The sequence below is a fragment of the Pseudomonas sp. NPDC078700 genome, from assembly GCF_044542375.1.
GTDB lineage: Bacteria > Pseudomonadota > Gammaproteobacteria > Pseudomonadales > Pseudomonadaceae > Aquipseudomonas.
Genome location: NZ_JBITUI010000004.1, coordinates 631709 through 689379, shown reverse-complemented (window position 1 = coordinate 689379; position 57671 = coordinate 631709). Strand labels below are relative to the sequence as shown.

The window sequence follows — 57671 nt, the reverse complement described above, 5'->3', positions numbered from 1 at the left end:
TCGCAACACGCCGACCGTTCTCTGTGGTGACATCGGGGCGAGGCATGGTCTCTAGCTTTAAAGTACGCTGCAAAAATGCAAAGGGATCAACAATCCAACGCTTTTGATCGGGAATGCTTTCAAGCACAAACGGTCCGAGGGCAATGCCGCCCCATTCGCCCAGCGCCACAGGCGTATATAACTCATCAGCATCACTGACGGTCAGCGCAGGCTTAGGCCCATTGGGCAATACACTAACCGGTACAAACTCACGCGTGCGCATCTTCACCGGCGCTTCAAAACTACCCAGCAGAGTCTTGTCATACTCAACCAGCTTGGCATTCTTACTGACCACAGCAGTACTAAGACGCAAACCAAGACGACTCAAGAGTTGCGGATCAGCAATGGGTAGACCCATGAAAAAAGCCAGCGGAACATGTTCATCAAGGCGCTGATTGATCCACCTGTTGAACTCACTTGACTGCACAGGCGGCCCTGTATTCATCCAAGTGATCACTCCAGCATAGAGGCCTGTTGCGGGGCGTGCGGGCAGTTCGTCTGCAACCAAATAATCGACGCGATACCCCAAGTACTCGAGCAAGCCTCCGAGGACATTGAAACCAGCCGACTGATTTAACGGGCCTTCACGCAGGTCATAAATCAGCGCAATTCGACGTGGCTTGACCTCAATCGAACTGATGCCCAAGTAATTCAAGTCAGGCATGGTCACAAAAGGGATAAAGCCTTCACCTTGCAGCTGCTTGGCGAGTTTACGCGCTTCATCACGACGCTCTGCGGGCAGATAATCGATAGCAACCAGCGGTATCCCCTGTTCACGCAATGGCTTGAGATGCCCTTCCAACCACTCACGATCACTCGCTGGGACCTCACGATAGCTGCGCGCTGTTGGATTCCAACCGGCATGAATCGATTCAACTGCGACGGCTGCGGCCACGCCCTTCAGCTCAGGCAGCACTTCAAAGCCGCGGTTAAAGAACAGCTTCAGGCCAGGCTCTTGCTTGGCCAATTGTTTGAGGAAATCGCGCAAGGCAACGCGCTCAGCTTCTTGCTGATCTTTTGGCAACAACTGGAAGCTATCAAGGGTATCGAGGAAAAGTCCGCTGTAGCCTTGGGCTTTGAGCGCTTTCGCGCGTTGCAGTAGATGATTGCGCCAGACGTCTGAGCTGAGTCGCATAACTTGGCTCTGCCAAGCATCGTTGCGCGTTGGGCTGGCCCCAGGTTGCAGGCTTTGGTTTTGCAGGTGGTTTAGATCACCATCGAATTCGCCCACAGATAAATAGGCAAAAGGCTGAGAGCCTTGATCACGCAGAAACTTAACGTCGTTTGAGGTGAGGTGAGCGGGCTCGACCACAGCCCAGTCAAACTGAGCAAGCTCAGCCAAGGGCGGGGAAACTGCATACCAAAAAACCACGCTTTTAGGCGCTTGCGGCAGAGCCACTGCATAACCAGATGACAGCAGGCAGCCGCACATTAGTAGATGCTGGAATTTGGCAATCAGCCTGAAAGTCGAGCTAAGCAGTGATGAAAAGAATGAGACGGTCAAAATTACTGCAGATCGAATACAACTAAAACTAATCATCTACAGCCCTGTAGGAAATTATCCGTCTAAAAGAAATTAGATTAGGCGTTATTTCCACAGGCGTGAAATTAAATTAAAAAAAAACTGTCTAAGTGTTCCGCAAAAAAACAGTCGCCATTATATTGGCATTACATCAAGCAGTGGAGATAGGAAGCTTTCGCTAAGCGTCTAGTAAATATCTTCTAAAGCACTGCATCTTCACGCAGCGCCTGTAACTCTTCAGCAGTCAGCCCTAACCATTGCTGCAACACGCGCTCGGTGTGCTCACCCAATAGTGGCGGTGCATTTCGGTACTGCACTGGCGTTTCGGATAGCCTTATTGGGCTTGCGACTTGCGGTACTGAACCAGCGAGCGGGTGTGGCAAGTCAATCTGCAAACCACGGGCGATCACCTGTGGATCAGCAAACACTTGCTGCACATCATTGACCGGGCCGCATGGGACGCTCGCCGCTTCTAAATCTGAAACCCACTGCGCAGTTGATCTAAACACCGTGACCTGACGTATCAGCGGGATTAACTCTGCCCGGTGTGCGACCCTGGCCTGATTAGTGGTAAACCGTGGGTCATCGGCCCACTCAGGCTTACCCGCGACTTCACAAAATTTCCTGAACTGACCATCGTTCCCCACCGTTAGGATGAGGTCGCCGTCAGCTGTCGGGAAATCCTGGTATGGCACGATATTAGGGTGTGCATTGCCCAAGCGCTGCGGCGCTGTTCCGGTTGTCAGGTAGTTCATCGCCTGATTCGCCAAGCAGGCGACCTGCACATCCAGCAGCGCCATATCAATGTGCTGCCCCTGCCCTGTCTCACCGCGACTGGAGAGCGCAGCCAAAATGGCCGAGGTGGAATATAAGCCGGTCATGATATCGGTCAGCGCCACACCGACCTTCACCGGCCCGGCACCCTCTTGACCATCCGGGCGACCCGTCAGGCTCATCAGCCCGCCCAACCCCTGAATCATGAAGTCGTAACCCGCACGCTTTGCATAGGGCCCGGTCTGGCCAAAACCAGTTATAGAGCAATAAATCAATCGTGGATTAAGCACTTTCAGGCTCGCGTAATCGAGACCATAAGCAGCCAGCCCTCCGACTTTGAAGTTCTCGATCAGCACATCCGACTTGGCCGCCAGTTCACGAATCAATTGCTGGCCGCGGGGCTGGGTGAAATCGATGGTAACCGACTGCTTATTACGATTAGCACTGAGGTAGTAGGCGGCCTCGGAGGTATTCTCGCCCGCCTCAGTCTGCAGGAACGGAGGCCCCCAATGACGCGTGTCATCACCCAAACCCGGACGCTCGACTTTGATCACCTCTGCCCCGAGATCGGCGAGGATCTGCCCCGCCCAAGGTCCAGCCAGTACACGAGACAGATCAAGAACACGCAGATGCGACAGTGCACCGGACATAACAGACTCCGTGGATGAGGCTAGACACAACCAAAAGCACGCATCAAAAGGCGCATGCAGCCAGCAGAAAAGACGTTGACCGCCTTTCCTGCATGCAGCAAATCAGAAGAATGCCTGAATACCGGTTTGCGCCCGACCCAGAATAAGCGCGTGAACATCGTGGGTGCCTTCATAGGTGTTAACCACTTCAAGGTTCACCAAATGCCGGGCCACACCGAACTCATCGCTGATGCCATTACCACCGAGCATGTCACGCGCCATCCGCGCGATTTCCAGGGATTTGCCACAACTATTGCGCTTCATAATTGAGGTGATCTCGACTGCCGCAGTGCCCTCATCCTTCATACGCCCCAGACGCAGGCAACCCTGCAGCGCCAAGGTGATTTCAGTCTGCATATCGGCCAATTTCTTCTGTACCAACTGCGTCGCAGCCAGCGGACGACCGAACTGTTGCCGGTCCAGGGTGTATTGGCGTGCAGTGTGCCAGCAGAACTCAGCCGCACCCAAAGCGCCCCAACTGATGCCATAACGTGCAGAGTTAAGGCAGGTGAACGGGCCTTTAAGGCCGCGCACGTCCGGGAAGGCATTAACTTCAGGAACGAATACATTGTCCATCACGATTTCGCCGGTGATTGATGCGCGCAGACCAACCTTGCCGTGAATCGCGGGGGTGCTGAGCCCCTCCCAACCTTTCTCCAGAACAAAACCGCGAATCTCGCCAGCATCATCTTTGGCCCAAACGACAAAGACATCGGCGATCGGACTGTTAGTGATCCACATTTTGCTGCCGCTAATGCGATAGCCGCCTTCAACTTTCTTCGCTCGGGTGATCATCGCACCAGGATCAGAACCGTGATTGGGCTCGGTCAGGCCAAAGCAACCGATGTATTCACCGCTGGCCAGCTTCGGCAGGTACTTTTGCCGGGTCTCCTCATTACCGAACTCGTAAATCGGCACCATCACCAAGGACGACTGCACGCTCATCATCGAACGGTAGCCCGAATCAATTCGCTCTACTTCACGAGCGATCAGACCATAGCTTACATAGTTGAGACCGCTACCACCGTAAGCTTCGGGAATAGTCGCGCCCAGCAAACCGGTTTCACCCATTTCACGAAAAATAGCCGGATCAGTTTGCTCATTGCGGAAAGCTTCGAGCACACGCGGCGCTAACTTGTCATCGGCAAACTGCTGGGCGCTATCGCGCACCATGCGTTCTTCTTCGGTGAGTTGCTGATCCAGCAGCAGGGGGTCGATCCAGTTAAAGCTTGCCTTGGCCATCAGGTAATCCTCAGTTCAGCGAAGGAGCGCAGCCATGGCAACGCTCCACCTATAATCGTCTGGACTGATCCTAGACCCGCAAGACCCATGAGACAAACGAGTATTTCGCACTAACCTGTGCATAATAGTCACTCCGTAACCGCTCCCTCGAAACCTCACATATTACTAACTGGGCGGGTTAGAAAGCTTAGGCTGCACCTGATAGCGCCTGTTTAGCCACAACTGGACAGGCATTCGACCCAGGTGTTACTCAAGCGAAATCATGGCACAGAGTAACTTTCCAGCATGTTGCCAAGAGAAACGCGCCAACACAGAGCTCAGCTACCGGACCGACACCCATGCGCCGAAAAATACCCAGCACTACAGCGCTGATTGCGTTCGAGTCAGCCGCACGACATCAGAGCTTTACCAAAGCGGCGCAGGAACTTGCACTGACGCAGAGCGCAATTTGCCGTCAGATCGCCGGGCTTGAGGCGTTTCTTAACGTTGAGTTGTTTCGCCGCTCAAGACGCGGGGTCGTATTAACTGAGGCGGGTGCGTCCTACTCACGCCGTGTTGCCAGTCAGCTGGATGCAGTGGAGCGCGATACGTTGGCAGTGATAGGTCAACAGGGCGCTATAACCATTGAGCTAGCCGTTGTGCCGACATTTGGCACCCAGTGGCTACTGCCTCGACTGAAGGAGTTTCAGCACCTACATCCACAAGTTACGGTTAACTTGACCAATCGCACGCGACCTTTTCTGTTTGCCGATACCGATTTTGATGCTGCAATTTATTTTGGGGATGGCGACTGGTCTGGTACAGCGTCCTATCGATTGATGCGCGAAAACTCAATGCCGGTGTGCAGCCCGGCTTTACTCGACGGACGCAAACAGCTTTCGGCCGATGAACTGGCGACCCTGCCCTTGCTCCAGCAAACGACCCGTCCTTATGGCTGGCGTCAGTGGTTCAATGCCCAGGGAATGGCTGTCGCGCGCGACATGAGTGGGCCCCGCTACGAGCTTTTTTCGATGCTTGCGCAAGCGGCTATTCACGAGATGGGCATAGCCCTCATACCGCCATTTCTAATTGAACGCGAATTAAGTGAAGACCGACTCATTATTGCGTCCCCCTACAGTTACCCGAGCGAAAAGGCTTATTTTCTTATCATTCCCGAGCGCAAAGCCGAGTCGGCCGCACTGCAAGCACTGCGCGACTGGCTTATTGAGCAAACGAAGGCGTACGCCCAACGCTGTGGACTGGAATAAATGACAGCGTTCGAACTATTTTCGCTATTTGTTATGCCTTACGAGCCTGCCTCAATCGGGCCAAAGCCTTTTAAATCAGTGGACAACATCAACAAGCTGACCTCGTAGTCAACAACTGTAGCAGCTACAGAGCAGCCCTCTCCAGAGCCCTCCAAGTGTTGCGTTTTTTGCACACTAAAGGTCGCAACTGCGCTAGTTCAGCGGTATTAGCTCAAATTACACTGCGAACCATTGATCTGCTGAATCGCAAATTATTTCAGCCGCGTCGAGCTATGTGAGAACCATTTAAAATCATCACAAACGCCCTATTTTCAGGGCTTTAACAGCAACTACTGGCCGTATAGTCATCTGGTGACCTGTAGTTACTACAATGTTTTATTACAGAACGTCTTGAAGGCCCCGCGCTTCACCTGCAAAATGCCGACCCCGCTAAATACTTGAAGCGATACTTAAGCGGGATTGTGCTGATCCTCCCCTCGCCCGCATGCCAACGTAGCGTCCGGGTTCACAAAAAAAGATCACGCAGGAGATTTGAAGTGCACATCGGTGTTCCTCTCGAAACCCATGCCGGCGAGACGCGCGTAGCTGCGACTCCCGAGACCATTAAGAAACTGATTGGCCAAGGCCATCAGGTAACAGTACAAAGTGGCGCGGGCATTAGTGCCAGCGTAACTGATGCAGCCTATGAAGCTGCAGGCGCAACCATTGGCAGCGATAACGAGGCCTTTGGCGCTGAACTTGTACTCAAAGTGGTCGCCCCAACTGAAGCTGAACTTGCGCTGATGAAATCCGGGGCCGTTCTGGTTGGCATGCTCAACCCGTTCAGCAACGAAACCATCGCCCTGATGAATGCTCGCGGCATTACCGCCTTTGCCCTTGAAGCTGCGCCGCGTACCTCACGCGCACAAAGCCTTGATGTGCTTTCATCGCAAGCCAACATTGCTGGCTATAAAGCCGTGCTGCTCGCTGCACATCATTACCCACGCTTTATGCCGATGTTGATGACCGCTGCCGGTACCGTTAAGGCCGCGCGGATTCTGATTCTTGGTGCTGGCGTTGCAGGCCTGCAGGCTATCGCAACAGCCAAGCGCCTGGGTGCGGTGATTGAGGCTTCAGATGTGCGTCCTGCGGTTAAGGAGCAAATCGAGTCGTTGGGCGCCAAGTTTGTCGATGTGCCTTTCGAGACCGATGAAGAACGCGATGCAGCACAGGGTGTTGGTGGTTACGCCCGCCCGATGCCAGCCTCGTGGATGGAGCGCCAGGCCAAAGCGGTGCACGAACGCGCCAAGCAGGCCGATATCGTTATCACCACAGCTCTGATTCCGGGCCGCAAGGCACCGATTCTGCTGCATGAAGCGACCGTACAAGAAATGAAGCCCGGCTCGGTGATCATCGACCTCGCTGCAGCTCAAGGCGGTAACTGCCCACTGACGGAAGCCGAGCAAGTGGTGGTCAAGCATGGCGTGACCATCGTCGGCCACAGCAATCTTGCGGCCTTAGTACCGGCGGATGCTTCGGCACTGTACGCACGCAACCTGCTCGACTTCCTCAAGTTGGTCCTCGACAAAGACGGCCAATTCAACGTCAACCTAGAAGACGACATCGTCGCCGCATGCCTGATGTGCCGCGACGGTGAAATCGTCCGCAGCAACGGCTAAAGGAGTAGAGACATGGAAATTTCCGACGGTATCTACAACCTGATCATTTTTGTGCTGGCGATTTATGTCGGCTACCACGTGGTCTGGAACGTCACCCCGGCACTGCACACACCGCTGATGGCGGTTACCAACGCTATTTCGGCCATTGTGATTGTCGGCGCCATGCTGGCCGCTGCACTGACTGTGACCCCGTTTGGCAAGTTCATGGGCACCATGGCCGTCGCTCTGGCTGCGGTGAATGTTTTCGGTGGTTTCTTGGTCACCCGACGCATGCTCGAAATGTTCAAGAAGAAGGCGCCTAAAGCAGCCGCGCCGACGGAGAAACACTGATCATGAGCATGAACCTAATCACTGTTCTCTACCTGATCGCCTCGATCTGCTTTATTCAGGCACTTAAAGGCCTGTCGCATCCAACCACCTCACGCCGCGGCAATTTGTTCGGCATGATCGGTATGGGCTTGGCTGTCATCACCACTATCGCCCTGATGTACAAACTCAGCGCCGAAGCGGAAACACCGGGTATCGGTTACGTACTCCTTGGACTATTGGCGGGCGGCACTGCCGGCTCGATCATGGCCAAGCGCGTTGAAATGACCAAGATGCCCGAGCTGGTTGCTTTCATGCACAGCATGATTGGTCTGGCAGCGGTGTTTATTGCAATTGCAGCCGTAGTTGAGCCGCAGTCACTGGGTATCGTTGCAGCCCTTGGCGATGCCATCCCTGCCGGTAACCGTCTAGAACTGTTCCTTGGTGCAGCCATCGGTGCAGTGACCTTCTCCGGTTCGGTCATCGCCTTCGGCAAGCTGTCTGGCAAATACAAGTTCCGCCTGTTCCAAGGCGCACCGGTATCGTTCAGCGGCCAGCACAAGCTCAACCTGATTGTGGGTATCGCGATTCTGGTATTGGGCTTGTACTTCACCTTTACCGGCAGCCTCACCGCCTTCACTTTGCTGCTGATTCTGGCGTTCATTATCGGCGTGCTGATCATCATTCCGATTGGCGGCGCAGACATGCCGGTTGTGGTGTCGATGCTCAACAGCTACTCAGGCTGGGCTGCTGCTGGTATCGGCTTCTCACTGAACAACTCGATGCTGATCATCGCAGGTTCGTTGGTGGGTTCGAGCGGCGCGATTCTGTCTTACATCATGTGCAAGGCAATGAACCGCTCGTTCTTCAATGTGATCCTCGGTGGCTTCGGTGCCGAAGCGGATGCAGGTCCTGCAACCGGCAGCAAAGAACAGCGTCCGGTTAAATCGGGCTCAAGTGACGATGCCGCCTTCTTGCTGACCAATGCCGACACTGTGGTTATCGTGCCGGGTTACGGCTTGGCAGTCGCCCGCGCCCAGCATGCATTGATGGAGCTGGCTGAAAAACTGACCCATCGCGGTGTCACCGTTAAGTACGCCATTCACCCGGTTGCCGGTCGTATGCCTGGCCATATGAACGTGTTGCTGGCTGAGGCCGAAGTGCCTTACGAGCAAGTGTTCGAGATGGAAGACATCAACTCCGAGTTCGGCCAGACTGACGTGGTGCTGGTGTTAGGCGCCAACGACGTGGTTAACCCCGCGGCGAAAAACGATCCGAAGTCGCCGATTGCCGGCATGCCGATTCTTGAGGCTTACAAAGCCAAGACCGTCATCGTCAACAAGCGCTCGATGGCCAGCGGCTACGCCGGGCTCGACAATGAACTGTTCTACCTCGACAAGACCATGATGGTGTTTGGCGATGCCAAGAAAGTTATTGAAGACATGGTTAAAGCCGTCGACTAAGCGTAAAGCACTTACTTAGCCTAATAAAAACGCCGGCTCAGTTGCCGGCGTTTTTATTTCAACTACAAACAGCCCCCGGTATTAGCCACGGATGTTGTAGATGTCCTTCTCGTTAGCTTCGGCGTACTCATAAAGACGCTCGAGATAGGCCTTCTGCTGCGCCCATACCTTGGTCGCGGCAGGGTCGGCGGCAGCACTGGCATCAACCACTTCCGCCGCAATGCCTTTAAGCTTGGCCAAGACATCGTCAGGCAGACGACGTACTTCAACGCCCTCTTTCTTCAGCTGCTCCATGGATTCCATGTTGCGTGCGTTGTAGTCGTCAAGCATGTCGCCGTTGATATCGCGAGCAGCTGCACGCACGATTGCTTGCAGGTCCGCTGGCAAGGTTTCCCAAGCCTTGATGTTGATGTCGAGCTCGAAGGTTACGTTCGGCTCCTGCCAACCTGGGGTGTAATAGTACTTAGCCGCTTTTTGCAGACCCAGTGCCTGGTCGTTGTATGGGCCAATCCACTCGGTGGCATCAATTGCACCGGTTTGCAGTGCGGTGAAAATTTCCCCCGCCGGCATATTGACCACTGTACCGCCCATTTTGGTCAGTACTTCGCCGCCCAGACCCGGCGTACGCATTTTCAGGCCTTTAAAGTCATCAACCGAGTTGATTTCTTTGTTGAACCAGCCAGCTGTCTGCACCCCAGTTGCGCCGCAGGCCATTGGCAGCACGCCGAACGGCTTGTAAACCTCCTCCCACAACGCAAGGCCACCGCCCCTGTGCAGCCAAGCATTCATTTCCTGCGCATTAGGCCCAAATGGCAGAGCACAGAAGAATTGCGCAGCTGGCACTTTGCCTTTCCAGTAGTAAGGGGCACCGTGGCCCATCTCTGCAGTACCGCGCGAAACCGCATCGAATACTTCCAGAGCAGGAACCAACTCACCCGCCGCATAGACTTTAACGGTCAAGCGGCCTTTACTCATTTCATTAACCAGCTTGGCGAAATTTTCTGCGCCTACGCCAACACCGGGGAAATTTTTTGGCCAAGAAGTGACCATTTTCCAGTGGAACGTTTCTCCACCAGCGCCTTCTTGGGGCTTGGCAGCGCTGCCAGCAGCGACTTCTTTGCTGCAATCAGCTTCTTTGTTACAACCCGCCAACGCAGTGGCGGCAAGGCCTACACCAGCTGCAGCGAGTATTTGACGACGTTTCATGCAATGCTCCTTCTTGTTGTATTGGTCTTACCACAGGATCACTGTCAGCAGACCGCGCCTAAGTAACATAGGGCGAAGTGACTCTCAAGCCTAGTGGATGCGACTAAAGTTGTAGTGCCATTGCTGCATTTGCTCGAGCTGCCTAGAATCACCGACCTGCCGCTTACTTACCCATAACGATAAGGACTCACCATGTCCGACAAGCCTCCACTTTTGCTCCACCTTGCGCGCATTATCGATGCGCTGAACAAACGCTTTGGCCAAGCCTGCGCCTGGCTCACCGCATTTCTTGTCTTCGGAACCGCCATTGTAGTCATCCTACGCTACGGTTTCGGAATCGGTGCCACAGCTTTGCAAGAAGCTGTTTTGTATGCTCACGCCCTAGTCTTCATGGGTGCATCCGCCTGGACGCTGCAACGCAACGCACACGTGCGTGTGGATATCTTTTATCAGAAGTTCAGCGTCAAGCGCCAAGCAGTGGTCGATATTCTCGGCACGCTGCTATTCCTCTTGCCGCTTTGCCTGTTTCTGGGCTGGAGCAGCTGGGACTACGTGGCCAATTCCTGGGCGACAAAAGAGGCATCCAGTGAAACCGGTGGCCTGCACTTCGTCTACTTACAAAAAAGCATCATTCTGATTTTGGTGGTCTGCCTGGTTCTGCAAGGAATCTCCGACATCATTAAAGCTGTTTACATGCTCGCCGGTCATTTGCCCGAGCCGGAGGTGAAGCATGGTTGAGTTAATGCCGATTCTGCTGTTTATCTGTATTTGTGCGGCGCTGATGGCCGGTTATCCGGTCGCATTTACCCTGGGTGGCGTATCCCTGCTGTTCGCCGGTATTGGTATCGTCACTGGCACTTTCGACCCCACCTACCTCAGCGCATTGCCCAACCGTCTATTCGGCATCATGAATAACCAGACGATGCTGGCGGTGCCGCTTTTCGTGTTTATGGGGGTGATGCTGGAGAAGTCCAGGGTTGCCGAAGACCTGCTCGAATCCATGTCGCGACTGTTCGGCACCCTGCGCGGTGGCTTGGCGATCTCGGTGTGTGTGGTAGGTGCATTACTCGCCGCCAGCACCGGTATTGTCGGCGCGACAGTGGTGACCATGGGCTTGCTTGCGCTGCCAACCATGTTGCGCCGTGGCTATGACCCCGCCATCGCGACCGGTACTTTGGCTGCAACGGGTACTTTGGGGCAGATCATCCCGCCTTCAATCGTCCTGGTATTGCTCGGTGACGTGATGTCCAGCGCCTACCAGCAAGCACAGTTGAAGATGGGCATCTTCTCGCCAAAAACCGTTTCGGTCGGTGACTTGTTCGTCGGTGCATTTCTGCCAGGCATGTTGCTGGTGGGCATGTATATCCTCTACATCATCGGTGTGGCGATTTTCCAACCGAAGAAGCTACCTGCGCTGCCACAGGAAGAGCTTGGCCCGATTGAGTGGGGCAAGCTTGCCAATGCCCTGATCCCTCCGCTGATCCTCATTGCTGCAGTGCTCGGCTCGATTCTAGCCGGTTATGCCACACCGACTGAAGCAGCGGCTCTTGGCGCCCTGGGTGCGATGATTCTGGCGACACTGAAAGGCAAGCTGAACTTCACCAAGGTCAAGGAAGTCGCGTACGGCACCACTGAGATCAGCGCCATGGTGTTCATGATCCTGATTGGCGCATCGCTGTTTTCTCTGGTTTTCCGTGGCTTCGGCGGCGAAATATTGATTGAGGAAGTCTTCGCGCAATTGCCAGGTGGCGTGCTCGGTGCATTCTTCCTCGTGATGGTGGTGATCTTCTTCCTCGGCTTCATTCTCGACTTCATCGAGATCACCTTCGTGGTGGTGCCGATTGTGGGGCCGGTATTGATGGCCATGGGCTTAGATCCAATCTGGCTGGGGGTCATGATTGCACTTAACCTGCAGACATCATTCCTCACGCCGCCGTTTGGCTTCGCGCTGTTCTACCTGCGCGGTGTCACGCCTGCATCAGTGGCAACCAGTACCATCTACAAGGGTGTGCTGCCGTTTATTCTGATTCAGATCATTCTTCTGGTCATCGCTTACATCTTCCCGGGGCTGATCACTTGGCTACCGGAGCAGGTGTACGGCAACTAACGCTGCAGTGCTTGGTCAAAACGCCCGTACTTGTTACGGGCGTTTTGCATTCGGCTGGGGCAACGAGTCCGACAGCCCTGCAAATCCATCTTCAACTCGTTACCACAGGAAAACTGATGACCACTGCAAGCGTTGAACGTATCGAAATGGGTTCACTGACCTGCTGGAGCCTGTGCTTCAACAACAGCAAACTGCTGATTGCAGAACAAGGCGCTCAAATTCTCAGCTATGGAAACGAAGGCGAGCCACCCATCATCTGGCTCAGCGAGCAGGCTGAACTAAAACCCGGCAATAGTCAGCGCGGCGGTGTACCTGTGTGCTGGCCATGGTTCGGCGACTTACTACGCAATCCGCAAACCGTTCAGGCCATGCACCAACAACCACAGCAGGCGGGTGCACACGGCCTTGTACGCAGCATTGACTGGACGCTGGAGGGCGTTGAGCAACTGGAGGAAGCCGTCAGCATCACTTTTTGCTACAACAGCCTTGAGCAGCCTCTAGCGCATTGGCCGCACGCAGCAGAACTGTCGCTGACCCTGCGCCTGGGTGAACGCCTGAGTATCAGCTTGGTATGTCGCAACATTGGCCAACAACCACTGGCGTTCAGCCAGGCCCTGCATAGCTACTTCGCGGTAAGTGATATCCATCAGGTAAGCGTCGAAGGCCTGCAAGACTGCGACTACATCGAAACCCTGGAAGACTGGCAGTTGCGTAAGCAGTCCGGAGCCGTGCACTTCAACGGAGAGACCGACCGCATCTACCTGAAGCCTTCGGCCAAACTTCAAGTGATTGACCCACTCTGGCAACGCACCATCAATCTGCTCAGCAGCGGCTCGCAATCCGCCGTCGTCTGGAACCCCTGGATAGACAAAGCACAGCGCTTATCGCAATTCGATAACGCTGCCTGGCAACAGATGCTTTGCATTGAGCACGCCAATGTTCTGGATGACATCGTCACCCTGGCCCCAGAAGGTGAACATAGATTGAGCGTTGATATCTGGCTGGATAAACAACTGACCCATCAAGCACTTGTGTAGGGCAATCAAGCGCATATTGACCTGGGCGCGGTCATGACGATGACCGCGCCAGGGCGAAACAATCAAGCCTGCAACCGGCCGCAAGATTTAAAAACGCCAGGTCGCGCCACCACCGAGAACATGAATCGCCGCTTTTTTGTATTCGCCAGAGATGGTGTCACCGTTGCGCTTACTCTGTTCAATACTCAAATCATCCATCCATATCAAGGTGTAGTTGAGGTTGACCGACATACTTTCATCGATCTTATAGTTCAGGCCGGTCGCAAAGCGCCAGGCAGCACCAACCGGCACGTCAACGGTGCGGTCGTCATCATCCACAGACGATGTGTCATAGCCAACGCCCATATTGATGCGCAGTTTGTCTGTCATTTGATTTTGCGCACCCGCCGATAAATGCCAGGTATCTTTATATTTGCGGTCAACTTGTCGCGTCACCGAAGAGCCATCCGGGTTGCCGTCGACTTCAACACCGATCTGGCCGAACTCACTCCAGTCCTGCCAGCCCACGCTCCCCAATAATGTCCAGTGATCAGATACCTGATGGGAAATACTCGCCAAGGCATACTGCGGAATGGTCATGTCGACATTTAGTTGATCAGCATTGATACGGCCCAAGGCAGCATTGAGCAGTGGGTTGCTGATGTCATTGAACTCGGGCTGGTCATCAAACTTAAATTTGACCGAACTGACGTAGGACAACCCCAAGCGCGTGCGATCACTCAAGTCATACATAAGCCCGGCAGTGACTCCCAATCCCCAGTCCGTGTCCTGGTATTTCAGTTGGCCATCATCCGCGTTACCGAGGCCAAGGGGGTTGTTGTTGACCGCCACCTCGGTGAGGAACCGGCCGAACACCACGCGCGGACCAAAACCGACGGAAAGATCATCGGTGAGCTTGTATGACAGCGTAGGCTGAAAAGCGATACCAATAATCGATGACTTTTGGGTGAAGTAACGCCCCGCCCAGTCGTCATCATATTTCACCGCCAGACCAAAATTACCCACCATCCCGATGCCAACAGTGGCGCGGTCGTTAATTTGGTGGCTGGCAAAAATACTGCCTCCCGGGAAATACTTCAGGGCATTGCCGCCCTCATTGCCGTCAAAGTCGTTATCGTCATCACGAGAGAATTTGATGTGGCCCAACATCGCTTGGCCGTTGGCGTTGACCTGATTCCCTTTCAGGGCCGTTAAACCAGCGGGGTTGTTCATCAGAATGCTGGGGTCCGTGGTCAGTACTGCAGCACCTGCGTTAGCCAAACCGGCTCCCTCTTGCCCTACCTCATAGACCATAATGCCGCCCGCCCAAACATTCCCTGCAACGCCCAACAGCGCGATAGACGATAAAGCTTTGCGCAACATGTTTGGATATCCTTATATCTGTAATCAAATAGCTATTCGATTGTGTTTGCTAGGTAGCAGGCCAACACTCCGGTTCTCAACTGCCCACGGGCTATGCCTAGAGAACCTCTGAAAAACTACTGCGCTAGGTATTACGGCGTTAAAAATCTGCTCAAAATGCTCATTTAGGACAACTAAACTGCGCTTTTTCGCATCTTTTTGCCTTGTACTCCCGTCGCTCGCTACCTTTTTCAGAGGATCCCTAGAGAACCGCCCCCTTATTGGTTGCTTACATTTTAGGATAAAACATAGTCAAGAACGGCGACTTTACCCAACCTTATTTGCACTAAATTTATAAATGAGTTCTGCTGCCCAGCCAACGGCACACTGCATCTCGGGCTAACTCCGTTCCGATAGGCATTTGCCGCCGCGCAATTCACTTTCCCATGCAAACCATCCTTGTTATCGGCTATGTCTGGCCAGAACCCCGCTCATCCGCCGATGGGAGCAGGATGATGGAGCTGTTCTGTGCGCAACATTGGCAGGTCACCTTCACCAGTGCCGCAGCGCTTTCAGACACCGGACAGGTTTAAACGCGCAAGGTATTGCAGCGTAATAATAGAGGACAATTTTTCTAGCTGAGGTTTTGAATAAAGGTGGGTTGCCTCTATTGTTGCTCAAAGGGATACCGCCAGTAACGAATGTAGTTGGCGTTTAGCCTGCGGTACCGGAGGCTATGCGGTGGGCAGCTTTCAATGCGGGTTATGTAACTGGAGTTATATACGACAAAGCTTCTACCCACGTGCTAGAAGCTAGCCTGAGTTGGTGATAGCAAGCGGTGCCACTTCCGTGCGAAATGGCAAGTGAGTACCGCATCGCACGGAAATCCGCAGGAGGCATCTAAAAGCGACTGAGCTACATAGTGTTGGCCACGTTAAAGCTGCTCATCGCCTTAAGCCCTAGTTCATTACCTTTTTAGGAACCCTTAATAGCTAGCAAAAGGGTTTGCAATAATTGGGATAATCATCAGACGCAAGTTGAAGTCTGCGTCATACTCATCAGCTTTAATAACGCTGTATTGGAACTCCACGGCCCAGCGCAGCGGCATTGGTCCAACCTTGGTCACATTGGAGTAGCCCAAGCCAATTGGAAAGTTAACTTTTTCGCCACTATCCGCCTTCCAGTTAATGAGTATGTTAGGGGTCATCCCAATCAACTCGGTGCCGCTTAGGCGGTAGTTCAAGAAATATTGAATATTGGTTTGACTGGTTTCTTCACGGTCGTCATCTCCAGCATACGACCACCAGTGCTGACCCAAAGCCCCAATGTTCCAGCCGCCAGGATTGGGTGCCAATGATGCGACCAAGAATGCAGGGCCTGCTTGATACTTGCCCTGGCCGAGTACATCCTCTTCGGCGGTGGGAAATATCTGTGAAATACCAGCACCCCAAATAAAACCATCATCGCGCGCCGGCCCTGCAAGGGTCAGTAAGGCAGTATCGCCAAAACCGGTTGTGCGGCTATTGAATGGATAATTGTTGCTCGACAGGTCACTGCTAGGAATGTTTTGTGGATGCCCCGTTAGCGCGTCGCCGAAACTATCGTCCATTGGCGTCGACTGGTATTGAATTACAGGCCGTACAATAAAATTCCACTCATCCTCACCGAACTCAATGGGGAATGACATCACCGGCTGAAACGTAGTTGTATTTGACCAGCGCCCATTACTTGGCAGGGCATCATTGTCCCCATCTTTATGGGTGTAATCATTTTGCAACCACAGCATCCACGCTGCGCCTAACGGATTAGCAGACATTTTGGCAAGCTTTTCGAGTTCAGCTTTGCTTGGCCCTTCGGCGGTTGTTGTATCTGGCTTTTTTGTTGCGTCAGTCTTGCCTTCCTCTTCTGCAAAACCTGATTCCGAGTATGTACTGGCTAACAGTATGGCTAAACCAAAACCGGCCAACTGATGAAATTTCCTCATTCTTCCCTTCATAAGGACTCCATGGAGCATTGCAAGTTGTCATCATTAAAGCAAACGTACTACTTTAACTCGCCTGCCGAGTATGCTTCAGAATTTCACTAGATAGGGTATAGCTAATGCAATTGCAAACGTCCATGCGTCAGATTGATGCATTTAAATCTTGGTTAATTTGAATCGTTAATACTATTACCCAACTCCGTTACAATCGGTGTTTTCTAAAATCGACTCTTCTCTACCTATGCAAACCATCCTTGTTATCGGCTATGTCTGGCCAGAACCTCGCTCATCCGCCGCGGGGAGCAGGATGATGGAACTACTGGAGCTGTTCTGTGCGCATAACTGGCAGGTCACCTTCGCCAGTGCCGCTGCGCTTTCAGAACACCGGGCAGATTTAACCGCGCTGGGTATTCCAGAAATTCAGATTGCCCTCAATTGCGACAGCTTTGATCAGTTTGTAGCTGGGCTGCAGCCAGACATGGTCTTGTTCGACCGTTTCTTCACCGAGGAACAGTTCGCCTGGCGCGTGGAACGGGCCTGCCCGAAGGCGTTGCGCGTGCTCGATACCAGCGACTTGCACAGCTTGCGTGAAGCGCGCCAGCAACTGCTGAAAGCCGCGCAACAGGCCTGCGCCAATGAGTCAGAAAAACAACAGGTTGGTGCTGTGACCGCAGGCGCCAACTCGCTATTTGGCGCAATGGCTGATTTAGATACCGCCAAGCGCGAAGTCGCAGCGATCTTTCGCAGTGACTTAACCCTGATGATCTCAGGGTTTGAGATGCAGTTGCTGCAGCAGGCCTTTTCAGTACCAGCGGCATTACTCCACGATTGCGCGCTGATGTTAATTCCCTGCGCTTACCAGCCCGCGCCTTTTGCCGAGCGTGCACATTTCATCAGCATCGGTAATTTCCGTCACGCGCCCAACTGGGACTCTGTGCTGTGGCTAAAACACGCGCTGTGGCCGTTGGTTCGCCAACGCCTGCCCCAAGCGCAATTGCATGTGTACGGTGCCTACCCGCCGCCCAAAGCCACTGCACTGCATAACCCCAAACAAGGCTTTCATGTGCTGGGCTGGGCAGATGATGCCCATCAGGTCATGGGCAAGGCGCGGGTGTGTTTAGCACCGCTACGATTTGGTGCGGGCATTAAAGGCAAACTGGCAGATGCCATGGCGTGCGGCACACCCAGTGTGACCACGGCGATTGGCAGCGAAGGGATGCATGGCGATATGCCGTGGGGCGGTGCAGTGGTGGACTCGGCAGCAGACTTTGCCGATGCGGCTGTAGCCTTGTATGAAGATGAAAACCGCTGGCTGCAAGCCCAAGCACAAGGCTTGGCGATTTTGCAGCAACGCTTTGACCGACCGCGGCTTGGGGCTGAGTTGATAACCCGGCTGACTCAGTTAAGTGAAAACCCCGAGGCTCACCGGCGCAATAACTTCATCGGACAGATGCTTCGTCACCACAGCCTGAAAAGTACGCAGTACATGTCACAGTGGATTGCAGCGAAGAATAAAACCGCAGACTGAGTTATCCACAGGGAAAAACCCACGCTTATAGCCCCCTGCCACGTGGTTAGAGATCCTCTTCCTCTACAGCCCTCACCACGCTTGCATCAAGCGCATAAGCCGCATCTGCAAGATCATTACTGACACTCTCGATCTTGATTTCACCACTGACCCAAAGCGGCGCGTAGATATCTTCCAAGGCGATGCCGTTTGGATAGCGCACCAACACCAATTGATTCGGCGGCGGTGGCGGCACGTGTATGCAGGCACCAGGGTAAGGCACTAAAAAGAACAGCGTGCTGCGCCCCTTGCCATCGCTTTCGAGCGGCACAGGATAACCGCCTAAACGAATCTGCTTGCCGTTGAACGCCGCCACGGTTTTAGCCGAGTACATCACCGCAGGGAGCTTTTTATCCTGCTGCTTGAGGCCACCGGCTTGGTAGAAGGTGCTGTCCTCTTCAGGGCTGTCATGGCTGATTTCCGGCATATTTTCCAAGGCTTGCTGGTCCTCGGCAGGCATCAGTTCAAGCCAGTCGGTCTCAGGCAGTTCAGCAAAGGCCAAGTTGCTAATCAACAATAAGGGCAGTAGTAACAAACGGAGCATCAACAGGTTCTCGGCAAAGTGCAGGTTTGCAGTCTTATGCAGTGAGCAACCACATGCAAGCCACGCACAAAAAAGCCGTCGACTCAGGGTGTGTGAAAACGTCACGAGCGAAGGCAAGACAAGGCTTTAACAGGCGAAAAAGCGCAGTTTAGGTGTTCTAAATGAGCATTTTTCGTCTGTTTATAACGCTGTATTGTCGAGTGCAGTAGTTTTCACACAGTCTGGACTGACGGCTTCTTGAAAACACCTAAGTGCTAACTCACTTTTTCTTAACCATCGCGTAGATAAACAGCAAAATCACCGCGCCGACGATTGCACCGATAAAACCGGCACCTTGGCCTGCTTGATAAATACCCAGTGCCTGGCCGCCATATGTCGCGGCCAATGAGCCACCGATACCCAGCAGGATTGTCATGATCCAGCCCATGCTGTCATCGCCTGGCTTAAGGAAGCGTGCGATAAGACCCACAATCAGACCGATTAAAATTGTGCCGATAATTCCCATGGCTTGCTCTCCATTTCAAGTGATTGCGCCTCAGGTTTGAGCAATGGCTATCGTCAAGGGACGCTACCGAAGCCCAAACCTCAGTCTAGAACAACTAAGGCACTCCACAATCTGACGGCTTAACTCAATGGAGGTTCAACTGGCGCGGCATTGCACAGCGCCAGGGTTTGCCTTCAGGCGTCAATCAGTGCCTGCACCGCAGCAACTTGCTGGTCCAGCGTGGCCCGATCTTTACTGCGCACAGTGGCGTGGCCAACTTTGCGTCCAACCTTGAAGGCTTTACCGTAGTGATGCAGGTGGCAGTCGGCAATGGCCGTAACTTTATCCACAGGCGGAACTTCGCCAATAAAGTTAAGCATGGCGCTCTCACCCACTTTCGCGGTTGAACCCAGCGGCAAACCTGCAATGGCGCGCAGGTGGTTTTCAAACTGGCTGCACTCAGCACCTTCAATCGTCCAGTGCCCGGAGTTGTGCACACGTGGCGCGATTTCGTTAGCTTTAAGCCCGCCGTCTACTTCAAAAAATTCAAACGCCAGCACACCCACATAACTGAGTTTATCCAGCACACGGCTGGCGTAATCCTCGGCCAGGGACTGCAACGGGTGGTTGCTGCTCGCAATCGACAGGCCAAGAACACCACTGTTGTGCGTGTTATGCACCAGCGGATAAAACTGTGTTTCGCCATCACGACCACGCACAGCAACCAGCGAAACTTCGCCAGTGAACGGAACAAAACCTTCGAGCAGGCATGGCACGCTGCCCAGCTCAGCAAATGCATCGACAACATCGCTGGCACTGCGCAGCACTTTTTGCCCCTTGCCGTCGTAACCCAAGGTGCGGGTTTTCATTACAGCAGGCAGGCCAATGCTGGCGACTGCGGCATCGAGATCAGCTTGCGACTGAATATCGGCAAAATCCGGCGTCGGGATCCCTAGATCCTTGAACATCGACTTTTCAAACCAGCGATCACGGGCAATGCGCAGCGCTTGTGCTCCCGGATAAACGGGTACGAACTGCGACAGAAAGGCAACGGTTTCGGCCGGGACACTTTCAAACTCGAAGGTCACCAGATCCACTTCATCAGCCAGCTGACGTAGATGATCCTGATCGCCGTAATCAGCGCGAATATGCTCGCCCAAGGCTTGCGCGCACGCATCTGGAGCGGGGTCGAGAAAGGCGAAGTTCATGCCCAACGGAGTCCCCGCCAAGGCCAACATGCGGCCCAACTGGCCGCCACCGATTACACCGATTTTCATAGCACAGCCCTTATTGATCGACTCAAGCGTGGCGCGGGTCTGGATTGTCCAATACAGTTTCAGTTTGCTCGGCGCGGAATTGCTTCAGCGCATCGTGAAACTGCGGATGTTGATGGCCCAGAATACTCGCGGCAAGCAATGCCGCGTTAACCGCGCCAGCTTTACCTATCGCCAAGGTTGCAACTGGAACACCAGCGGGCATTTGAACGATAGACAACAGCGAATCAACACCTGAAAGCATCGACGACTGCACCGGCACGCCCAACACAGGAAGGTGCGTTTTCGCCGCGCACATGCCCGGTAAGTGTGCAGCGCCACCGGCACCGGCAATAATCACCTGGATACCACGAGACTCAGCCTGTTCGGCGTACTGGAAGAGCAAGTCCGGGGTACGGTGAGCTGAAACAACTTTCACCTCATAACCGATACCCAGCTTGTCCAGCATCTCGGTGGTGTGGCTAAGAGTGCTCCAGTCGGACTTGGAGCCCATGATCACGCCTACCAGTGTGCTCATCGTTGTGCCTCTATATTTGGCGCCAGCTGGCGCGTCAAAAACTAACAAGCCACGCGGATTAACCAGCGTGGCTTGTATGCGATATATAGCCGGGTGCCGCCGGCCGAAGGCCGCGCAGTATAACGCAAAGGCAAGAGTAATGAGCAATGCTGGCGACCGTTTGTCCAGAGCCCGTCGCCGGAAGCAGAAAGCGACTAAGTTTTTGCTCTGGATCAACTACGTTAGCAACCAGCGGCGCAAACTGAAAACTTACTCGACCACCGGAGAATTATCATGTCACAAACCATGAAAGCCGCCGTTGTTCATTCCTTTGGCGAAGCCCTGCGTATTGAGGAAGTGAAAGTACCGCTGCCAGGCCCAGGTCAGATCCTAGTCAAGATTGAAGCCAGCGGCGTGTGCCATACCGACCTGCACGCTGCCGAAGGTGATTGGCCAGTGAAGCCAAGCCTACCCTTTATCCCAGGCCATGAAGGGGTTGGTTATGTCGCCGCCGTAGGCTCCGGGGTGAGCCGGATAAAAGAAGGCGATCGTGTCGGCGTACCCTGGTTATACACCGCTTGCGGTTGTTGCGAGCACTGCCTGACTGGTTGGGAAACCCTGTGTGAAAGCCAACAAAATACGGGTTACTCAGTTAATGGCAGTTATGCCGAGTATGTGCTGGCTGACCCTAATTTCGTTGGCGTACTGCCGAAAAACATCGGCTTTGTCGAAATCGCCCCCATCCTCTGCGCTGGCGTAACCGTGTACAAAGGGCTCAAGGTGACTGGTGCGCGCCCCGGCCAGTGGGTTGCCATATCCGGGATTGGCGGGCTTGGCCACATTGCCGTGCAGTATGCGCGTGCCATGGGCCTGCATGTGGCAGCGATTGATGTCGATGACAGCAAATTAGAGCTGGCGCGCAAACTGGGCGCCGAGTTGACCGTAAATGCACGCAATCAAGACCCCGCCGCAGTGATCCAGCGCGATATAGGCGGTGCCCATGGCGTGCTGGTGACGGCGGTATCCAACAGCGCATTCGGCCAGGCCATTGGTGCCGCACGGCGTGGCGGCACTGTTGCACTGGTGGGCCTGCCGCCTGGCGATTTCCCTGCACCGATTTTTGATGTGGTGCTCAAGGCGATCAGCATCACCGGGTCAATCGTTGGCACCCGTGCCGACTTACAAGAGGCGATGGACTTTGCAGGTGAAGGTTTAGTCAGTGCAACGTGCAGCACCGATAAACTGGATAACATCAACGCTATTCTCGACCAGATGCGTGCAGGCAAAATCGAAGGCCGTACGGTGCTGACCTTCTAAGGAACCATTGGTAGCTCAGCATAAGCTAAAGCCACGCGCCGCTGGCCCGCACAACGGGTCAGCGGCATGCATCTTGCTGCACAACGCGTAATTCCAACCAGTGGACGCGGCCAACGATGCATGCCCAATTGACCACCCTGCACGTGGTTTCCATGACCCTTGCGTATTTCGCCGATAAATCAGTGCCCGTCACGCGACTGCTCGAAGCCAGCGGCATCCGACCTGAGGACTTGAATGCCAGCGACAGTCGCATCACGCCCCACCAAGAGTTGCAGGTGTGCGCCAATGGCTTGGCAATACAGGAAGACCTTGGGCTCGAACTCGGCCAGCGCATGCACATCTCTGCATACGGCATGCTCGGTTACGCGGCGCTCTCAAGTGCCACTTTTGGTGACGCCTGGCAGTTGTTGCTGGAGTATCCGGCGCTACTGGGCACCTATTTTCAACTCGATCTGCGTATTGAGGGTGATCTGGCTTGGGTCAGTGCCAGCGATTACCAGCAACGCCCTGAACTTGAGGTGTTCAATGTTGAAATGTGCCTGGCTTCACTGAAGACCCTATGCGCCGACTTGCTCGGCCAGCCACTGCCTGTGATCGCTGCGCAATTTCAATATGCCCAGCCGACTTATTCAAATCGCTACGCCACTAGCTTCGACTGTCCACTGAGCTTCAATGCGCGCAGTAATGCTTTCGCCTTTCCTGCCTCCTGGTTGGCGCAACACCTACCGCTAGCCGATGCGATTACCCACCAGGAAATGCTCATGCGCTGCCGCAAACTCAATAGCGAGTTTTCTGCACGGCAACTGTGGCTGGCACGCATTCGCGAATTGCTCACCGAACAATTGGCCAACTCACCCGGCCTGGAGCAACTGGCGCAGCAGATGCACTGTTCCCCCCGAACCTTACGCCGGCATTTACAAGCGCTGGGCACCCACTACCAAGAGTTGCTTGATGACCTGCGCTTTGAACGCGCCAAAGCCCTGTTGTGCCAAGAAGGCTGGCCTGTCGGGCGGATTGCCGAGGAGCTAGGCTTCAGTGAAAGCGCCAGCTTTCGCCATGCATTTCAACGCTGGAGTGGCGTTGCACCCAGCCATTTCCGTGTTTAGAAAAATCACAAAATTCGGATTACGGACAAGCATGGCCGACAAATTTGGCCAGATTGATCCCCTTTTGGCCATCTGAAGCGTTTTCGCGTGGAGCGCTTTAGGCAAACAATGGAGCCATAACAAATAACTGCAGGGCTTCATCCAATGCTCACCATTTACAGCGACGACCATCATCTCCATCACGGTAGCTGCGAATTAATCGACGGCAAACTGATGCCCTGCTTTGAGATGCCCAAGCGGGCTGATCATATTCTTCAGCGTGTTAAAGACCGCAGTATTGGTGAAATCCGCGAACCTCAAGACTTTGGCCGCGAGCCCATTCAACGGGTTCACACCACCCAATACCTGGATTTCTTCGAGGGTGCTTGGGCACGCTGGCAGGCGGAAAACGGGACTGGAGATTTGCTGCCCTACACCTGGCCGGCGCGCACGTTAAGCCAACGCCTACCCACCAGCCTGCACGGTCAGCTGGGTTACTACAGCTTTGATGCTGGCGCTCCCATTACCGCGGGTACTTGGCAGGCCGCTTACAGCGCAGCGCAGGTTGCCCTCACCGCTCAACAAGAAATTAGCCAAGGCGCACACTGCGTATTCGCGCTGTGCAGGCCACCCGGTCATCACGCCGCTGGTGATGTCATGGGCGGCTATTGCTACCTCAACAACGCCGCCATCGCAGCGCAAGCCTTTATCGACCAAGGCTACAAGCGTGTGGCAATTCTCGATGTGGATTACCACCACGGTAATGGCACCCAGTCGATTTTCTATTCACGCAGTGACGTGTTGTTCACCTCGATCCATGGCGATCCAGTCGCCGAATTTCCGTTCTTCCTCGGCCATGCAGATGAGCATGGCGAAGGCGCTGGTGAGGGTTTCAATGTCAACTATCCACTGCCTGCTGGCAGCGCGTGGGACAGTTGGGGCGCAGCGCTGGATGACGCCTGCAAACGGATAAATGCGTTCGACGCCGAGGTGGTTATCGTCTCGCTTGGCGTCGATACCTACAAAGAAGACCCAATCTCGCAATTCAAACTCGACAGCCCGGATTACCTGAGCATGGGCGAGCGTATTGCTGCAATGGGCCTGCCAACGCTGTTCGTCATGGAGGGCGGCTATGCCGTCGAGGCCATTGGCGTCAACGCAGTCAATGTTTTGGAAGGTTTTGAAAATGTCTGCCGACCTAATAATTCGAAGAAGGACGCATGATCATGAAAAAACTCCGCACTCTGATTGGTGCCGCACTCTGCGGCACAGCCCTAATGGCCAGCGCAGCGCATGCTGCTGAACGCGAACTACGGGTTTACAACTGGGCTGACTATATTTTGCCCTCGGTCCCGAAAGACTTTGCCAAAAAAACCGGGATCAAGCTGACGTGGGATGTGTTCGATACCAATGAATCGCTGGAAGCCAAGTTGCTCACCGGCAACTCCGGCTACGACTTGGTGGTGCCGTCCAACACCTTCCTCGACACTCAAATCAAAGCCGGTGTGTTCCAAAAGCTCGACAAGAGCAAATTGCCCAACTGGAAAAACCTCGACCCAGAACTGCTAAAGCTGATGGCAACAAACGATCCGGGTAACGAGCACGCCGTACCTTACATGTACGGCACGGTGATTATTGGTTTCAACCCAGCCAAGGTTAAAGAAGTGCTCGGTGCCGATGCCCCTGTCGACAGCTGGGACCTGATATTCAAAGAAGAGAACATCTCGAAGCTCAAACAATGCGGCGTGGCGATGCTCGACTCACCCGGCGATATCCTGCCAATTGCCCTGCACTACCTCGGCCTGGACCCCAATAGCACCAAGAAGGCTGACTACGACAAAGCCACCGCGCTAATGATGAAAATTCGCCCCAATATCGCCTATTTCCACTCAGCCAAATACATGACCGACATTGCCAACGGCAATATCTGTGTCGCCATTGGTTACTCGGGCAGCTTCTACCAGTTTGCCAACCGCGCCAAAGAAGCCGGCAACGGCGTTGTGGTCGACTGGCGCTTACCGAAAGAAGGCGCGCCACTGTGGTTTGACTCATTCGCCATTCCAACCAGCGCGAAAAACGTTGAAGAGGCCCATGAGTTCCTCAACAACCTGCTCGATCCGGAAGTGATTTCATCAACCAGTAACTTCCTTGGCTATCCAAACCCGAACAAGGCGGCGCTGCCGATGATGAAAGCAGAAATCCGCGATAACAACGGACTGACGCCAACGGCTGAAGCGCAAAAAACCCTGTATGTGTTGCAGCCATTGCCACAAAAAGCCGAGCGGATGAGGACAAGAGCCTGGACCAAGATCAAGTCGGGCACCTAAGAAAACGTTGAGAACTACTGCGCTAGGGATTGCGCTGTTGAGACGCGGCTTAAGATGCTCGTTTACATGGGTAAACTCCGCTCTTGCGCTGCGTCTCGCCTTGCACGCCCGCCGCTCGCTACGTTCTCAAAGCTTCCTAGATTAAATGTTAAGCGGGTAAGAAAGCTCAACAACCCGCGCACCCCACGCTTATTCAGCGCGCCCTACTTCGCCGCTTTCCAGCTTGCGCCAAAGCAGGCGCACGGCGGCTTTGCGCACCAAGGCGCAACGGTACAAGCGAATTTCCAATGGAGATTGCCATGCAGTACCGCCGCACACCACCAGTTCACCTCGGTTCAATTCAGCAGTCACGCTTAAGCGCGGTACCCATGCCACGCCCATGCCTTGCAGCGCCATGCTTTTAAGGCTGTCAGCCATGGCGGTTTCATACACGGTGGTCGAACGCAGCGCGCGTTGACGCAGCAGCAGATTCACCGAACGCCCAAGAAAAGCTCCGGCGCTGTATGCCAACAACGGCACGGTCTGCCCGCTGTCGAGATCAAACAACGGTTGCCCGTCTGCCGTAGCTGCGCAGACGGGCAACATCTCAGTGCTGCCCATGAACAGCGATGGAAAGATTTCTGGGTCCATCTGCAGCGCCGCGTCAGGGTCGTAGTAGGCGAGAATCAAATCGCAACTGCCCTCGCGTAACGCGTGCACCGCCTCACCAACGTTGGTCGCCACCAAGCGGGTATTAAGGGGTAAACCCTCACGTCTCAAGCGTGAGATCCATTCGGGGAAAAAGCCCAAGGTTAACGAGTGCGCTGCAGCAATTTGCAGCACCTCACCCTGCTTGCCCTCAAGGTTATGCAAATGACGAACGACTTCGCCAAGTTGCTCGACCATGCTGCGCGCGGTAACCAAAAACAGCTGTCCCGCTTCAGTTAACTCAATCGGGGTGCAAGAGCGGTTTATCAGGGTTAGCCCGAGCATTGACTCAAGGCTGCGAATCCGCCGACTGAACGCCGGCTGAGTGACAAAGCGCTTCTCGGCCGCACGGGAAAAACTACGGCTGCCGGCGAGCGCGACAAAATCCTCTAGCCATTTGGTTTCTAGATTCATCTCTGCCTCATACCTCATCCACCCTAAAAAGTTATCCACAGGCCAATTTCAACGACGGATAAAGTCGCTTTTGCGCTAAACCTGTAATTGCTCAACGCCTGTGGGCATCCGTGAGTCACACCCACGTTATGCCGATTGTGCATAGCATAGCGTTTAACAGCATTGGCTTGAATATCGTTGAAGTCCTTACCCTAGAAGGCATGGCGATAGATCTCGCCGAATACTGAGATAATCTTAATCATGTCCGCTGCTGCATCATTCCGCGTCGAAAAAGACCTCCTTGGCACCCTCGAAGTGCCTGGCGATGCCTATTACGGAATTCAAACCCTGCGCGCTGTGCACAACTTCCGCTTGTCTGGCGTACCTTTGGCCCACTACCCAAAGCTGGTCACCGCTTTGGCGATGGTCAAGCAAGCAGCAGCCGACGCCAATTGCCAGTTAGGCCATCTCAGTGGCGACAAGCACGCCGCCATCAGCGAGGCCTGTGCCCGGATTATTCGCGGTGATTTTCACGACGAGTTCGTGGTCGATATGATTCAAGGCGGTGCGGGCACATCGACCAACATGAACGCCAACGAAGTCATTGCCAACATTGCACTCGAAGCCATGGGCAAGCAAAAAGGCGAGTACAGCTTCTTGCATCCGAACAACGACGTGAACATGGCGCAATCGACCAACGATGCCTATCCAACTGCAATTCGCCTGGGTTTGCTGCTCGGTCACGACACCTTGCTCGCCAGCCTCGACAGCTTGATTCATGCGTTCGCTGCCAAAGGCGAGGAGTTTGCTCACGTCTTGAAGATGGGCCGCACGCAGTTACAAGACGCTGTCCCCATGACCCTCGGCCAAGAATTCCGCGCTTTCGCCAATACCCTCGGTGAAGACCTCGCACGCCTACGCAGCCTGGCTCCAGAACTGCTGACCGAGATCAACCTCGGCGGCACCGCAATCGGCACCGGCATCAACGCCGACCCAGGCTACCAAATGCTCGCCGTCGAGCGCTTAGCCGCCATTAGTGGGCAACCGCTGATTCCTGCGGCGGACTTGATTGAAGCCACTTCGGACATGGGTGCGTTCGTATTGTTCTCGGGCATGCTCAAGCGTACAGCGGTGAAACTGTCGAAGATCTGTAACGACTTGCGCTTGCTATCGAGCGGCCCACGTACTGGCATCAACGAAATCAATCTGCCACCGCGCCAACCGGGCAGCTCGATCATGCCGGGCAAGGTCAATCCGGTGATCCCTGAAGCGGTTAACCAAGTGGCCTTCGAAGTGATCGGCAACGACTTGGCGCTGACCTTGGCCGCTGAAGGCGGTCAATTGCAGCTCAATGTGATGGAGCCGCTGATCGCATATAAAATCTTCGATTCGATCCGCCTGCTGCAGCGCGCAATGGATATGCTCCGCGAGCATTGCATCATCGGCATCACTGCCAACGAAGCGCATTGCCGTCAGTTGATGGAAAACTCCATCGGTTTGATTACCGCGCTTAACCCCTACATTGGTTATGAAAACGCCACACGCATTGCCAAGCTCGCGTTGGAAAGCGGTCGTGGCGTGCTGGAGCTGGTGCGCGAAGAAAAGCTGCTGGATGACGACACCCTCAACGACATTCTACGTCCGGAAAACATGATCGCTCCGCGTTTGGTGCCGCTAAAAGCCTAGCCAATAGCCAGTACGCTTTTCCGACGAAAACGCTTAAAAGTGCTCGATTAGGGGAGAAAACGCAGCCAACGCCCGGTAGACTGCGCGCCCTTCACGTTCCCCTATCGGCACCAATCGCTGTAATTACCTGCCTTCCTCAGTGTACCGGCCTCGGGGTAACCCGAACGGTCTTTAGAGAATTGCAGGTTAAACAGGCGCACGTGTCCGCAGGTGAACAGTTGAGGGCATATTTTTTGCCCTCAACCTTTGCGATGCAGGTTACGAGCAACCTTCAAGACCGCACAGATGGTCTGCTCAATAACAGTTACTAAATGGTGAAACGCATGACTCAGAATTCCATAACCGCGACATCGCTGGGCCGCTGGAAACGTCTACAACTGTGGCACAAGATCCTGATTGGCTTGGTGCTCGGTGTTGCTACAGGCGCGATTTTCAAAGAGGACGCCTTGGTCCTTGCCCCGATTGGCACCTTGTTCCTCAATGCCATCAAGATGTTGATCGTGCCACTGGTATTTGTCTCGCTGGTGGCGGGTATCACCTCCATGCAAGACTCCGCCAAACTCGGGCGGATCAGCGTCAAGACCATCGCTATCTATATGGTTACCACTGCATTTGCGGTCAGCATCGGGCTGTTGTTTGGCGCGGTATTTACCCCGGGTGATGGCCTGAACATGGTTGCCAGCGGCCAGGATGCGGCGAAAGAAGCGCCATCGCTGATGTCCATTCTGGTCGGCTTGGTACCCAGTAACCCGGTGACGGCTTTTGCTGAAGGCAATGTGCTGCAAATCATCGTGTTCGCCATCGCAATTGGTGTGAGCATGAATTTGGTCGGTGAAAAAGCCGCACCCGCCATCAAGCTGTTCGACAGCCTGGCTGAGACCTTCTACAAACTCACAGACCTGATCATGAGCTTGGCACCCTATGGCGTATTTGCCCTGATCGCCGGTGTTGTCGGCAGCCACGGCGCCGAAGTGTTGCTGCCACTTGCCCAGGTAATTGGTGTCATCTACCTCGCCAGCATCGCCCATGTGCTGCTGGTGTATGGCGGTTTGATTGGTTTGCTTGCACGCCTTAGCCCTGTACGTTTTTTGCGCGGTATTGCACCGGCGCTGGCGGTAGCATTCAGTACCTCAAGCAGCTCCGGCACCTTGCCGGTTTCGATTGAATGCGCCCGTAAAAACCTCGGCGTATCCCAAGGCGTGGCCGGTTTCGTACTGCCAGTTGGTGCCACTATCAACATGGATGGTACGGCGATTTACCAAGGTGTTTTGGCGTTGTTTATTGCCCAGGCGTTTGGGATTGATCTGGGTGCCGGCCAGTACATGATGATCATCCTCACCGCGACCCTGGCCTCGATCGGCACGGCGGGTATTCCGGGTGCGGGTTTGATTATGCTCGGCCTGGTGCTATCTGCGGCGGGCTTGCCACTTGAAGGTGTTGCGCTGATTGCCGGTATCGACCGTATCCTCGACATGGCACGTACCACAGTCAACGTCGCAGGTGATTTGATGACCACCACCTTGGTCGGTCGCAGTGAAAGCGAACTGGATGTCGAGGTCTTCAACAGCCCTAACCACGACGGCAACCAATAGCCGGTAGAGCTGCGGGCCTATTCGATCTCGAATAGGCCATTGCGAATCCGTGCCCCAGCCAACCGCTGGCGCACATCATCATCGATTCGTGGATCATCTGGCGCATAGAGCATCACCTGACGATAGCTGTTCACCCGATTGATATCAGTACCGAGAAATTCCCACACCACTCGGGTACAGGCCGGGGTGCGCTGGTCACCACTGGAGACCCCTGTCTTCATGCCGTTCAAACGGGTAATACGACTTTTGAAACTGGGAATAAGTATGGTTTGGCTGATCTCATTGCCGGTCAGGCTTTCGTAATCGATCAAAAAGACCCGGTCCTGCAAATAGAACGCCGCACCCAAATAGCGACACCGCACCCAGTCCTCAGCTCCGCCGCCTCGCGCACGCTCTTGTCGCTCCTGACGCTCAAAGACAAAGCTGCCGCGCTCCTCACGCAAATGCACCAGCGACAACAAAATCTGCCCCGGCACCGACATGCAGTTGGAATACTCGAAATAGTACCCGCAGTAGCGCGACAAGTCGTTTGAGTGCTCACTTAGCGACTCAAACAACTCAAGTAATGGCGCGCCAGCTGATGTGCTTGCCATGCTGTTATCGCGAGCCCCAATCAGCCGGGAAAACTGCTCTTGCGGAAGCACTAATTCGTAGTCTTCGACGCCAAAAAAGTCACAAATTCGTTTCAGGTTATGAGTGGTCGGCCTGCTCTGGCCTGCCAGATAGCGGTTGAATTGCGCACGATTGATCGAAAGCTTGCGACAGACCTCGGCTATTGACCGGTAGTGACTGCATAGCAGCTTGAGGTTAGCGCCAAAAGAATCCGACATGCGGGTAATCCAGTCGAGATAAGTGACGCGATAGTAGCATCATATAGCGTCACATCACTGCAACCCGCGTAATTGTTTGTAACATTCACATCTACAATCATTACAAAAGGTCCGCAGAGACCAACTTATTTCAGTACAACAAGAGTGACCTCCCCTATGCTCGATTTACTCAATGACCTCATCTGGAGCAAGCTGCTGATCGTAATGCTGATTGGCCTTGGTTTGTTCTTCACCATCGCCTCTCGCTTCGTTCAGTTCCGCTACTTCGGCAATATGTTCAGCATTTTTGCTGAAGCATTTAAGCGCCAACCCGGCCAACTCAGCTCGTTCCAGGCACTGATGCTGTCGGTTGCAGGTCGCGTCGGCGCAGGCAACATTGCCGGGGTGTCGGTGGCGATTATTCTCGGCGGCCCCGGGGCAATTTTCTGGATGTGGATCGTGGCGCTGGTCGGCATGGCTACCAGCTACTTCGAATGCTCAATTGCTCAGTTGTATAAGCGTCGCGAACCCGATGGCGGTTACCGTGGCGGCCCGGCGTTCTATATTGAACACGGCCTGGGCCAACGCTGGTTGGGTATCGTCGTTTCGATCCTGCTGCTGATGACCTTCGGTTTCGGCTTCAACGCCGTACAGTCCTTCACCGTTGCCAGCTCCCTGCACGATACCTTTGGCGTCCCGACCTATGTCAGCGGCGTGGTGCTGACAGTTGTGATCGGCATGATCATCTTCGGCGGCATCAAGCGCATCGCCAAGTTTGCTGACATTCTGGTGCCGGTGATGGCTTTCTCATATATCGCCATGGCCATGTTTGTTATCGGCAGTAATGCTGAGCGCATCCCGGAAGTTTTTTCATTGATCTTCCGCAGTGCCTTTGGCCTTGAGCCAGCATTTGCGGGCGGCATCGGTGCAGCCATTATCATGGGCGTTAAGCGCGGCCTGTTCTCCAACGAAGCAGGTCTGGGCAGTGCACCCAACGTCGCCGCAGTGGCCGAAGTTCCACACCCTGTCGCGCAGGGCATCGTGCAGTCCCTTAGCGTATTTATCGATACCATCATTCTGTGCAGCTGCACCGCGCTTATCATCCTGCTATCAGGCGTTTATCAGCCTGACACTGATATCGCAGGCGTACTCCTGACGCAAAGCGCAGTCGCCAGTGTGGTCGGTGAATGGGGCCGGGTATTTATCACTGTAGCGTTGCTGCTGTTCGTCTTCACTACGCTGATCTACAACTACTACCTGGGCGAAAACGCATTGGGCTTCTTCACCCAAAAGCGTATGCCGGTCATGGTTTACCGCGGCTTGGTTGCAGTGTTGGTGTTCTGGGGTTCGGTGCAAGACCTTGGCACCGTGTTCGCCTTTGCTGATGTAACCATGGGCTTGTTGGCTATCTGCAACCTGGTGGCCTTGGCACTGCTGTTCAAGGTGGGCCTACGTTTGATGCGCGACTACGACAAGCAAATGAAAGCAGGTGTAAAATCGCCCGTATTCGACCCAAAAGAGTTCAGTGATCTGGATCTCGATCCGAACGTTTGGGCGCAAATACATGCCCAAAACACCACTGAAAGCGTTGCGCAAACGAAGCCAGTTTAAGGCCGGCTAAACGTAACGACGAAGGGGCTGAAAGGCCCCTTTTTGTTATTGAGCATTGATTGAGGAGCGACCATGGCCGCTTGTGAAAAACTCCTGTTGCTGTACACCGGCGGCACCATTGGCATGCAGCAAAGTGCCGATGGCTTGGCCCCGGCGTCAGGATTTGAGGCGCGTGTTCGTGAGCAACAGATCCATGAAGGTCCGCTGCCAGAGTGGGTGTTCAGCGAATTACTGCCGCCCATCGACAGCGCCAATATGAGCCAAGCCAATTGGCTGGCCATGGTGAGTGCAATTCGTAGCGCTATTGAGCAAAACGGTTGCGATGGCGTGTTGGTGCTGCAAGGCACTGACACCTTGGCGTACAGCGCAGCGACCTTGAGCTTCCTGCTGCTGAACTTGCCTGTGCCCGTGGTACTCACCGGGGCAATGTTGCCGGCCGGCACACAAGGTAGCGATGCCTGGGGCAACTTGTTCGGCGCTATGCGCGCCCTGCATCAAGGTCAGGCCAAGGGTGTGCAGGTCTATTTCAATGGCGCGCTCATGCATGGCGCACGTGTCAGCAAACTGCGCAGCGATGCCTTTGATGCATTCACCGTGTTGCCGCGCCAGCGCATTGGTCAAAAGGCAGAGCAAATACCGGCGAGAATTGATTATCACCAACCACGCCAGCCAGTAAATATTGCCGTCTTACCCTTCTACCCCGGTATTCAAGCTGAGCATATCAGCGCGCTGCTGAGTAGCGGCGTCCAGGCACTATTGCTTGAATGCTACGGCAGCGGCACTGGCCCTTCCGATAATGCTGCGCTGTTGGCTGCACTTAAAAGCGCCCATGAACGTGGTGTTGTGCTTGCGGCAATCAGCCAGTGCCCGCAAGGCCATGTTGAATTCGGGGTTTATGCGGCTGGCAGCCAGTTACAAAGCGCCGGGCTGGTTTCCGCAGGCGGCATGACTCGCGAGGCAGCACTGGGCAAGTTATTCTCCTTGCTGGGTGCAGGCTTGACCCAGGCAGAGGTGGAACATTGGTTCAGCCTTGATCTGTGCGGTGAACGCGCCGACTAACCACTCAACCCACAATAATAAAAGGAGGACAGCAAATGGCCGCCCGTATCGAAGTTGAAGTCCGCCAAGTCAACGCCGACGACCACGCAGCTTGGTTGCCACTGTGGCAAGGCTACCAACGCTTTTACATGACCGAAATTCCAAGCGAGGCCAGTGAGGTGAACTGGCAACGCTTTCTGGACCCCGATGAACCCGTTAATGCCGCACTGGCTTGGCACAATGGCACGGCAATCGGCTTGGTCCACTGGGTTTATCACCGCTCCACCTGGACGGTCGGCGACTACTGCTATCTGCAGGACTTGTTCATCGACAAAAATGTGCGCAGCAACGGTGGCGGACGCCAACTAATTGAGTTTGTTTACGCCCAAGCGCAACAGGCCAATTGCGCACGTGCTTACTGGCTCACCCATGAGAGCAACAGCAAAGCTATGTTGCTCTATGAGCGGATTGCCGAGCGCTCCGGGTTTATTCAGTACCGCAAACAACTCACCTAGGCATTAAGCAAAGGCCGCGCGATTCAGTCACCGCGTGGCCTACTCGAAAGGTGGTAGGTCGGGATAACGCGGCAAGTCATCAGCAAACCTCACCCACGGCAAATGCTCTGAATGCCAATAATGCAGTGTTGGGGTTATTTGCTGGGGGTCGTCGAGGCTGCCGACGGTGATATCAATCAAACCGGGTAAAAAGCTTGCGGTGAACGAAATCTGCGTACCGCAACGCTCACAAAAGCCGCGTTGAGCATCAGCCGATGAAGCGTATAACTTGGGTTGCCCCTGCGTGAAGCTGACTTGATCATCCTTATAGATCGCCCAAGCGACAGCGGGCGCTGCATGGGCTCTGCGGCATAAGGTGCAGTGGCAGATAGCAGCCATCAGCGGCTCACCCGCAAGCGAATAACGCACAGCACCGCACTGGCATCCGCCGTCGATCTTTCGCTCAGCCATTTCCAACTCCTAGTCTGTAGACAGAAAACTGTAGCTGAGCCAGCGCGATCAATTATTCCAATTCAGCGGCTGTTACAAAACCGTAAGACTTACCCGTTATAAACAGCGGCTACGCCTAATAACAAGGACAGCTAGCTGCCATGCTTTTTCGACCGACACCCCTCGCCCGTTGTATCGCCCTGAGTCTCTTCGCCGGTTTCAACGCCCATGCACTGGCGGCCAACCTCACCCTTAACAATGCCGTTACTGACACCCAGGAGTTGTCTGGCGAGAGCAGGCTGGACATCAGCGGCAGCGGTAGTGTGATTACCAAGAAAGACCCCGCCGTGCTGCTTAATGGCAATACCAGCGGCGCCGGTGTAATCATTGATAACAGCGGCACATTGCAGTCGACTAAAGACCGCGGCATTGATAGCGACGACGGCGATGGCCCTGCCCGGAACTACCAAATCATCAATCGTATCGGGGCAACCATTGACGCCGAGAAGCAGGGCATACGCATCGACGGCGACTTCGCGGGCAGCAAGGTAAGCATCGACAATGCCGGCACAATTACCTCGCAGACCGACCGGGCAATCATGCTCAAGGCGCTGCAAACCGATGTGAAGATTGACATCGTCAACCGCGAAACAGGTGTGATCCATGGCGTGGCTGAAGACGCAATGCGCCTCGGCGCGAACGCGACTGTAATCAACTACGGCGAAATCAGCAGCGGCGACATGACCGATGACGAAGCCAAATTCGATGGTATCGATTTCGATGAATCAACCGGTGGCAGAGTGGAAAACCACGGATTGATCAGCGGCGGTCGTCACGGCGTCACCACCGATAGAGGTGCTGAGCTGATCAACTACGCAGATGGCGTAATCATTGGCCGCAATGGCTCAGGCTTCGGCTCTGACGGCAATGGGACGGTCATCAACTATGGCCGCATCACCGGCAGCTACAACGGTATTGCACCGAATGGCGATGGTGATGGCGTAGACATCGACGGCCAAGGCCAGATCGACAACTACGGCACCATTGAGGGCACTGGTGCAGGTGGCGAAAAAGACGGTTCTGCAAACACCGGTGAAGGCATCGCCATGGGCGGCGGCAGTATTATCAACCGCGAAGGGGCAACCATCAGCGGCGCAGCCAATGCCATCTTGATTGATGACAGCGCAACGGGCGGTGCCCCCTTTGCCACCTTCCTCGAAAACCACGGCAGCATCCTCGGCCTTGACGGCGATGGCGTACGAATCATCGGCGAGCAAGCCGACACTGTCATTAACAATGGCATGATCAGCGGCGCTAGCGGGTTAGCCCTTGATCTAAGCGGCGGTGATGACAGCCTGACTTTAGGTTCCAAAAGCCAGTTTGTCGGCTTGGTCGATGGCGGTGAGGGTCGCGACACAGTGACCTTTGACGATGCCAAAGGCGGCAGCTTTGGTAACAGCCAAAACTTTGAATGGCTGAACGTTAAACAAGGTGTTTGGATCCTTACCAGCAGTGACTTCAGCGAAGGCGGTGAAATCCTAAGCGGCGCGGAGTTGATCAACCAAGGTCAGATTGGCGGCACCTTGAACGTTCGATCCGGCGCAACTTACAGCGGTGCCGGCCAGCTGCAGAACCTCAACCTTGAAGCAGGTTCTACCCTTGGTTTTGCAATCACAGCTGACGGCAGGCACAACCCGGTAGAGGTTAATGGCAGTGCACAAGTCGAGGGTGCCAAGCTGGATATTCGCGCAGGCAGCGGTGACTATCCAAAGCTGAGCAATTACACCCTGATCAATGCAAAGGATGGCGTAACCGGCCAGTTCGCCAGTGTCAGCAGCAACTTCGCCTTTCTGACCCCAACATTGGCCTATAACGCCAACAGCGTTGAGCTCGAACTACAACGCAATGATGTTGCTTTCAGTGATTTGGCCCAAGGTGGCAATGCTGCAAACGCTGCACAACGCATCACTGCCAACAGCAATCCAGCGCTCTACAATGCGTTACTGAGCAGCGATAGCAACGGTGCCAGCGCTGGTTTAGAGCAACTCTCCGGCGCCAGCAATGCGAGTGCCGCCAACGCCACACTGGCCGGTAGCAGTCAGGTCGGCAGTGCCATGCTCGGCGCGATGCAACAACTCGGCGGCGGCATGAGCGGCAACTTACAAAGCGCGGTTAGCCTCCAAGATGGGCCATTGCTGGCGGCCAACGGCTTGCCGAATGACGCACGCAACCTCAACGACCCAAATGCCCAAGGCCGCCTGTGGGTTCAAGCGCTAGGCAGCAAAGGCACGCTCGACGGCAACGCAGGCAGCCATGACATCGACCAAAACACTGGCGGTGCAGTCGTCGGCGCTGACTGGGCACTTAATCCGCAATGGCGTTTAGGGGTATTGGGTGGATATTCAAGTACCGATATAGACGCTGGTAGCGATGCTGATGGCAACATCGACAGCTACCACATCGGTGCCTATGCATTACGCCAGAGTGGTGCCTATAACCTGCGCCTCGGCGCGGCGTACAGCAAACATGACGGCGACAGCAAGCGTGAGGTCAACTTCAACGGCTTCAATGACAGTGTTCGCGGTGACTATGACGCCGACAGCCTGCAGGCCTTTGCTGAACTGGGTTACGCCATAAACAGTGGCAAGCTGCAAGCTGAGCCTTACGCCAACCTTGGCTACCAACGTTACGAGCGCGATAGCTACAACGAAAAAGGCGGCCCGGCAGCCCTGCATGTTGAGTCACAAGACCAAGACAACCTGACCAGCACCTTTGGTGTGCGCATCGCCCGTTTCGACACACTGGATAACGGCATGAGCTTCACCCCCCGCCTGGGTATCGGTTGGCGTCATGTTTACGGTGATGTTGATAGCAACACGCGCCAATCATTCCTCAGCGGCGGCACGGCATTTAGTGTTGAGGGCAGCGCGCTGGATCGCAACAGCATGCTGATTGAAGCAGGCTTTGACGTCGGCATCAGCCATAACCAAAACGTCGGCCTGGCCTACAACGGTCAGCTGGGTGAAGACTCACGCAACCACGCATTGATAGTGCAATGGCAGCTAGGTTTTTAAAACTCACTCTGTAGCGCTTAAACCCCATAGATTGCCCAGCTCAGGTTGGGCAAAAACAGCTTAGGCTGTGGGATTTCCGCACTTTAAGGATGTAATTATTTATTAATTAACTCGCAAATAATGAAATTATAATTTCACATTTACTAAAATGTGTTGACTCAAATTTTATGCTAATATTTTTTCATTAACAGGTAAAAATTGAAAAAATATTAGCATGCCAAGGAAAACAGCTGCACTGCTGCCCTCTGCTGAGCGTCTTTTAGCCGAACTTGGCGAAAGACTGTTGCTGGCCCGCAAACGGCGCAAAATCACAGCCAAACAAATGGCCGACCGGACAGGCATGTCTGCTCCAACTCTGCGTGCCTTAGAGCAAGGTAGCCCAGCTGTTACGCTCGGCGCTTACATGGCGGTGTTGGTCACTCTCGGCCTCGAACAAGACCTAGCCCTTATCGCCAAGCATGACGAATTAGGACGTCATCTGCAGGACGCAACTCTGAGTAAAGCGCGCACTCGAAAGCCTGCAAAAAACGTTAACCCACCCGTGCGTGAGTCACCTACAAAAATGGCAATAAAGGCCGATCGTGGCGTTTATGCAGAGGATATTACGGCGACGCAGCCTAAGGTGAAACCGGGCATGAGCAGCAAAGATATGGCCAAGCTGCTGCTCGGAGATACTGATGACTGAAGCTATTTTGGTCTATGCAGATTTTGCCGGATCAATCAGCCCAACGCTGCTTGGTAGGCTTCATATACGGCGTCTGCGCTCCGCCGAGCGCATGGAATTCGAGTACGACGAACAGGCGCTTGCCAGCCCTTTGGCTGCAATCCAATTCGACCCACGTATTGGTCCGTATGCTGGAAGGCAGTTTCCCCCTGCGGGGACTGAACGATTTGGCTTAGTGGCCGACGCCTCACCCGATCGTTGGGGGGAAACATTAATGCGCCGACGACACGAGCAAGATACTCGTGCCGGGCTCGTATCCACGGGCACACAGTTGACCCCTTCAGATTACCTGCTAGGGGTGCACGATTATTACCGAGTGGGCGCTTTACGTTTCAAAGTCGATCCAAACGGCCCCTTTTTGGATAACCAGAATGGCCGCGGTGCCCCCCCACTCACCCGGCTTCGAGAACTGGAAGAGGCCGCTCGCCGGTTTGAAGACGGTGAAACACTTGGTAGCGAAGGCCAGGACTGGCTGAGCATGCTGATAGCGCCAGGGGGATCACTTGGGGGCGCACGCCCCAAAGCCAGTGTAATCGATGAAGCTGACAACTCGTTGTGGATCGCCAAATTCCCTAGCAACCGCGACACTTACGACCTAGGTGGCTGGGAAATGCTGGTCAACGTCTTGGCTAACGGCTGCGGCTTAAATGTCGCCCAAGGTGCGCACGGTAAATACAACAACGATTACCACTGCTTCCGAGTTAAGCGTTTTGATCGGACTCACGCGGGTGAGCGCCTGCATTTTGCGTCAGCCATGACCCTCACCGGACACCAGGATGGTGACGATCATATGTCGGGGGCGAGTTACCTAGAAATTGCCGAAGTACTGATACGTCATGGCTCTAACACCACTGAAGACTTACGCGAGCTGTGGTGCCGTATCGTCTTCAATATGCTGGTCAGCAACACTGACGACCATTTACGCAACCATGGCTTTCTCCTCGACGCTAGCCTTGGTTGGCAGCTCTCGCCTGCTTACGACATAAATCCTGTACCCGGCGAAACTGGGCTCAAGCTCAATGTGTCAGAAGCTGATAACTCTATCGATCTGAGCCTAGCTCTTGCAGTCGCAGATCGCTTCCGTGTTCAACAAGCAGAAGCCAAAGCGTTAATAAGCACCTTCAAAGGAACCATAAGCCAATGGCGGAAAGTAGCTCAAGCGATTGGTTTATCCAGACAAGAAATGCAAATGATGGCCCCAGCTTTTAGCTTGGCAATGCAATAGTCGCAGCGTTAAAAAAGGCAGACCAAAGGTCTGCCTTGTGCTGCTCAAAACAGCATTACTTCAGCGCTTTAATCGCGGCAGCGATAAAGTCGTAGGTTTCCATCTCTTGCTTGTCCATTTCCGGTTCTGGCCAGGCGCTCCAAACCACTGCGACTAAATTCTCTTTGCGGTTTACATAGACAAACTGGCCAAAGATGCCCTGTGCTTCAAAGGCACCATCATGCTGAGGGCGAGCATTCTTACCGGTCGGGAACAACCACCACTGGTAACCGTAGCCGAGGATGTAATCCCCTCCGTAGAGCTTACCCGGTGCCAGGTAAGAAGCAGGATCAACCTCAGTGGCTTTATCCAACCAACCCTTGGGCAGAATACGTTCCCCGTCGATAACGCCATCATTAAGAATAAATTGACCGAAGCGACCGTAATCTTTCAGCGTTGCCGAGAAGCCACTGCTGCCGATCTCTTGACCGGCTTGCCCATCGAGCTGCCAGAAGGCTGGTTTTTCCATGCCCATGCGCGCCCAGATACGATCAGACAAGTAATCACTGGTGGTCATGCCGGTGGCGGCGTGAACCAACTCGCTCTGCAAATGCGACTCACCGGTGCTGTATTTGAACACGGTGCCCGGCTTCGATTTGCGCTTTAGTTGGCTCAGTTGTTTGACCAGCGAACCCGGCGTATTTGAGAGCTGCAATTCGAACATTTTACGGCGGTCTGAAGTCGGATCACGATAGGTCTCATTCCAGTCCGCGCCAGAGCTCATGCGCAGAACCTGCTCAACGGTAACGCCATCATAAGCGCCGCCTTTCAGCGCTGGCAGGTATTGAGTGATTGGCGCTTTAACGTTAATCCGCCCTTGCTGCACTGCTGCGCCGACCAGCGTCGATGAGATCGACTTAACCACACTGAAAGAGGTCCACCGGGTGTCCGCATCGTTACCCAGACCGTATTTTTCCAGTACGACTTTGCCGTCTTTGATGATCAACACACCGCCAACACGATTACGCCGCATAAAGTCATCAGCGTTTTGCTCAGCACCATCTGCTTGGTAGGTGACGTCGATATTAGGCTGTTGCGGCAACGGATAAACCTGCGCACCGCGCGCTACATCACGGGTGAAATAGACTTTATCCATATTGCGATACGTGCCGGGCTGATACAGCGGCGGCAAATCGTATAAGTCCTGAGCACGGCCAATATATTGCTGCTTCTCTGGCTTTGACGAAGCATTGCCGGCCTCTGTTTGCGTACTCGCCGTCTGCGCGCAGCCGCTCATAAGCAGGCCGACAGACAGGCCCAGTAAACCACTTGCGGCTCGCATTTTTACCGACATTTGCAGTCCTTATTTTTAATTTCTGAGTGGAAAAGAATCCGATAATTATCCGTAGACCATAGCTTTAAAAAGCTTAGCTGTCGTCCTTTGAGGCCTGACTAGAGCCTTCGATAGCTCCAAACCAAGTGCTGGTTAGCCGGACGGCCCAGGAAAGGCACAATCAATGACGCGTGGCTTTTGTGCCTGTTACGTCTTTGATCGCTCAGGATTCTTTTGTCCGAACTGCTCAAGCTAAACAAGAATGTCTTGATTGCGCATCCCTCTGGAGAACTCAGCTTTGGAAGAGTTCCGGAGATGCCAATGTTTAAACTGCGTGGTGGTGATATCTACCTGCGTGCAGGTGCTCACTGGGGCCATAACAGGGGCTTTGGTGTGCGGCATATCTGGCAGGCTCATTGCCCAGATTTGCAGAAATTTGGTTGTAACCACATTGATGATGTAGCAGCGCATATTGCGAATATGATCGCGCCCGGTGCTGCCATCTATTGTGAGTTCATGGGCATAGGCCGCGAGCATAGAGTTACTGTGCTGAAAAACCCAATAGGCTCGCTGATTCTAGAGCCGAGAAACGAACGTAGAGGCTTTGGCTATTACGTGGTCACTTGGTACCCAAAGCGGCGCGCAGAGGGCACCTTAGTCGGACGAATACCCCGGTGCTAATGACACCCCACCAGCAATGAAAAAGGCGTCCTTAGGACGCCTTCTATATTTGTTGAGGAGTAGTCGCAGCAATCCTTTAGCTCCCAGCTTTCTCAGCCTTGGGGTCAGAATCCGATGAGCGAGCTCACCGTCACTACTTCAGAGAAACCAGCTTTCTCTGCTGCCAAATTGCGGGGGGATCAAACACTGGTATCCAAGCCCGACATATGCGCAGTTGCAGTCCTCGATAGCCATTCTGATAGAACACCCAAGTATGTCAATAGCATCGACCCCTATAAAACTATGGGCACATCTTGGTACAGCCAAGGCGCCGGCAGTGATCAGAGCGACAATAAACTTATGCCAGCACCGGCCTGAAAAAGCTCCGCTCGTAGCTCAAGATGCATTTGGTTTGCTCGGCATAGTGAAAAGCAGCTTGGCAATCAGCGTCCGTTGCTGACTCAATCCGATATTGCTCGTAAGCGGCTAGGCTGGGGAAGGAAAATAACGCCAACGCAACATTGTTCGCCCCCTCACCCGGCAAAAAGTAACCGTGATGCTGGCCGCCAAATTTCTCTACCAGCGGGATCCAAAGCTTCGCATAGCGTTCAAATTCAGCTTGTTTGTAAGCATCAATGATATAGCGCAGGGAACAGGTGACCATGGGGCGTCCTTCAGGGAAAAGTAATGGGGCGCGCCCAGAGTGAGCAACGCAAAGTTGTCCACCCTGAGTCAGAACAACAAAAGTTTTAGTACACCGACCAGCCGATCTTATCGCTTAGCATCTCCAGCGCCTGCAGACCCACCAGCGAGTTACCGGCAGGATTCAATTCAGGCGACCAGACGCAGATAGAATAACGGTCCGGAACAATCGCAATGATACCGCCACCAACCCCGCTTTTACCGGGCAGGCCAACGCGGTAAGCGAATGTCCCAGCCTCGTTATACAAGCCACTGGTGGCCATGATCGCGTTAACTTGGGTGACTTGGCGCAAGCTCATCACGCGCTCACCACTGAGCCTGCTAACACCTTGATTAGCGAGAAAACTAAAAGCATGGGCCAGATCGATGCAACTCATGCGTAAGGCGCAATGGTTGAAATAACTGCGCAACACCAGGTCGACATCGTTATGAAAGTTACCAAACGACTGCATCAAATAAGCCGCTGCAGCGTTGCGCGCGCGGTGCTCGTATTCCGAAGCTGCCACTACGCTATCGATCACCACCCCTGGGTTTCCGGAAAGCCGTCGCGCCATATCACGCATGGCTAGCGAAGGTGCCGCATAGCACGACTGGTTGATGTCACAGATAACCAGTGCGCCAGTGTTAATAAACGGATTGCGTGGAATACCGCGCTCCAACTCCAGCTGCACCAGCGAGTTAAACGGTTGCCCGGATGGCTCATAACCGAGCCGCTGCCAAATTGCCTCACCCGAATGGCCCATCGCCTGAACCAAACTGAAGACTTTGGAAATACTCTGGATCGAGAACGGCGTATTGGCATCGCCAGCGGTAAATAATTCGCCGTCGTTGCTGTACACCGCGATACCCAGTTGATCGGGCGACACACTGCCTAATGCCGGAATATAGTTGGCAACTTTACCCTGACCAATTAATGGCCGGGTCTGCTCAATGATCTCGTCTAACAGCGCTTGCATCAATTCACTCGCGATTATTCTTAACAAGCACCAGCCTACCGTTGCGGGAGGTGCTACGGCTAGACGCAATCAAAAATGCAAAGCAAAAAAAGGGAGCCCGAAGGCCCCCACAGAGAAACTTGTTAGCGGATCGCTTAGCGACCTCTACTCGATCTCAACCAGCACTTCACCCGGGTTAACCCGATCGCCCTTGGCCACGTGAACGACCTTCACCGTGCCATCGATTGGCGCTTGCACTTCGGTCTCCATCTTCATGGCTTCGGTGATCAGCAGTGACTGGCCAGCCTTGACGGTATCGCCCTCTTTAACCAACACATCGACGATATTGCCCGGCATGCTGGTGCTCACATCCCCCGGCCCGCTGGCTTGTTTGCGCTTGCCGCCGGCACCCGCAACAAAGTCGTTAAGCGGCTCGAACACCACCTCTTCCGGCATGCCATCGATCGACAGGTAGAAGTGACGCTTGCCGTCGCCTTTAACCCCAACGCCGGTGATGTCTACGCGGTAGCTTTCACCGTGCACATCGACCACAAACTCAGTGGGTACGCCCTCGCCACCCGCGGCAGCAACACCTGTACCATCAGGAATTGGCAGCAATACTTCTGGCACCAGAGAGCCCGCTTCGCGTTCTTCCAGAAACTTGCGACCGATGTCCGGGAACATCGCGTAAGTCAGCACGTCTTCTTCGGATTTTGCGACAGTGCCGATCTCTTCGCGCAGTTTGGCCAGCTCGGGTTTGAGCAGATCTGCCGGGCGAATGTCGATGACTTCTTCGTTGCCAATCGCCTGCTTGCGCAGCTTCTCGTTGACCTTGCCCGGTGCTTTGCCGTAACGGCCTTGCAGGTAAAGCTTGACCTCGTTGGTGATGGTTTTGTAACGCTCACCGGCCAATACGTTAAACACGGCCTGGGTGCCGACAATTTGCGAAGTTGGCGTCACCAGCGGCGGGAAGCCGAGGTCTTCACGTACTTTGGGAATTTCAGCAAACACTTCGTTGATGCGGTTCAGCGCGCCCTGCTCTTTAAGCTGGTTGGCGAGGTTAGACATCATCCCGCCAGGTACCTGGTTAACCTGTACACGGGTATCGACGGCGGTGAACTCGCTTTCAAACTGGTGGTACTTCTTGCGCACAGCATGGAAGTACAGGCCGATTTCCTGAATCAGCGCCAAGTCGAGGCCGGTGTCATATTGGCTGCCGCGCAGCGCTGCAACCATCGACTCAGTACCCGGATGGCTAGTGCCCCACGCGAAACTGGAGATAGCGGTATCGATATGGTCAGCACCGGCTTCAATCGCCTTGAGCTGGCACATCGAACCCATGCCTGCAGTGTCATGGCTGTGGATAAAGATCGGCAGATCGATTTCATCTTTTAGCGCTTTGACCAAATCGGCAGTGGCATAGGGGGTCAGCAGACCGGCCATGTCCTTGATCGCGATGGAGTCGATACCCATGGCTTGCATCGCCTTGGCCTGATCGACAAATGCCTGAGTGGTATGCACTGGGCTGACGGTGTAGCTGAGGGTGCCCTGAGCGTGTTTGCCGGCAGCTTTGACGGCTTCAATGGACACACGCAGGTTACGCACATCATTCATCGCATCAAAAATACGGAACACATCGATGCCGTTAACTGCGGCCTTGGCCACAAATGCTTTAACCACGTCATCGCTGTAATGGCGATAGCCGAGCAGGTTCTGGCCGCGCAGCAACATTTGCAGACGGGTATTAGGCAGCGCCGCCTTGAGCTGACGCAGGCGCTCCCACGGATCTTCCTTAAGAAAGCGCACACAGGCATCAAAAGTTGCCCCGCCCCAGACTTCCAGCGACCAATAACCGACCTGATCGAGCTTGGCGCAGATCGGCAGCATGTCGTCGAGACGCATGCGCGTAGCCAGCAACGACTGGTGAGCGTCGCGCAGGATGGTGTCGGTAACAGTAATCTTCTTAACCATTTCTCAATTCCTCACAGGCCAGCGTGGGCAGCAATTGCAGTGGCGATGGCGATGGCCAGGTGCGACGGGTTACGTTTGATCGAGTATTCAGTCAACTCAGGATGACTCTCGACGAAGCTGGTGTTGAACTGACCGCTACGGAATTCAGGATTACGCAGAATTTCCTGATAATACGCAGCGGTGGTTTTCACCCCTTGCACGCGCATGTCATCCAAGGCGCGCAAGCCACGATCCATCGCCTCTTCCCAGGTCAGCGCCCAAACAATCAGCTTGAGACACATTGAGTCGTAGTACGGCGGAATGGTGTAACCGGTATAGATCGCCGTGTCGGTACGCACACCGGGGCCGCCGGGCGCGTAGTAACGGGTGATCTTGCCGAATGACGGCAGAAAGTTGTTCTTCGGGTCTTCGGCGTTAATCCGAAATTGCAGGGCAAAACCACGGTGGATGATGTCTTCCTGCTTGACCGACAACGGCAAGCCAGAGGCAATGCGGATCTGCTCGCGAACGATATCGATGCCGGTGATTTCCTCGGTGATGGTGTGTTCCACCTGCACCCGCGTGTTCATTTCCATGAAGTACACCTCGCCCTCGGCGAGCAGGAACTCCACGGTACCGGCGTTCTCGTAACCTACCGCTTGTGCCGCACGCACTGAGAGGTCACCAATGTAGGCGCGCTGCTCAGGTGTTAGCTGTGGGCTTGGGGCAATTTCAATCAGCTTCTGGTTACGACGCTGGATCGAGCAATCACGCTCAAACAGATGCACCACGTTGCCCTGGCTGTCAGCCAGTATCTGCGCTTCGATATGCTTTGGATTAACGATGCATTTTTCGAGGAACACTTCAGCGCTGCCAAATGCCTTGGTCGCCTCTGAAATCACTCGCGGATAGGCCTGCTCTAGCTCGGCTTTGCTGTTGCAACGGCGAATACCACGGCCGCCACCACCCGAAGTAGCTTTCAGCATTACGGGGTAGCCAATGCGTTCGGCTTCAGTCAGCGCCTCGGCAATGTCGGCGACGTTGCCTTCGGTGCCGGGAGTCACTGGCACCCCAGCCTTGATCATGCTGCGGCGGGCTTCAGTTTTGTCACCCATGCGACGAATGACTTCCGCGCTCGGGCCTATGAACTTGATCCCACGCTCGGCGCAGATATCCGCCAGCTCGGCATTTTCCGAAAGAAATCCATAACCGGGATGCAGTGCATCACAGCCGGTTTCGACCGCCAGGTTGACCAGCTTGCGTGGGTTCAGGTAACCCGCTAGTGGGTCATCGCCAAGGCTGTGCGCCTCATCGGCACGCTTAACGTGCAGCGCCATGCGGTCAGCGTCGGAATAGACGGCCACCGAGCGAATCCCCATTTCGGCGCAAGCACGCACGATACGGACAGCAATTTCGCCACGGTTAGCAATCAGGATTTTCTTGATCACAAGTGTTGTCCTCGAGCATGGGCCAAACAAACCCCGCTCCATTTAGTTCTTGTAAGCGGTTGTGTCTTAACCCTACGCCGCTTAGTCGATTACCTAAAATCAATAATTATTTGATTACTCATAAGCAAAAACTTATATATAGGCATTCTGAACTGCTTTGTGCTCTGACAGCGCCGCAGAATCGACAAAAACGAGGCAGCAAACCGTGCGTAAATCCTTGATGCGAATGACACTTCGCCAGCTACAAGTGTTTCGCTCAGTCTGTGAGCAGCAGTCTTACAGCAGGGCCGCCGAGGAAATGTCGCTGACCCAACCTGCGGTGAGTTTGCAAATTCGCCAGCTAGAAGAGCTGACCGGCCAGCCGCTTTTCGATTACGTCGCAAAAAAACTGCACCGCACTGAAGCGGCCGAGGCACTACTGCGCGCCAGTGAGGATATTTTTGGCCGACTCGAAAGCCTGGATATGCAACTGAGCAATTTACAGGGCTCATTGCAGGGTCAGTTAAGCCTGGCTGTCGAATCCAGTGCCAAATACTTTATTCCCCACCTATTCGCAGCATTTCGCCGACAATACCCGGAAATTAACCTACAACTCACAGTGGTCAATCATGCACAGGCAGTCAAACGACTCAGCGCTAACCGCGATGACTTGTTGATTCTGTCGCAGGTGCCAACGGACATGGCGCTGGAATTTTTACCCTTTTTGAATAACCCGATTATCGCCGTAGCGCCGCCAGACCACCCGCTGTGTGCAGTGCCATCCCTGGATTTACAAGCGCTGACAGCTTATCCGCTGCTGACCCGCGAAGTGGGTTCGGGCACGCGCAAAGCCTGTGAAGAGTATTGCAATCAAAAGCGGGCACACTTTGCCAACACCTTGGAGTTTGGGTCTTTTGAAGGGCAAATCGAGGGGGTTATTGCGGGCTTGGGCATTGCCCTGCTGCCCCGGCACGCCGTGAGGCGAGAACTGGCATGCGCGGCGTTGCAAGAGTTAAACGTCAGCGAATTGCCCCTGCTACGCAGTTGGTGCGTGGTGCATCCACGGGGAAAATACCTGTCACCGGTGGCGCAGGAGTTTTTCACCTTTGTGCGTAACCAGCGCAGCCAAATCACCTTATTGGCGGAGCACTTCAGCTCATCACCCGCAAAGAAGCCAGAAGCCAATACTCCTGACTTCAGCGTGAACGGTTAGCGCGCTGGGCGACTCACCTCACGCGCAGCTGCAATATAGTTGGCTGCGATCAGCTCAGGGTAATCAGACAGCTCCTGTTGCAGTAGACGCTGCTCAGAGTAGCTCTCAATGGCACGGCGGTACTCCATGCGTCGCTGGTCAACCAATTTACGCCGAGCTTTGGCCTGGCTGTTAACGTACGGCTGCGATTCATCCACATAGCGCGACATGATCAGACTCCCAGACTGAATATCAGGAGCCTCAGGGTCGGCTTAAAACATGACAACTTGACTGCAAAACAGTGAAGCTGCGGTGAATCGCGATCAGCCGCAGCAAAATACTGCTATCCACTCACGCGGGCGGTAAGACCCTAGAGCAAAGCATCTAACAGCCTGTACCAAGCGATGCCAGCCCCAAGATAGAGCCGCTGCAACCCATGCAATGGAATTTGTCGAACCGCACTGACAGGAAACGGGAACTCCTCGTCATGACCGGCCAGCCTGCGTGCTAACCGCCGACCAAGAGCCGTCGACAAAGCAACACCACGGCCGTTGTAACCGAGCAAGCAAGAGATCCCAGGTGCCGGCTCATGCAAGTGAGGGAGAAAATCCTGAGTCAGCGCCACCCGGCCGCTCCAGCGATATTCGATGGGGGTGCCAGTGAGCTGCGGGAAAAGCCCTGTCAGCGAGCGCTCCAAATGCTCCCAATCAGCCTGTCTGGAGGGTTCTGAAAATGGCCCGCGCCCACCCAATAGCAAACGGCCGTGGGCATCTTGCTTGAAATACAGCAACAATCGTCGAGCATCCGAACAGACCTCGCCGCCGGGAAGAATACTTTCACGCAATGACGGCGACAGAGGTTTTGTGGCAAGAATAAAGCTGTTGGCAGCGATCAGTGTCTGGCGTAGTCCCGGCAACAATTCATCACTGTAGCCATTGGTCGCCAACAGCACCCGATCGGCGCTAACGCTTGCACCCTGCGCAGTGCTTAATAGCCAGCGGCCCTCCTGACGGCTCAAACCAGTGACACGACTGTTGCTGTGAATCCGCGCGCCCTTACTACTGGCAACACGAGCCAAACCGCGGGCATAACTCAAAGGATGCAAACTACCTGCGCGTGAATCGACCCAGCCGCCCAAATAGTTGCTACTACCAATGCGCTGGGTAACAGCGGCCTGATCAAGCACCTCGACTGGCACACCGCGCTGTCGCCATTGTTCAGCGCGCTGCTCAATCGCTCGTAACGAGGTCACAGATGCCGCGGGCTGAATCCAACCGTTGCGGGTCGCATCACACTCAATGGCATGGCGCTTAATCAGGTCGAAAACCTCATCTGCAGCGCCTCCAGCTGCCTCGATCAACGCCTCCCCACGCGCACTACCAAACTTCGCCAGCAATTGCTCAGGATCGTATTTCAAACCCGGAATCACCTGACCGCCGTTACGCCCGGAAGCGCCCCAGCCAGGCTCGCCAGCATCCAACACACAAACATCAACTCCGGCCTCAGCTAAGTGTAAGGCAGTCACCAAACCGGTATAACCGGCCCCCACCACCACTACATCTGCACGGCAATCAGCAACCAAGGCTTCTGTCTCAATGGCCGGCGTAGCAGTCGCCGCCCACAGTGAATTGGGTAGATGCATTGATTGAGGTGCGTTCATATCGACGCCTCATGACTCAACATCCGTCGCAGGAAGTCCTGCGTACGCGCATGCTGCGGTGTACTCAGCACCTCACCAGCCGGCCCTTCCTCGACGATCACTCCGCTATGCAGAAAACACACCTTGTCCGCCACATCCCGGGCAAACCCCATCTCATGGGTGACCACCACCATGGTCATACCTTCATCGGCTAACCGACGCATCACCGCAAGCACCTCACCAACCAACTCTGGGTCAAGCGCCGAAGTTGGCTCATCAAACAAAATCGCTTGGGGCTTCATCGCCAACGCACGTGCTATCGCCACCCGTTGCTGCTGGCCTCCGGAGAGTTCATCGGGGTAAGCATCCATACGATGTGACAAGCCGACCTTTTCCAGCAATGCCTTAGCATCTTCACGGGCTTGCTTGGGGTTTTCCTTCTTCACGTAAATCGGCCCTTCCATGACGTTTTCCAAGGCCGTGCGATGAGGGAACAAATTGAAGCGCTGAAACACCATCGCGACTTGAGTGCGGACCTCGTGGATACGCTTACTATCTCGATCGACCTTCTCGCCACTGACTAACACATCGCCTTGGTCATAACTTTCCAGGCCATTGATACAGCGTAGTAACGTTGACTTGCCAGAGCCTGACGGCCCGATTAGGCACACCACTTCTCCACTGTCGACATTCAGATCAATACCTTCAAGTACCTTCATATTGCCGAAGCTTTTGTGCAGATTCTTAATCTCGATCATTTGGATTTCCTCAGGCCCATTCGCGCTTCCAACCGACGCAACCCGTAAGACAACGGCAAGCTCATGACCAGATAGAGCAGAGCCACTAAGGTATATACCGTCATATTTTCGAAGGTAGACGAGGCAATCAGCTGCCCGGCGCGGGTCATCTCAGCCACCGTAATGGTGGAAACCAGTGAAGAATCCTTGAGCATCATCACCAGGGTGTTGCCATAAGGTGGCAGCGCAATACGGAATGCCTGCGGTAGCACTACACGGCGCATAACCATCGCACTGCGCATACCAATGGATTCAGCCGCTTCGATCTGACCTTGATGAATGGCCTGAATACCGGCGCGGAAGTTTTCCGCCTGATAGGCCGAATACGCGATCCCTAAGCCGATGACACCCGCTTGAAAAGCCGTCAACTGAATACCAAATTCTGGCAAGACGAAATAGATGTAAAACAGCTGAACGATGATAGGCAGCCCGCGGATGATGCTGACCAGCCCAATGGCAAACAATGCAATAGGGCGGACTTTCGAGACCATCATCAACGCCAGCACCAAACCAAGCACCGAACTGAGCAGGAATGAGCCTGCTGTGACCTGAATAGTGACCACCGCCCCTTTCAACAGAATAGGGAGGAAGTCCAGAGCATTCTGGAGGAACATAAGACGACCCGTGGGTTAGGAGATGGAGCAGCCCGCCGTATCCAGCGGGCTAGAGGTGGTCAGTTGAGTTTCCACTTCTCAATGATGCGCTCGAGCGAGCCATCCGCTTTGATTGCCGCGATGCCCTTGTTAACCCGGCTCAGCATTTCGCTATCGCCTTTGCGCACAACGAGGCAAACATCGCCCATGATTACCGGCTGATAATCGCGCACCAGACGCACTTGGTCATGACCACCCTGAGCCAGTTGGTATGCCAAGATTGGGTGATCAGCAAAGCCAGCCTTGATCCGACCCAAGGTTAGATCGCGCATTAAGTCGGCAATCGAGTCGTAACCACGCACTTCTTTGAAGATCCCACGCTTATTCAGCTCATCAAAGAACACCGTACCCACTTGAGCACCCACCACTTGATCGGCAAGATCATCCATTTTGGTATAGGCAGTTTTGTCGTCGGCCTTAACAATTAACCCTTCGCCATAGCTAAATACCGGGTCGGAAAACTGCACCACTTTCTCACGCACAGGGGTGCGCAGCATGGCAGCGGAAATCACATCGATTTTTTTGGATGTCAGGGAAGGAATTAGTGCGGAAAAGGTAGTTTGCTGGATACCCACTTCAAAACCACCTGCATCTGCCACTGCCTCCACGGCATCGACCATCATGCCTTGAATACTTTGACTCTTAACATCGAGAAACGTGAAAGGTACGCCGGTAGCGGTTGCCCCGACCACGTAGTGAGGTGCTGTGGCGGCGTGGGTGGAACCAACAAAACCGCTGAACATTGCGCATAAAAGCACGAGTGAACGCAAACGTGTGTACATGGTTTATCTCCAATTGGACGCTGTTATTGTCGTAAGTCCTGGATGGATTGCCTCGAAGTCGGCAGGAGGCACAAACCGAATATAAACAATTTACAAGAATCGTAAAGAGATTTATAAATATCGACTATCGATATTAAGAACAATCACGAAGGACACCCATGAGCGAAGACAACAGCACTCTGTTCAATCAGTCACTGGAAAAAGGCTTGGCGGTTTTACGCGCATTTGACGCTCATCGTCGCACCATGAACCTCGCGGAGGTCGCGCTTGCCGCTGGTATTAACAAGAGCTCAGCCCAGCGTATGATCTACACCCTGGAGCAGCTTGGTTATGTCTGTAAGCACCCACTGACTCGACGCTTCCAGCTGACTCCACGGGTAATGGAGATTGGTTATAACTATCTGGCCGCCGACACGTTGGTGGATGTAGCCAACCCCTTTCTTGCCGAGTTGGCACAGGTGACAGGTGAAACCACAAACCTGACCGAGCCAGATGGCCTAGAAATGGTCTATGTGGCTCGATTCGTTGCGCCTAAATTTATTCCCATCCACATGCCCATCGGAAGCCGTATTCCGATGTATTGCACCGGCTCTGGCCGAGCCTATTTAAGCGCTTTGGCCGATGCCCAAGTTGAAGAGTTGCTCGCAGCCAGCAACCTCAAGCGACACACCCAGCACACCCTTACCTCAACTGATGAAATTCGGGCGCGCATTGAGGTTACCCGTCGCCAGGGTTATGCAGTCAACAAGGAAGAATTATTTCTCGGCGACATGACCATCGCTGCCCCCATCCTCGGCAGCCAAGGCCTGCCGGTTGCAGCTGTGCACGTGGTGGCTCCTACCAGCCGCTGGACCCTGGAAGAGGCCGAACGCAAGTTCGCACCAGCAGTCATTGAATGTGCTCGGGCAATTCGCACCTCCATCCGCACCCTATGATCAAGTGCAATGCCTAAGCAAAGGCCGAACTTAGATGTCTTCTGAAGGACGCACTGACTTCGGCGACAAACGCAGGCTGCGCAAACTGCGCTTGACGCTTTTCAAGTGATTGACCAGACCCGGACCACGGGCCATGGCAACGCCCATGGCGAGCACATCAATGACCACGAGGTGAGCGATTCGAGAGGTCAGCGGCGTGTAGATTTCAGTGTCTTCTTGGACATCGACCGCTAAGTTGACACTGGCCAGATCAGCCAGAGGCGTCTGGCTCGGACACAGGGTAATCAGCGTAGCACCGGCCTCACGCACCAGGTTGGCCGTAACGAGCAGATCCTTGGAGCGCCCTGACTGAGAAATACAGATGGCTACGTCATTAGGCTTAAGCGTTACTGCTGACATCGCTTGCATATGCGGGTCAGAGTAGGCCGCCGCGGTCAGCAACAGACGGAAAAACTTGTGCTGGGCATCTGCAGCCACTGCACCCGATGCGCCAAAACCGTAGAACTCAACACGCTGCGCATTAGCACAGGCAGCGATCGCCTTCTGTAGCGCTTGGGGGTCAAGATTTTCCCGCACTTCCATCAAGGTGTGCAGGGTGGTGTCGAAAATCTTCAGGCTGAAATCGGATACCGAGTCATCTTCGTGGATTGCAAACTGCCCAAAACTGGCACCGGCAGCGAGACTTTGCGCGAGTTTGAGCTTGAGATCTTGAAATCCGGTACAGCCAATCGCTCGACAAAACCGCACGATGGTCGGCTCACTGATACCAACACTGTGCGCCAGCTCTGCCATCGAACTGTGCATCACAGAAGCAGGATCAAGTAACACGTGATCAGCCACTTTGAGCTCAGATTTACGGAGCAAGTGGCGCGATTGAGTGATGTGCTGCAACAAATTCACAAGATTAGACTCGGTATTTAACAGGCATATGAATCGTCAGCGGCCAAACCCGGGTTAATCTACAAAAACAGGCAGGGTTAAGGCCAAACGACACGGTGATGTAAACATAGGTGTAGTGACTTTGTAGTTATACTACATGAGTGCATACATCGCACGGTTTAACCGAGCTGGAGTTGCGATTTTGAGTATTGCTTGTGACATCCTGGTTTTTGGCGGCAGCGGTGATTTGGCCCTGCACAAACTGCTTCCGGCGCTCTATCACCTGCATCGCGACAAGCGCTTGCATGCCGATACGCGAATCATTGCCTTGGCCCGCAGCAAACGTAGCAGCGATGATTACAAAGCGCTTGCCGAGCGTAACTGCCGCGCAAAAATTGCCAAAGCAGACTTCGATACCCAGTGCTGGCAAGACTTTAGCGCCCGCCTTGACTACTTCGCCATGGATGCTGCGCAAAGTGCTGATTTTGCTCGCCTGGCGCAGTATCTGGGCAATACCGAAAAGCGCGTGCGCGTTTACTACTTGGCCACCGCACCGGATTTGTTCGCCGGCATCGCCGCACACCTGAAAACAGCCCGTTTAGCCAATGCTCATTCGCGCATCGTGCTGGAAAAACCTATCGGCCACTCGCTGCAGTCCGCACAGGCGATTAATGCGACATTAAGCAATGTGTTTGATGAATCGCAGGTGTTTCGCATTGACCACTACCTTGGCAAAGAAACTGTGCAAAACCTCATGGCGCTGCGCTTTGCCAATATGCTGTTCGAGCCGCTCTGGCGTGCCGCGCACATCGACCATGTGCAAATTAGCGTCTGTGAAACACTCGGCATTGAGAATCGGGGCAGCTACTACGAGCAAGCTGGCGCGATGCGCGACATGGTGCAAAACCATTTGCTGCAGTTGCTCTGCCTGGTTGCCATGGAGCCTCCCGTGCGCTTCGATGCAGAATCAGTGCGCAATGAAAAAGTCAAAGTGCTTGAAGCGCTAAGGCCAATTACCGATCAGGACGTACGCGATAAAACGGTGCGTGGGCAATACACGGCGGGCCAAATCGGCAACCAGCAAGTGCCTGCCTATTATTTCGAGAAAAATGTCGATAACGACAGCGATACCGAAACCTTGGTTGCCATTGAAGCCCAGGTTGAAAACTGGCGCTGGGCCGGGGTGCCGTTTTATCTGCGCACCGGCAAGCGTTTGGCGCAAAAAACCTCACAAATCCTGATCCAATTCAAACAAGTGCCACACGCGTTGTTTGGTGAGGGTGATGCCAACCAACTGCTGATTCGCCTGCAGCCAGAAGAGCGCATCAGCTTGCACCTGATGGCTAAAAACCCAGGCAAAGGCATGAAGCTGGAGCCGGTTGCGCTGGATCTGAATCTGGCCACTGCATTCAACCATCAGCGCCGCTGGGACGCTTATGAGCGCTTGCTACTTGATGTGATTGATGGGGACTCAACATTGTTTATGCGCCGCGATGAAGTCGAGGCTGCATGGCGCTGGGTAGATCCGATCATTAAAGGCTGGCAGCAGCATTACCAACGCCCACGGCCATATCCAGCCGGCAGCAACGGCCCTGAGCAGCTGCAACAATTGCTGGAGCGCCACGGCAGGCAGTGGGACTCAGCGTGATCGTGCCGCTATAACCTCCAACAATTTTGGAGGCAGATAGCGGCTCAAATGGTTGTCGCTCAGTGGCAATAACTGCGGCAGCAACTGCATCAACGCGGCAGGGAGCAAGTTTGCGCAGACGTCTGCCTGACGCTGCATTGACAGCATCCCAATGACCCGCGCCACAGCCTCCATCCGCTGGCCTTTCGCCGCCTCCTCGACCAGGCGTGATAAGTAATCTGTCGAGCACCCACGCAAGCCTTGCCCTGCAATTGGCAGGTTTTCCATATGCTCCAGAATCGACACCACATAGGCTTCGCTATTGAGTGAAAAAAACAATACTTTCAATTGCGCAGCAGAGAGAAAGTTGGCGAAATCAGCCGCGGTCGAAAATGCAGAAATGCTACACAGCTCCTGAGTCAGCTCTATGTGGAACGCCTCCGGCAAGCTCATGTAATCATTCCGGATGGCCTGGGGCTGGAGGTACCTGACCACCTGGGCAATCAACGGCATGGGCATGGTCTGGGCAAGGCGGGTAAATTGTTCAGCGGATAATTGAGTGATCACCTGCGCAGCTTGCTTGGGGCGAATTCGCCCAAGTACTGCCCGCTTAAATGGCAGCGGAACTCTGCCTTTAAACACCATCAAGAGACGAACAGCTAAGTTGATCGGCGCAGATCTAGGCATGGCAATCTTCCTTAAAAGCCACTCAATAAGTACGTTAGCTAGGGCGACGGACCAACACACTGGCTAGATAAACCCAATGCGCCCATCCGCCTCGACAATTAACACCACAGCTATACACCGCCTGTAACCGACCAATCGATAGCAAACAGCAGATGGCTTCGGGCTTCACTCAACGTCGAAGGCTGGCTTCAATCAACCTGTTTCCAGCGCGTTTTTTGGCCAATCGTGTAAAACCTGAAGTAATTGCTTAAACAGTGGTTTGCCCTACGTGCGCCAGGCCCCTAGAATGCTGCGATGCATGATGATCTCTCGCTTCTCCTCAACTCTTTAAATGATGCCCAACGCCAAGCCGTAGCGGCCAGCCTTGGCCGTCAATTGGTCCTGGCCGGGGCTGGCTCCGGCAAAACACGCGTGTTGGTGCACCGTATCGCTTGGTTGATCCAAGTGGAAAACGCCTCACCCCACAGCATTTTGTCAGTGACCTTTACCAACAAGGCCGCTGCTGAAATGCGTGCGCGTATCGAACAGATGCTCGGCGCTAACCCAGCCGGCATGTGGGTCGGCACCTTCCACGGTCTGGCACACAGGCTATTGCGTGCCCATTGGCAAGAAGCCGGCCTGAGCGAGAACTTCCAGATTCTCGATTCCGATGACCAGCAACGCCTGGTCAAACGGGTTATTCGCGAATTGGGTTTGGATGAGCAACGCTGGCCGCCCCGCCAAGCGCAGTGGTTTATCAACGGTCAGAAAGACGAAGGGCTGCGCCCACAGCATATTCAGCCAGGCGGCGACCTGTTTCTGGCGACCATGCTGAAAATATACGAAGCCTATGAAGCGGCTTGCGCGCGCGCCGGGGTCATCGATTTCTCCGAACTGTTGCTGCGTGCGCTGGATCTATGGCGCGACAAGCCGGGCCTGCTGGAACATTACCAGCGTCGCTTTCGGCATATCTTGGTCGACGAATTCCAAGACACCAACGCCGTTCAGTATGCATGGCTGCGCATCCTGGCCAAAGGCGGCGACAGCTTCATGGTCGTCGGCGATGACGACCAGTCGATTTATGGCTGGCGCGGTGCCAAGATCGAGAATATCCAGCAGTTCTCCAGCGATTTTGCTGATGCTGAAATGATCCGCCTTGAGCAGAATTACCGCTCCACGGCCGGTATCCTCAAAGCGGCCAATGCCTTGATCGCCAATAACCAAGGCCGCCTCGGTAAAGAACTGTGGACAGAAGACGCTGACGGCGAGCCAATCAGCCTATACGCCGCCTTCAACGAGCACGACGAAGCGCGCTATGTGGTCGAGTCAATCGAAGACGCCCTGCGCAAAGAAGGCCTCAAACGTAGCGAAATCGCCATTTTGTATCGCTCCAACGCCCAATCGCGTGTGCTTGAAGAGGCGCTGCTGCGCGAGAAAATCCCATACCGGATCTATGGCGGCCAACGCTTCTTCGAACGTGCTGAAATCAAGAACGCCATGGCCTACATGCGCATGCTCGATGGCCGTGGCAATGATGCGGCGCTGGAAAGGATCATCAACGTTCCAGCTCGCGGCATCGGCGAGAAGACCGTCGAAACCATTCGCGAGTTTGCCCGCACCAATGATGTGGCAATGTGGGAAGCCATTCAGCTGATGGTTGCGGGCAAACTGCTGCCCGGGCGGGCATCTGGTGCGCTGGCCGGGTTTATCGAGCTGATCGAAAACCTCGCGGCTAAAGTACAGGAAATGCCACTGCATTTAATGGCCCAGACAGTGATTGAGCAAAGCGGTTTGATTGCCTATCACCAAGCTGAAAAAGGCGAAAAAGCTCAAGCCCGGATCGAAAACCTTGAGGAACTGGTCAGCGCCGCGCGCACCTTCGAAAACGACGAAGATGACGAGCAAACTCCCCTGCAGGCATTCCTCGGCCACGCCTCGCTCGAAGCCGGGGATACCCAAGCGGCCGAGCATGAAGACAGCATCCAACTAATGACCCTGCACAGCGCCAAAGGCCTTGAGTTCCCGC

51 protein-coding genes (2 of these 51 running past the window's edge) are annotated in these 57671 nt (G+C 54.4%); 26 read left to right on the top strand and 25 right to left on the bottom strand.

The window, feature by feature from the left end; genetic code table 11:
- From ACIGCM_RS17320 to ACIGCM_RS17310, 3 genes are all read right to left on the bottom strand, one after another.
- Window positions 1-1471, bottom strand: the 5' portion of a protein-coding gene (locus tag ACIGCM_RS17320; RefSeq protein ID WP_397503300.1) for an endo alpha-1,4 polygalactosaminidase. 1277 nt of this gene lie to the left of the window's left edge; only the first 1471 of its 2748 coding nucleotides appear in the window; the start codon lies at window positions 1469-1471; its stop codon lies off the left edge, out of view.
- A 290-nt stretch (window positions 1472-1761) separates the two neighbouring features.
- Window positions 1762-2985 (bottom strand): CaiB/BaiF CoA transferase family protein, encoded by a 1224-nt coding sequence (locus tag ACIGCM_RS17315; protein WP_397503299.1) that lies wholly within the window; start codon window positions 2983-2985, stop codon window positions 1762-1764.
- Window positions 2986-3087: 102 nt separating this feature from the next.
- Window positions 3088-4269, bottom strand: a complete 1182-nt coding sequence (locus ACIGCM_RS17310) for an acyl-CoA dehydrogenase (protein WP_397503333.1) — start codon at window positions 4267-4269, stop codon at window positions 3088-3090.
- 335 nt (window positions 4270-4604) lie between these two features.
- On the opposite strand from ACIGCM_RS17310, the gene ACIGCM_RS17305 reads away from it, so the two are divergent.
- From ACIGCM_RS17305 to ACIGCM_RS17290, 4 genes are all read left to right on the top strand, one after another.
- A complete protein-coding gene (locus ACIGCM_RS17305) occupies window positions 4605-5513 on the top strand; it encodes a LysR substrate-binding domain-containing protein (protein WP_397503298.1) in 909 nt (302 codons plus the stop codon).
- 536 nt (window positions 5514-6049) lie between these two features.
- A complete protein-coding gene (locus tag ACIGCM_RS17300) occupies window positions 6050-7171 on the top strand; it encodes a Re/Si-specific NAD(P)(+) transhydrogenase subunit alpha (protein ID WP_397503297.1) in 1122 nt (373 codons plus the stop codon).
- A 12-nt stretch (window positions 7172-7183) separates the two neighbouring features.
- On the top strand, window positions 7184-7501 hold the full coding sequence (locus ACIGCM_RS17295) for an NAD(P) transhydrogenase subunit alpha (protein WP_087515020.1): 318 nt from the start codon (window positions 7184-7186) through the stop codon (window positions 7499-7501).
- A gap of 2 nt (window positions 7502-7503) precedes the next feature.
- Entirely contained in the window at window positions 7504-8940 is a 1437-nt protein-coding gene (locus ACIGCM_RS17290) for an NAD(P)(+) transhydrogenase (Re/Si-specific) subunit beta (RefSeq protein ID WP_397503296.1), read from the top strand.
- Window positions 8941-9021: 81 nt separating this feature from the next.
- On the opposite strand, the gene ACIGCM_RS17285 is transcribed toward ACIGCM_RS17290, so the two are convergent.
- The gene (locus tag ACIGCM_RS17285) at window positions 9022-10146 is read right to left on the bottom strand and encodes a TRAP transporter substrate-binding protein (RefSeq protein WP_397503295.1); all 1125 of its coding nucleotides are present in this window, start codon (window positions 10144-10146) and stop codon (window positions 9022-9024) included.
- Between the two features lie 192 nt (window positions 10147-10338).
- Between ACIGCM_RS17285 and ACIGCM_RS17280 the strand changes: the two genes are divergently transcribed.
- The 3 genes from ACIGCM_RS17280 (at window position 10339) to ACIGCM_RS17270 (ending at window position 13290) form a co-directional block, all read left to right on the top strand.
- Entirely contained in the window at window positions 10339-10884 is a 546-nt protein-coding gene (locus ACIGCM_RS17280; protein WP_397503294.1) for a TRAP transporter small permease subunit, read from the top strand.
- Window positions 10877-12253 (top strand): TRAP transporter large permease subunit, encoded by a 1377-nt coding sequence (locus tag ACIGCM_RS17275; RefSeq protein ID WP_397503293.1) that lies wholly within the window; start codon window positions 10877-10879, stop codon window positions 12251-12253. Before ACIGCM_RS17280 ends, ACIGCM_RS17275 begins: the two co-directional genes overlap by 8 nt.
- Window positions 12254-12369: 116 nt before the next feature.
- Window positions 12370-13290, top strand: coding sequence for a D-hexose-6-phosphate mutarotase (locus ACIGCM_RS17270; RefSeq protein WP_397503292.1), 921 nt, complete (start codon window positions 12370-12372; stop codon window positions 13288-13290).
- A gap of 87 nt (window positions 13291-13377) precedes the next feature.
- Here ACIGCM_RS17270 and ACIGCM_RS17265 read toward each other — a convergent pair whose 3' ends face one another.
- Entirely contained in the window at window positions 13378-14652 is a 1275-nt protein-coding gene (locus tag ACIGCM_RS17265) for an OmpP1/FadL family transporter (protein ID WP_397503291.1), read from the bottom strand.
- Window positions 14653-15077: 425 nt separating this feature from the next.
- On the opposite strand from ACIGCM_RS17265, the gene ACIGCM_RS17260 reads away from it, so the two are divergent.
- Window positions 15078-15224 carry a hypothetical protein gene (locus ACIGCM_RS17260; protein ID WP_397503290.1) on the top strand — a complete coding sequence of 49 codons (147 nt, stop codon included), beginning with the start codon at window positions 15078-15080 and terminating at the stop codon, window positions 15222-15224.
- Between the two features lie 392 nt (window positions 15225-15616).
- Here the strand turns inward: ACIGCM_RS17260 and ACIGCM_RS17255 are convergent, their stop codons facing one another.
- A complete protein-coding gene (locus ACIGCM_RS17255) occupies window positions 15617-16627 on the bottom strand; it encodes a hypothetical protein (protein ID WP_397503289.1) in 1011 nt (336 codons plus the stop codon).
- Window positions 16628-16853: 226 nt separating this feature from the next.
- Between ACIGCM_RS17255 and ACIGCM_RS17250 the strand changes: the two genes are divergently transcribed.
- Window positions 16854-18140, top strand: coding sequence for a glycosyltransferase (locus ACIGCM_RS17250; protein WP_397503288.1), 1287 nt, complete (start codon window positions 16854-16856; stop codon window positions 18138-18140).
- A gap of 46 nt (window positions 18141-18186) precedes the next feature.
- Here ACIGCM_RS17250 and ACIGCM_RS17245 read toward each other — a convergent pair whose 3' ends face one another.
- The 4 genes from ACIGCM_RS17245 to purE all read right to left on the bottom strand — a co-directional run bounded on the left by ACIGCM_RS17245 (window position 18187) and on the right by purE (window position 20998).
- Entirely contained in the window at window positions 18187-18723 is a 537-nt protein-coding gene (locus ACIGCM_RS17245) for a DUF3299 domain-containing protein (RefSeq protein ID WP_397503287.1), read from the bottom strand.
- A 259-nt stretch (window positions 18724-18982) separates the two neighbouring features.
- Complete coding sequence (locus tag ACIGCM_RS17240) at window positions 18983-19228, bottom strand: GlsB/YeaQ/YmgE family stress response membrane protein (protein ID WP_397503286.1); 246 nt, start codon at window positions 19226-19228, stop codon at window positions 18983-18985.
- A gap of 173 nt (window positions 19229-19401) precedes the next feature.
- Entirely contained in the window at window positions 19402-20484 is a 1083-nt protein-coding gene (locus tag ACIGCM_RS17235) for a 5-(carboxyamino)imidazole ribonucleotide synthase (protein ID WP_397503285.1), read from the bottom strand.
- 22 nt (window positions 20485-20506) lie between these two features.
- Window positions 20507-20998, bottom strand: a complete 492-nt coding sequence (gene purE / locus ACIGCM_RS17230) for a 5-(carboxyamino)imidazole ribonucleotide mutase (RefSeq protein ID WP_397503284.1) — start codon at window positions 20996-20998, stop codon at window positions 20507-20509.
- Between the two features lie 267 nt (window positions 20999-21265).
- Here purE and adhP point away from each other — a divergent pair, with 267 nt between their 5' ends.
- The 4 genes from adhP (at window position 21266) to ACIGCM_RS17210 (ending at window position 25706) form a co-directional block, all read left to right on the top strand.
- A complete protein-coding gene (adhP, locus tag ACIGCM_RS17225; RefSeq protein ID WP_397503332.1) occupies window positions 21266-22294 on the top strand; it encodes an alcohol dehydrogenase AdhP in 1029 nt (342 codons plus the stop codon).
- Between the two features lie 116 nt (window positions 22295-22410).
- Window positions 22411-23400 carry an AraC family transcriptional regulator gene (locus ACIGCM_RS17220; protein WP_397503283.1) on the top strand — a complete coding sequence of 330 codons (990 nt, stop codon included), beginning with the start codon at window positions 22411-22413 and terminating at the stop codon, window positions 23398-23400.
- A gap of 144 nt (window positions 23401-23544) precedes the next feature.
- Window positions 23545-24603 (top strand): histone deacetylase family protein, encoded by a 1059-nt coding sequence (locus tag ACIGCM_RS17215; protein ID WP_397503282.1) that lies wholly within the window; start codon window positions 23545-23547, stop codon window positions 24601-24603.
- A gap of 2 nt (window positions 24604-24605) precedes the next feature.
- A complete protein-coding gene (locus tag ACIGCM_RS17210; protein ID WP_397503281.1) occupies window positions 24606-25706 on the top strand; it encodes a polyamine ABC transporter substrate-binding protein in 1101 nt (366 codons plus the stop codon).
- Between the two features lie 189 nt (window positions 25707-25895).
- Here ACIGCM_RS17210 and ACIGCM_RS17205 read toward each other — a convergent pair whose 3' ends face one another.
- A complete protein-coding gene (locus ACIGCM_RS17205) occupies window positions 25896-26807 on the bottom strand; it encodes a LysR substrate-binding domain-containing protein (protein WP_397503280.1) in 912 nt (303 codons plus the stop codon).
- A gap of 240 nt (window positions 26808-27047) precedes the next feature.
- Between ACIGCM_RS17205 and ACIGCM_RS17200 the strand changes: the two genes are divergently transcribed.
- Together ACIGCM_RS17200 and ACIGCM_RS17195 are read left to right on the top strand one after the other, a co-directional pair.
- Window positions 27048-28472: an aspartate ammonia-lyase gene (locus tag ACIGCM_RS17200; RefSeq protein WP_397503279.1), complete on the top strand. Its 1425-nt coding sequence runs from the start codon at window positions 27048-27050 to the stop codon at window positions 28470-28472.
- A gap of 323 nt (window positions 28473-28795) precedes the next feature.
- Window positions 28796-30064: a dicarboxylate/amino acid:cation symporter gene (locus ACIGCM_RS17195; RefSeq protein WP_397503278.1), complete on the top strand. Its 1269-nt coding sequence runs from the start codon at window positions 28796-28798 to the stop codon at window positions 30062-30064.
- Between the two features lie 17 nt (window positions 30065-30081).
- Here the strand turns inward: ACIGCM_RS17195 and ACIGCM_RS17190 are convergent, their stop codons facing one another.
- Window positions 30082-30894: a helix-turn-helix domain-containing protein gene (locus tag ACIGCM_RS17190; RefSeq protein WP_397503277.1), complete on the bottom strand. Its 813-nt coding sequence runs from the start codon at window positions 30892-30894 to the stop codon at window positions 30082-30084.
- A 156-nt stretch (window positions 30895-31050) separates the two neighbouring features.
- Between ACIGCM_RS17190 and ACIGCM_RS17185 the strand changes: the two genes are divergently transcribed.
- From ACIGCM_RS17185 to ACIGCM_RS17175, 3 genes are all read left to right on the top strand, one after another.
- On the top strand, window positions 31051-32484 hold the full coding sequence (locus ACIGCM_RS17185) for an alanine/glycine:cation symporter family protein (RefSeq protein ID WP_397503276.1): 1434 nt from the start codon (window positions 31051-31053) through the stop codon (window positions 32482-32484).
- A gap of 72 nt (window positions 32485-32556) precedes the next feature.
- Complete coding sequence (locus ACIGCM_RS17180; protein WP_397503275.1) at window positions 32557-33543, top strand: asparaginase; 987 nt, start codon at window positions 32557-32559, stop codon at window positions 33541-33543.
- Between the two features lie 35 nt (window positions 33544-33578).
- On the top strand, window positions 33579-34037 hold the full coding sequence (locus ACIGCM_RS17175) for a GNAT family N-acetyltransferase (protein WP_397503274.1): 459 nt from the start codon (window positions 33579-33581) through the stop codon (window positions 34035-34037).
- A 39-nt stretch (window positions 34038-34076) separates the two neighbouring features.
- On the opposite strand, the gene ACIGCM_RS17170 is transcribed toward ACIGCM_RS17175, so the two are convergent.
- A complete protein-coding gene (locus ACIGCM_RS17170; protein ID WP_397503273.1) occupies window positions 34077-34487 on the bottom strand; it encodes a GFA family protein in 411 nt (136 codons plus the stop codon).
- Between the two features lie 140 nt (window positions 34488-34627).
- Here ACIGCM_RS17170 and ACIGCM_RS17165 point away from each other — a divergent pair, with 140 nt between their 5' ends.
- The 3 genes from ACIGCM_RS17165 (at window position 34628) to ACIGCM_RS17155 (ending at window position 39489) form a co-directional block, all read left to right on the top strand.
- Window positions 34628-37540: an autotransporter domain-containing protein gene (locus tag ACIGCM_RS17165; RefSeq protein ID WP_397503272.1), complete on the top strand. Its 2913-nt coding sequence runs from the start codon at window positions 34628-34630 to the stop codon at window positions 37538-37540.
- A gap of 214 nt (window positions 37541-37754) precedes the next feature.
- A complete protein-coding gene (locus ACIGCM_RS17160; protein WP_397503271.1) occupies window positions 37755-38225 on the top strand; it encodes a helix-turn-helix domain-containing protein in 471 nt (156 codons plus the stop codon).
- On the top strand, window positions 38218-39489 hold the full coding sequence (locus tag ACIGCM_RS17155) for a type II toxin-antitoxin system HipA family toxin (protein ID WP_397503270.1): 1272 nt from the start codon (window positions 38218-38220) through the stop codon (window positions 39487-39489). Before ACIGCM_RS17160 ends, ACIGCM_RS17155 begins: the two co-directional genes overlap by 8 nt.
- 55 nt (window positions 39490-39544) lie before the next feature.
- Here ACIGCM_RS17155 and ACIGCM_RS17150 read toward each other — a convergent pair whose 3' ends face one another.
- Window positions 39545-40822, bottom strand: coding sequence for a serine hydrolase domain-containing protein (locus ACIGCM_RS17150; RefSeq protein WP_397503269.1), 1278 nt, complete (start codon window positions 40820-40822; stop codon window positions 39545-39547).
- A gap of 213 nt (window positions 40823-41035) precedes the next feature.
- On the opposite strand from ACIGCM_RS17150, the gene ACIGCM_RS17145 reads away from it, so the two are divergent.
- Window positions 41036-41482 carry a hypothetical protein gene (locus ACIGCM_RS17145; protein ID WP_397503268.1) on the top strand — a complete coding sequence of 149 codons (447 nt, stop codon included), beginning with the start codon at window positions 41036-41038 and terminating at the stop codon, window positions 41480-41482.
- A gap of 337 nt (window positions 41483-41819) precedes the next feature.
- Here ACIGCM_RS17145 and ACIGCM_RS17140 read toward each other — a convergent pair whose 3' ends face one another.
- From ACIGCM_RS17140 to ACIGCM_RS17125, 4 genes are all read right to left on the bottom strand, one after another.
- Complete coding sequence (locus ACIGCM_RS17140; protein ID WP_397503267.1) at window positions 41820-42125, bottom strand: NIPSNAP family protein; 306 nt, start codon at window positions 42123-42125, stop codon at window positions 41820-41822.
- A gap of 85 nt (window positions 42126-42210) precedes the next feature.
- Complete coding sequence (gene glsB / locus ACIGCM_RS17135) at window positions 42211-43119, bottom strand: glutaminase B (RefSeq protein WP_397503266.1); 909 nt, start codon at window positions 43117-43119, stop codon at window positions 42211-42213.
- Window positions 43120-43263: 144 nt separating this feature from the next.
- Window positions 43264-45069, bottom strand: a complete 1806-nt coding sequence (gene oadA / locus ACIGCM_RS17130) for a sodium-extruding oxaloacetate decarboxylase subunit alpha (RefSeq protein WP_397503265.1) — start codon at window positions 45067-45069, stop codon at window positions 43264-43266.
- Between the two features lie 11 nt (window positions 45070-45080).
- Window positions 45081-46496: an acetyl-CoA carboxylase biotin carboxylase subunit gene (locus tag ACIGCM_RS17125; protein WP_397503264.1), complete on the bottom strand. Its 1416-nt coding sequence runs from the start codon at window positions 46494-46496 to the stop codon at window positions 45081-45083.
- A gap of 205 nt (window positions 46497-46701) precedes the next feature.
- On the opposite strand from ACIGCM_RS17125, the gene ACIGCM_RS17120 reads away from it, so the two are divergent.
- Window positions 46702-47688 carry a LysR family transcriptional regulator gene (locus tag ACIGCM_RS17120; protein ID WP_397503263.1) on the top strand — a complete coding sequence of 329 codons (987 nt, stop codon included), beginning with the start codon at window positions 46702-46704 and terminating at the stop codon, window positions 47686-47688.
- On the opposite strand, the gene ACIGCM_RS17115 is transcribed toward ACIGCM_RS17120, so the two are convergent.
- The 5 genes from ACIGCM_RS17115 to ACIGCM_RS17095 all read right to left on the bottom strand — a co-directional run bounded on the left by ACIGCM_RS17115 (window position 47685) and on the right by ACIGCM_RS17095 (window position 51538).
- Entirely contained in the window at window positions 47685-47897 is a 213-nt protein-coding gene (locus ACIGCM_RS17115; protein WP_397503262.1) for a PA3496 family putative envelope integrity protein, read from the bottom strand. The two genes, ACIGCM_RS17120 and ACIGCM_RS17115, sit on opposite strands and share 4 nt — an antisense overlap.
- Window positions 47898-48037: 140 nt before the next feature.
- The gene (locus ACIGCM_RS17110) at window positions 48038-49327 is read right to left on the bottom strand and encodes an NAD(P)/FAD-dependent oxidoreductase (protein ID WP_397503261.1); all 1290 of its coding nucleotides are present in this window, start codon (window positions 49325-49327) and stop codon (window positions 48038-48040) included.
- The gene (locus ACIGCM_RS17105) at window positions 49324-50064 is read right to left on the bottom strand and encodes an amino acid ABC transporter ATP-binding protein (RefSeq protein WP_397503260.1); all 741 of its coding nucleotides are present in this window, start codon (window positions 50062-50064) and stop codon (window positions 49324-49326) included. The genes ACIGCM_RS17110 and ACIGCM_RS17105 overlap by 4 nt, the downstream gene beginning before the upstream one ends.
- On the bottom strand, window positions 50061-50717 hold the full coding sequence (locus ACIGCM_RS17100) for an amino acid ABC transporter permease (protein ID WP_397503259.1): 657 nt from the start codon (window positions 50715-50717) through the stop codon (window positions 50061-50063). Before ACIGCM_RS17100 ends, ACIGCM_RS17105 begins: the two co-directional genes overlap by 4 nt.
- Before the next feature lie 59 nt (window positions 50718-50776).
- On the bottom strand, window positions 50777-51538 hold the full coding sequence (locus tag ACIGCM_RS17095) for an ABC transporter substrate-binding protein (protein ID WP_397503258.1): 762 nt from the start codon (window positions 51536-51538) through the stop codon (window positions 50777-50779).
- Between the two features lie 158 nt (window positions 51539-51696).
- Between ACIGCM_RS17095 and ACIGCM_RS17090 the strand changes: the two genes are divergently transcribed.
- Window positions 51697-52473, top strand: coding sequence for an IclR family transcriptional regulator (locus ACIGCM_RS17090; protein WP_397503257.1), 777 nt, complete (start codon window positions 51697-51699; stop codon window positions 52471-52473).
- Between the two features lie 30 nt (window positions 52474-52503).
- Here ACIGCM_RS17090 and hexR read toward each other — a convergent pair whose 3' ends face one another.
- Entirely contained in the window at window positions 52504-53373 is an 870-nt protein-coding gene (gene hexR / locus ACIGCM_RS17085; protein WP_397503256.1) for a transcriptional regulator HexR, read from the bottom strand.
- 136 nt (window positions 53374-53509) lie between these two features.
- On the opposite strand from hexR, the gene zwf reads away from it, so the two are divergent.
- On the top strand, window positions 53510-55000 hold the full coding sequence (zwf, locus tag ACIGCM_RS17080; protein ID WP_397503255.1) for a glucose-6-phosphate dehydrogenase: 1491 nt from the start codon (window positions 53510-53512) through the stop codon (window positions 54998-55000).
- Here zwf and ACIGCM_RS17075 read toward each other — a convergent pair.
- The gene (locus ACIGCM_RS17075) at window positions 54992-55666 is read right to left on the bottom strand and encodes a hypothetical protein (RefSeq protein WP_397503254.1); all 675 of its coding nucleotides are present in this window, start codon (window positions 55664-55666) and stop codon (window positions 54992-54994) included. The genes zwf and ACIGCM_RS17075 overlap by 9 nt on opposite strands.
- A gap of 294 nt (window positions 55667-55960) precedes the next feature.
- Here ACIGCM_RS17075 and uvrD point away from each other — a divergent pair, with 294 nt between their 5' ends.
- A protein-coding gene (uvrD, locus tag ACIGCM_RS17070; RefSeq protein ID WP_397503253.1) for a DNA helicase II crosses the window boundary here: on the top strand, window positions 55961-57671 show its 5' portion. It continues 479 nt past the right edge of the window; only the first 1711 of its 2190 coding nucleotides appear in the window; the start codon lies at window positions 55961-55963; its stop codon lies off the right edge, out of view.

Bases quoted from the DNA above. Each gene is read 5' to 3' on its own strand.
- ACIGCM_RS17180 (WP_397503275.1), top strand. From the start codon at position 32,557: ATGGCCGCTTGTGAAAAACTCCTGTTGCTGTACACCGGCGGCACCATT.
- ACIGCM_RS17110 (WP_397503261.1), bottom strand. From the start codon at position 49,327: ATGAACGCACCTCAATCAATGCATCTACCCAATTCACTGTGGGCGGCG.
- ACIGCM_RS17155 (WP_397503270.1), top strand. From the start codon at position 38,218: ATGACTGAAGCTATTTTGGTCTATGCAGATTTTGCCGGATCAATCAGC.
- ACIGCM_RS17245 (WP_397503287.1), bottom strand. From the start codon at position 18,723: ATGCTCCGTTTGTTACTACTGCCCTTATTGTTGATTAGCAACTTGGCC.
- ACIGCM_RS17285 (WP_397503295.1), bottom strand. From the start codon at position 10,146: ATGAAACGTCGTCAAATACTCGCTGCAGCTGGTGTAGGCCTTGCCGCC.
- ACIGCM_RS17185 (WP_397503276.1), top strand. From the start codon at position 31,051: ATGCTCGATTTACTCAATGACCTCATCTGGAGCAAGCTGCTGATCGTA.
- ACIGCM_RS17270 (WP_397503292.1), top strand. From the start codon at position 12,370: ATGACCACTGCAAGCGTTGAACGTATCGAAATGGGTTCACTGACCTGC.
- ACIGCM_RS17195 (WP_397503278.1), top strand. From the start codon at position 28,796: ATGACTCAGAATTCCATAACCGCGACATCGCTGGGCCGCTGGAAACGT.
- ACIGCM_RS17305 (WP_397503298.1), top strand. From the start codon at position 4,605: ATGCGCCGAAAAATACCCAGCACTACAGCGCTGATTGCGTTCGAGTCA.
- purE (WP_397503284.1), bottom strand. From the start codon at position 20,998: ATGAGCACACTGGTAGGCGTGATCATGGGCTCCAAGTCCGACTGGAGC.
- ACIGCM_RS17200 (WP_397503279.1), top strand. From the start codon at position 27,048: ATGTCCGCTGCTGCATCATTCCGCGTCGAAAAAGACCTCCTTGGCACC.
- ACIGCM_RS17115 (WP_397503262.1), bottom strand. From the start codon at position 47,897: ATGTCGCGCTATGTGGATGAATCGCAGCCGTACGTTAACAGCCAGGCC.
- ACIGCM_RS17315 (WP_397503299.1), bottom strand. From the start codon at position 2,985: ATGTCCGGTGCACTGTCGCATCTGCGTGTTCTTGATCTGTCTCGTGTA.
- ACIGCM_RS17280 (WP_397503294.1), top strand. From the start codon at position 10,339: ATGTCCGACAAGCCTCCACTTTTGCTCCACCTTGCGCGCATTATCGAT.
- ACIGCM_RS17075 (WP_397503254.1), bottom strand. From the start codon at position 55,666: ATGCCTAGATCTGCGCCGATCAACTTAGCTGTTCGTCTCTTGATGGTG.
- ACIGCM_RS17295 (WP_087515020.1), top strand. From the start codon at position 7,184: ATGGAAATTTCCGACGGTATCTACAACCTGATCATTTTTGTGCTGGCG.
- ACIGCM_RS17160 (WP_397503271.1), top strand. From the start codon at position 37,755: ATGCCAAGGAAAACAGCTGCACTGCTGCCCTCTGCTGAGCGTCTTTTA.
- ACIGCM_RS17140 (WP_397503267.1), bottom strand. From the start codon at position 42,125: ATGGTCACCTGTTCCCTGCGCTATATCATTGATGCTTACAAACAAGCT.
- ACIGCM_RS17265 (WP_397503291.1), bottom strand. From the start codon at position 14,652: ATGTTGCGCAAAGCTTTATCGTCTATCGCGCTGTTGGGCGTTGCAGGG.
- ACIGCM_RS17240 (WP_397503286.1), bottom strand. From the start codon at position 19,228: ATGGGAATTATCGGCACAATTTTAATCGGTCTGATTGTGGGTCTTATC.
- ACIGCM_RS17250 (WP_397503288.1), top strand. From the start codon at position 16,854: ATGCAAACCATCCTTGTTATCGGCTATGTCTGGCCAGAACCTCGCTCA.
- ACIGCM_RS17215 (WP_397503282.1), top strand. From the start codon at position 23,545: ATGCTCACCATTTACAGCGACGACCATCATCTCCATCACGGTAGCTGC.
- oadA (WP_397503265.1), bottom strand. From the start codon at position 45,069: ATGGTTAAGAAGATTACTGTTACCGACACCATCCTGCGCGACGCTCAC.
- ACIGCM_RS17105 (WP_397503260.1), bottom strand. From the start codon at position 50,064: ATGATCGAGATTAAGAATCTGCACAAAAGCTTCGGCAATATGAAGGTA.
- ACIGCM_RS17150 (WP_397503269.1), bottom strand. From the start codon at position 40,822: ATGTCGGTAAAAATGCGAGCCGCAAGTGGTTTACTGGGCCTGTCTGTC.
- ACIGCM_RS17100 (WP_397503259.1), bottom strand. From the start codon at position 50,717: ATGTTCCTCCAGAATGCTCTGGACTTCCTCCCTATTCTGTTGAAAGGG.
- ACIGCM_RS17090 (WP_397503257.1), top strand. From the start codon at position 51,697: ATGAGCGAAGACAACAGCACTCTGTTCAATCAGTCACTGGAAAAAGGC.
- ACIGCM_RS17210 (WP_397503281.1), top strand. From the start codon at position 24,606: ATGAAAAAACTCCGCACTCTGATTGGTGCCGCACTCTGCGGCACAGCC.
- ACIGCM_RS17095 (WP_397503258.1), bottom strand. From the start codon at position 51,538: ATGTACACACGTTTGCGTTCACTCGTGCTTTTATGCGCAATGTTCAGC.
- ACIGCM_RS17235 (WP_397503285.1), bottom strand. From the start codon at position 20,484: ATGAAAATCGGTGTAATCGGTGGCGGCCAGTTGGGCCGCATGTTGGCC.
- ACIGCM_RS17165 (WP_397503272.1), top strand. From the start codon at position 34,628: ATGCTTTTTCGACCGACACCCCTCGCCCGTTGTATCGCCCTGAGTCTC.
- ACIGCM_RS17175 (WP_397503274.1), top strand. From the start codon at position 33,579: ATGGCCGCCCGTATCGAAGTTGAAGTCCGCCAAGTCAACGCCGACGAC.
- zwf (WP_397503255.1), top strand. From the start codon at position 53,510: ATGAGTGCATACATCGCACGGTTTAACCGAGCTGGAGTTGCGATTTTG.
- ACIGCM_RS17255 (WP_397503289.1), bottom strand. From the start codon at position 16,627: ATGAAGGGAAGAATGAGGAAATTTCATCAGTTGGCCGGTTTTGGTTTA.
- ACIGCM_RS17205 (WP_397503280.1), bottom strand. From the start codon at position 26,807: ATGAATCTAGAAACCAAATGGCTAGAGGATTTTGTCGCGCTCGCCGGC.
- ACIGCM_RS17170 (WP_397503273.1), bottom strand. From the start codon at position 34,487: ATGGCTGAGCGAAAGATCGACGGCGGATGCCAGTGCGGTGCTGTGCGT.
- ACIGCM_RS17275 (WP_397503293.1), top strand. From the start codon at position 10,877: ATGGTTGAGTTAATGCCGATTCTGCTGTTTATCTGTATTTGTGCGGCG.
- ACIGCM_RS17290 (WP_397503296.1), top strand. From the start codon at position 7,504: ATGAGCATGAACCTAATCACTGTTCTCTACCTGATCGCCTCGATCTGC.
- glsB (WP_397503266.1), bottom strand. From the start codon at position 43,119: ATGCAAGCGCTGTTAGACGAGATCATTGAGCAGACCCGGCCATTAATT.
- ACIGCM_RS17260 (WP_397503290.1), top strand. From the start codon at position 15,078: ATGCAAACCATCCTTGTTATCGGCTATGTCTGGCCAGAACCCCGCTCA.
- ACIGCM_RS17190 (WP_397503277.1), bottom strand. From the start codon at position 30,894: ATGTCGGATTCTTTTGGCGCTAACCTCAAGCTGCTATGCAGTCACTAC.
- ACIGCM_RS17220 (WP_397503283.1), top strand. From the start codon at position 22,411: ATGCATGCCCAATTGACCACCCTGCACGTGGTTTCCATGACCCTTGCG.